Source organism: Clostridium peptidivorans, from assembly GCF_900205925.1.
Taxonomy (GTDB): domain Bacteria; phylum Bacillota; class Clostridia; order Clostridiales; family Clostridiaceae; genus Clostridium_AK; species Clostridium_AK peptidivorans.
This window is the reverse complement of the sequence record NZ_OAOD01000014.1, coordinates 1-57,671: the sequence shown is the minus strand read 5'-3', so window position 1 is coordinate 57,671 and position 57,671 is coordinate 1. Positions and strand designations below refer to the sequence as shown.

Genomic DNA, 57,671 nt, shown 5'->3' with positions numbered 1-57,671 from the left:
GTGTATGTTTTTGGGGGGAAATATGCCCTTGAGCTAGTTTATTCAAATAGATGTAATGATGTAAAGATTAATGGTGACAAGTTGATATTACAAGTACGTGAGAGAAGTACAATAGAGCGGCGTGCAAACGTATTAAATGAATGGTATCGTGAGAATATTAAAAGAGAAATACCTAAGCTTTTAGAGAAATGGCAGAAGATCATAGGGGTTACAGCTGAGGAGTGGGGAGTTAAGAATATGAAAACACGTTGGGGCACTTGCAATGTAAGAGATAAGCGCATATGGCTTAATTTACAGCTAGCAAAAAAGCATCCAAAGTGCCTTGAATATGTTGTTGTACATGAATTAGTTCATTTACTTGAGAAGAGTCATAATAATATCTTTATAGGTTATATGGATAAATTTCTGCCAAATTGGAGAAAAATTAAAAAAGAACTGAATGCATTTATAGACGATTAGAGTCAATATCTTAGGATATTGGCTTTTTTACGTTTTAAAGTTAAGACTAAAAAAATACAGTATTTGAAGTTATCATGTGGGAATATCTAATAACTAAATCAGATTATCGTTATCAATTGATACTTAAAATCAGTTCATAAAAATAGTGGCAAATTCATATGCATTAGCATATAATACCTATTGTGGAATTAAAATAATATTATCAACTGATAATATTATAGCGATATTGAATAATTTAAATTTGCTTTTATTTATTAAATTAAAATAAATAATATTAATTTTTAAAAGGAGCACTATTATGAATAATAATATAAAAAAGGTCAAGAATGTATTACTTATTATATTGTTTGCAAATGTTTTTGTTGCTGTACTTAAAATTGTAATTGGATCTATTGCTAAAAGTGCAAGTTTAACTGCTGATGGATTCCATTCTCTTTCTGATGGTGCCTCTAATATTGTGGGATTAGTAGGCATTTGGTTTGCTTCAAAGCCTGTGGATGAAGATCACCCCTATGGACATGGAAAGTTTGAAACTCTTGCAGGTCTTTTTATCGGGGGCATGCTCACTATAGTTGGAGTAAATGTAATTACTAAAGCGTTCCAGAAATTTAACAATCCAGTTACACCAAATATAACTCTAGAAGGTATAATTGCTTTATTTATAACTCTTTTGGTGAATATATTTGTAAGCAAGGTTGAATATAGGGAAGGCAAAAAACTTAGCAGTCAGATTCTTATTTCTGATTCACTGCATACAAAATCAGATGTGTATGTTTCTATTGGTGTTATAATAACTCTTATAGGTATTAAGCTTGGGTTACCTCCAATAATTGATCCTATAGCTTCGCTAGTGGTAGGAGGCTTTATATTCCATGCTGCCTATGAAATATTTGTTGATACCAGTGGAGTTCTAGTAGATAAAGCGGTTATAAATCCAGAAAAGATAAAGAATATAGCTCTTGAATTTGAAGAGGTTAAAGATGCACATAAAATAAGGAGCAGGGGGGCAGAGGACGAAATTTATATAGATCTTCACATAATGGTAGATGCCTATATGAGTGTTGAAGATTCACATACTCTTGCTACTAATATTGAAAATAGAGTAAAGGAAGAGCTTGGGGAAAATTCTCAAGTTATACTGCATTTAGAGCCTTACTATGAAGTGAGATAACATTTATAAATACTTAGTAAAATTTGAAAAATAAAATGTTTTTGAAGTGCACCCCAAATGCTAGGCATATGACATAATCATATTTAACATTTGGAGGTGTATTTTTTATGAATTAATAAAAAATTTAATATATTATTACAGTTTAGCATAATATTTAAGCTTATAATTTAGCAAAATATAATATAAGAAAAATATTATATTTTGGAAGTGATTATTATAAAAAATCATATTAAGATGATAATGGTAAAGTTTGTGGTTTTTGTTGAGTTAATTATATATTGTGCGTTTATTTATATTGATTACACCAATAATTTTAAAACAGTGTACTCATCAATGTTAAAGTATTTTGGAATACTACTATGTTTGTTTTTGGCTATTTTAATAGGGAACAACGGACATGATAAAAAGGATACTATGCTTTTAAGATTGGCATTTCTTTTTACTGCACTAGCCGATCTGTGCATGATAATTTTAAATTTAAATACATTAGGTATAATGATATTTTGTGTAGTACAAATAACTTACATAATACGTCATAGGAGAGCTATAGGGGGAAAAAGTGATTTAAGTTTTTTAGTAGTTACTATGATGTTTATTATATTAATAGCTATATTTTTTATAAGTAAGTTATCAATAGAAGATTTAGCTTATGGCGGTATAAAAAAGATTACTGTGATTATAGGAGCTTTCTATGCAGCTATTTTACTTTATAGTGTTTATACAGGTTGGAAAACTCTTAAGGGAACTTTTTATCCAATGGGCAGTAGGTACTTAATTGCAGTTGGCATTACTTTGTTCTTACTTTGTGATATAAATGTTGCGTTATCAATTATTTCAAAAAAATTATCTATATTGATATGGATCTTTTATCTGCCATCACAGGTTTTATTGGTCTTAAGCGGATATAATAAAAAATTAGTCAAATAAAAGAGCTTCTTATTTTTGGGAAGCTCTTTTTCATGTGCATTAAACGTAATAAAAGACAAATAAATTTCATATATTACTATAACCCACAAAGTAGCACAGAGATGTTCTTTAATACTTAACATGAGTCATATAAGATCTTTCATTAATAATATGAAAGAGGCTTTACAAATAATATTTGGGGGTGTCAGTTATGTATGATTTTGTTTTAAAAGATGGACTTATAGTAGACGGCACAAGGAAAATTCCCTATAAGGCCACCATTTGCATTAAAGGCGATAGAATTGCAGAAATTACCGATGATGAAAATGTTACAGGTAATGAAATAATTGACTGTAAAGGAAAGGTTATTGCACCAGGATTTATAGACCTTCATACCCACTCGGATGCATGTTCTCTTAATTCAAAAGAAGCAGAAAGCATGTTGCATCAAGGAGTTACATTAGAAATTACAGGGAATTGCGGCATTTCTTTAATTCCATCAAATGAATCCAAAAGAAAAGAAATTAGAGAATTTTTTTCAAGGACAATTGAGATAAGCCCTGAAGATACATCTTTAAAAGTAGACAGCATGAAGGAATATATAGAAATTGCAAATAAAAATAAGCTTTCAATTAACAGTGGTATGTTGATTGGACATGGTACACTTAGAGGCTTAGTAGTAGGCTTTGAGGATAGGGAAGCTACACAAGAAGAGCTTGATAAAATGAAGAATATTTTAGATGAAGAATTAAAAAATGGAGCATATGGTATGTCTCTAGGGCTAATTTATCCACCAAGCAGCTATGGAAAATTAGATGAGTTTATAGAGCTTTCAAAGGTAATAAAGGAAAACCATGGAATACTTACTGTACATTTGCGTAATGAAAGCAATTTAGTGTTTGAAGCTGTTGACGAAATGATCAAGATAGCAGAAAGTACAGGTGTTCATTTGCATATTTCTCACCTAAAGCTTATTGGAAAGATGCAATGGGGTAATTCAGAGAAGCTTCTTAATAATATTAAAGCAGCACGTCAAAGGGGATGTACTATTACCTGCGATCAATACCCTTATGAGGCAACATCTACAGGACTTTCTGCGCTTGTTCCTGGTTGGGCTCAGGATGGTGGTAATTCAAAGATGCTAGAAAGACTTAAAACAAAAGATTCTAGATTGCTTTCAGATATTAAAGCTGAAATGGAACGACGAGGGGGGGCAAGTAAAGTAGGAATTTCTTCTACACATGGACATATTCCCGAATTTGATGGAAAAAACATTGAAGAAATTGCAAAGATTTTTAATTTATCACCAGAAGAAGCAGCAATTGAAGTTTTACTTAAATGCAGCGGTGAAACATCGGCAATATATTATTCACTTAGCTTACAGGATGTTCTTAACATTATGAAGGAAATGGATATAGCTGTAGGAAGCGATGGATATAACTTTAGCTATGATTTAAGCTATAATCCACACCCTAGAAGTTTTGGTACATTCCCAAGGTTTTTACAGATGATTCGTGAAAATAACTTAATGCCATTAGAAGATGCCGTATATAAAATTACGGGACTTCCTGCTAGTATTATTGGATTAACTGATCGTGGAGTGCTAAGGGTTAACAATATAGCAGATATAACTGTGTTTGATTTTAATGAAGTAAAAGATATGTCTACATTTATACATTCTCCTGTAAGACCTATAGGTATTAATCATGTTTTTGTAGCTGGCAGCCCTGCAATTCTTAACGGTGTAAAAACTTCAAATAAAAAAGGTAAGATATTATTAAAAGATAATTAAAATTATAGGGGGAAAAGAAATGGAATTAGGGAAATATGCTTTGATTTCAGGGCCATCATTACTAGCACTACTACCGCTACTGGCCTACTTAATAATGGTTTTTAGAAATAAATCAAATTTATCGGGTTTAATTGTAGGTGTAATTGTATCTGCAATTTTAACAGGACAGGGACTTAAAGCTTTAGCTGGAATTTTTGCTACCTCACTAGGATCCTTCTTGGCAATAATAGGAATTATAATCATGTTTGGAAGTGGGCTTGGCTACTTGATGAATAAAACAAAGGTAAGCCAAACACTTGTATACTGGATTGTAAAGGGAATTGGAGTAAATACTGAAAAAAAAGGCATGGCAGCAGTTATAATTAGTTCTATTGTTATATGCGGATTACTTGGAACATTAGCTGGCGGCAATGCAATTATTGCTCCTGTTATTATTCCTGTTGTAGCAGCAGTAGGACTAACACCAAGTACTGTATGTACTTTATTAAAGGTTGCTGGAGAAGTTGGACTAATCATGGGACCGTTAACTGGTGTTACTATTGCAACTATGGGTATTACAGGACTTTCCTATGGTAAATTAATGCTATGGGCTGTTATTCCATTTAGTATCGTATGGATTGGTGCTACAGTTTTTGCAGCAACTAAAATTCAAAAGAAGCTAAAGGGCGTTGAAGTATATGAGATAACTGATGACATGATCGATATTAATAAAATGGTTATAAGTACAGAGCAAAAACGTACAACAATATTATTTTTAATAGTATTTGCTGTTTTAGTTGGTTATGGTGTAATTACAAAACAAGGTACAAATTATGCTATTATTGTAATGTTAATCTTGTCTGCAGTACTTACCATTAGCAGCAGACTTGAACTTGACTCTGCAATTGATACATTTGTCGAAGGTGCATCAAAGATGACAAATATGTTCTTTGTGTTTATCTTCTTTGAAGTAATGTTTAGCATGATAAATCTTGGTGGAGGATTTGATGCATTAGGTAAGCTTTTAACAGGATTGGTTTCAGGTGGGGGAAAAGCAGCAGTATTAATCATTGCTTCTATAGTTGGAGGATTTGGTATAGAAGCAGCTGCAGTTGCTGAAATTACAATAGTACACAAAATGTTTATAGATTTAGTTAATTCAGTTGGTTTACCAATGCAAATATGGGCTACTGCAATACTTGCAGCTACAAGAATTACAGGTTCCTTATACCCAACAGCAAACCTTGCAGGTCAGCTAGGTATAGCACGCTGTAATAATACAAAAACAGTATTAAAAGCAGCCTGGATTGGAGCTGCTGCGCTTTGGATTTGGGTCATGGTTTGGGCATTTATTGGACCAATGCTTGCTGGATAAAAATAAATAAGATAAGGTTAAGCTTCAAAGCGCCGATGGTACTGCCCGGGAGAACCGGTTGGAGAGTAGGCGCTGCCAGATAAAAAGTTCCGTGGTTTTGCTGCGGAATTTTTTTATTTTTGCATTTATAGGAATTGACATGATGTTAAATAGTGGTATAATTTAACACGATAACAAAATGAAATTATAAATATGATTACTTGGAGGAAGAACTCATGGAGAACCTTATTAAAAGAGGAATGACAAATCTATAAGGTATAATTCTAATGAGTTAATTGATACACGAGAAATAAATTTTTTATAACTATAAAATGATACTGTAATGCATTATAAAGATATTCAAAGAAGACTCATCGAATAGAGTCTTCTTTTTTATAAAAAAGATCATTAGATGACTATAATAGAAAAAGAAAAAATGAATAGCTTTATTTAAAAATATACAAAAGTAAAAGGAGATGATATAGTGAAAAATATAAAGATTACACCATCACCTTTAAAAGGAGATATAAATATTCCACCTTCAAAAAGCTTAGCTCATAGGGCTGTTATATGTGCTGGACTTTCCAGTGGAATAAGTAATATAGACAACATTATATTTTCAGAGGACATTAAGGCTACCACAATGGGTATGGAGAGCTTTGGAATAGAAATTAACAGAAAAGATGAAAGTATAAATATTAAAGGCAAATCACAATTAAAGCTAATAAAGAACAATATAAATTGTAATGAATCCGGTTCTACTTTGAGGTTTTTAATTCCAATAGCATTACTCACAGGAGAAGAGGTAAGCTTTGAAGGAAGAGGAAAGCTTGTATCAAGACCCTTAGATGTATATTATGAAATGTTTAAAGATCAAGGCATAGAATATAAAAACAATAATGGACAGCTGCCTCTAACGGTGAAAGGAATTTTAAAGCCAGGTACCTTTTATGTTAAAGGAAATATAAGTTCTCAATTTATTACTGGGCTTATGTTTGCACTTCCGTTATTAGCAGGGGATTCTAAAATAATGGTAACTACAGAATTAGAGTCTAAGGGATATATAGATTTAACTATAGATTGTATGAGTAAGTTTGGAGTTAAAGTAGAAAATAAAGATTATAAGGAATTTTACATCAAAGGAAATCAAAACTATATAAGCAGGAATTACAGAGTAGAAGGAGATTTTTCACAAGCGGCCTTTTGGATAGTTGCAGGTATCCTTGGAGCTAATGTAAAATGTAAGGACTTAAATTTAAAATCTCTTCAAGGAGATAAAGCAATCCTTAATATAGTAAAAGAAATGGGAGCAAATGTTAAGGTAAGTAAGGACTTTGTCGAAGCTTGTGAGTCTCAAACAAAAGGAATTGTAATTGACGCTTCAGAATGTCCAGATCTTGTTCCTATACTTTCAGTACTTGGAGCATTAAGCGAAGGAACTACAAGAATAATAAATGCTGAGAGAGTTAGGATAAAGGAATGTGACAGGCTTAAAGCCATGAAAACAGAGCTTGCTAAAGTAGGAGCAGATATAGAAGAAACTCAAGATGGATTAATAATAAGAGGTAAAAGTTCATTAAAAGGTGGAGTTGTAGACAGCTGGAATGACCATAGAATAGCAATGGCAATGGCAGTAGCTTCAATTAAGTGTGAGGAACCTATAATAATAACAAATAGTGAAGTAGTTAAAAAATCTTATCCTGAATTTTGGAAAGATTTTAAGATGTTAGGGGGCATTATAGATGAGTAGAGTTTGGGGTAGGTTTTAATAATTGTGCAGTTGTAGAAGAGCAGCAGCTATTGGTATATTATAATTACTGTAAAGGAGGATAATTCAATGGATATTTTGCAGAATTTAAGAAATGAAATTGATGAAATAGATAAACAGCTTGTAGAGTTATTTGAAAAGAGAATGGAGACTGTTTTAAAGGTAGCCCAATATAAGAAGGAAAATAACATACCTATATTAAATAAAAGTAGAGAAGATGAGGTTATTGAAAAGAATGTAAAATACTTAAAAAATAAAGAATTTAAGATGGCAGAGGCAGAGTTTTTAAAAAGTGTAATGGCTATTAGCAGAAAGGCTCAGGCAAAGGAAATCTTTGAATATAATATGGAAGTGCAGAATGATAATAAAAGTTAATTTAGAAGAATCCATAGAAAAAATTTAAAATTTTATATAAAGGATAAATATAATGCCATCTACAGGGTAAGTGAAAAGATAATGCCACTTAACCTGTAGGTGGCATTTCATTATTTTCCCACACATAAATACATTTAACAAGAAAAAAATAGTGTAGTGAGGAGGTGACTAAGATGAATAACATGAATAACGGGAATAACGGGAATAACATGAATAACATGAACCTAGCACCACATGAAGCAATAGAAGTTAGAGAGTTTGTAAGTCAAGAAATGTTAGGAATTAAAAAGATGAATGCAAGTATGAATATGGTTAATGACAATGAGTTAAAAAGTTATATGCAGGATTCAGTAGCTGCTAAACAAAACGTCCTACAAAAGCTACAATCTGCATTTGGAAATCAAACTGGAACAGTATAGAAAGGAGAGAAGCTCAATGACACAAAATAATACATTAAAAGAAAAGGATATAGCTCTTGACTTATTAGCAAGTTCAAAGGGAACAATAGCAACTTTAGCAAAAGTACTTACAGAGACAACAAATCCACAGTTAAGAGATACTCTTAAAAGCGAACTGAATAATTGTATTAATTCTCATTATAGATTATCTGATATGGCAATTAATAAGGGCTGGTATAATGCATATGAAAATCCTGAGCAGCAGCTTCAACAGGAACTTCAGCAGGGCTTGTCAGGTGCTAATACAATGACTCAATAAATACTAAAATAATTAAGATTTATTTATATATTAAGATACATAATAATTTGGAGGTGAGGATATGGAGATGAATAATAAAAATAACTTAGCCCCACATGAAATGTTAGAATTAAGAGAGTTAATGGACACCAATCTTATAGGAGCAAAAAAAATACAGGCAAGCATGGCTATGGTAGACGATGATGATTTGAAGTCATTTATGAAAAGATGCTTAGTTAATAAGAAAGATAATATAGATTCAATGGGAACTTTTATTGAAGATAATTTAAATGTACAGTAGGAGGTGTTTAAAATGGGCTTTTGGAATATGGTTTTGGGAAATGATAATAAATTAGAGGGTAAGGATATTGCTCAAGATATGATAAAAGACTCAAAGTTTGGTGTAACTTCTTTAGCAGCGGCAGCGGCAGAAGCTGTTAATCCTAAGTTAAGAGAAATGTTAGGACAGCAGTTAAACACAGCTGTAGATGAACACTTTGAACTATCCGATATGGTTATAAAAAAAGGCTGGTATCCAGCTTATGATGAGCCAGTAGAACAAATTAAGAAGGATTATGAGAAATCACAGGACTTAAGTCAATAAGATATAAAAGTTAGAGAGTAGGCTCTAAGAGTACGTAAATTAACTTTTATAAGATAGTAAAGCTTAAAGGAGATAATATTATGATGCAAAATAATAACATAAATAACAATCAAGGAATCATAGGTATAAAAAACGTAAATGATGCAACGCAAATAATTCAGCAGCTTGAACAATCCGAAAGAAATAATAAGGAAATGCTTCAAAACCTTGCTCAAGCTACGAGAAAAAATCAGGAATTACTTCAACAGTTAAGTAATGCTGAAAAAATGGCAGCTGAAAACCTTCAGCAATTAGCAGATGCAGAAGCTAAAGCTAGTAGTCAGCTAAATCAGTTATCAAGTATGTTACACAGCATAGGCACAAATAACACTTATATATAGAACTAAAAGGTTTAGTGAAAAAAAGCGATTGATAAAAATCAGTCGCTTTTTATATAAATATAGTTATTGACGAATGAAATAAATTTATAAGTTTTATGAAGGTTACATCTGTTTTATGTAGAATACTATAAGTAAGTCTTTATATAGGAGGGTTACAAATGTATAAAATAAAGTCTCATGTAGTCATGACAACAACAGAGGATTATATTGAAAATTATGTGGACGTACCTAAGTTTTTAGGTTACTGTAAAAAATGTGATAGTTACGGGAGAAATTGGTCTTGTCCAGAATTTAATTTTGATGCTGAAGGGTTATGGAAAAAGTATAAATATGTTTACATAATAGGAACAAAGATTATATTTGATAAAGATATGATTAACAGTATAGAGGATAAAGACTCAGTAAAAAAGCAAATGGAAGAAGCTCTTTTAAGGGAAAAGAAAGTTTTAGCGGAGAAGGTTTGGAAGCTAGAAGAAAATTATCCAGGTGGCATTAGTCTGTCTGCAGGAAGCTGCAAGCTTTGTCCGAAATGTCAAAGACAAATGGACAAACCTTGCATTTATCCTGATAAGATGCGATATTCTATAGAATCCATTGGGGGAGATGTAGGAAAGACATTAAGTAAATTACTAGGTATAGAACTTCAGTGGGCAAAGGATGGTAAACTACCAGAATACTACACACTTGTTAGCGGTTTTTTAACAAATTCCAAGGATGTTACAATAGAGATTTAAAACCATAATAAAACTAATAATATAAAATATAAATCATTATTTTATTCGGAGGTAATAAACATGAAAATTGCAATGCCAAAAGATGGAGAAGTACTAAATCAACATTTTGGAAGAAGCAGAAGCTTTGCTATTATAACATTAGATGAAAATAAGGTTATAGATACTAAAGAAATTTCTGCAGAAAGCTTACAGCATAATCATGGTGGACTTGCTGCTTTGCTTGAGGATGAAGGAATTTCTTTAGTTATTACTGGAGGAATAGGAGCAGGAGCTTACAATTCTTTAGAAGAAAAAGGATTTAAAGTTATAAGAGGGGCTTCAGGTAAAATTGAAGATATAGTTAATGAATATATAAAAGGTAATCTACAAGATAAGCAGACTATGTGTAATCATCATCATGGAGAGCATCACCATAATTAATAGAGAAGAAAAGAAGAACTACCATAAAGGTGGTTCTTTTTTTGTATTATATAATAAATTGTAAGGTTTATTTAATATTACAGTTATCATGAGTTAAGTTTGTTTCTCTATAATTGAATTGAAATGATAATTATAGAGGGAGTGTAATAAATGAAAGAAAAAGGACTTACAGGATTTCAATTAAAAATAATCGGACTATTACTTATGATATTTGATCACATTCATGAATTTTTTAATTTTGCAGGGGATATTCCTGTAGCTTTTAATTGGGTAGGAAGAATAGTAGCACCTATATTTATATTTATGACAGTAGAAGGGTATACACATACTCGAAGTAAAAAAAGTACATGCTTAGGCTATATTTGGGTTCAATTGTAATGAATGCAGGAAATTACTTGATTCCTAATTATTTTAAGAGAACAGATTCTTTGGGATTAATGAATAATATATTTACTACTTTATTTATCATTACTGTATATCTATGCATTATAGATTTTATAACAAAGGCAATAAAAGAAAAAGATGCATTGAAAATATTTTTAGGTATGGTAGCATTCATACTACCTATAGCTCTAGGAATATTTATGATTATGAATATAGAAACCTTAATGTATTTGATTTTTGTTATTCCAACACCTCTTTTTGTTGAAGGGGGACCTGTATTTGTAATTATAGGGATAGTAATATATTTACTAAGAAGAGATAGAAAAAAATTAATAATTGTATATGTAATAATAAGTTTAGCTATTGCATTTACGGGGGAACTTAGTATTAAAGGATTATTCTTTGCAAATTATCAATGGATGATGGTTTTTGCAGCTCCACTATTCTACTTGTATAATGAGAAAAAAGGAAAGGGAATGAAGTATTTGTTTTACATATTCTATCCAGCTCATATATATATCTTTTACATTATTTCATGCTACATTATGAATAAATAAAATAAAGGTAGGTTGTGTAGTAATTTACAACCTACCTCTATTATTTTGTGGAATTTTAGAGAATAACAGAAGTTTTATAATTGTAAGGTTTAATTAAGATTCAGGTTATCAAGGATTAAGTTTGGGGAGTTAAAATATTTTTGTAGTCAAGAAAACACAGGAGGAAGAAATAATGATCACGTGGGAAATAAAAAAAATACTTAAATCAAAAAATGGAAGAATTGCTTTAATATTATTTTTTATCCTTTGTACATCTATGATATTTATGAAACCACAATTAGAAGTGGTAAGTCATTATAAAAATAGTGTTGATTTTTGGAAGGTATTTAACTATAGAGCATTTCATCCACTTATGACATTTATTATGCTTATTATCATAATAAACGTTTTTTCAAACATCTATACAGATGAGATTATATCAACTGTGGATAATTTGATTTTATCATCAAGAAATAAAAACAAAGTTTTGTATTCAAAATTAGCTTTAAGTATAGGAGTCCCAACAATTTTATATGCTGTGTATTTAGCAGCACAATTTATAATCACATATATACAGTACGGAAAACCCATTAATGGAGGGTTACAGGCTATAAAAATATTGGACAATCCATTTTTAGTTAAAGAGGGCTATACAATATACGGATTTATACTACTTAAAATAGGTATTATCCTTATAATTCTTACAACCTTAGGAGTGCTCGCAAGCTTAATTTCATTTATTACTAAAAATTCTATTCAATCTACAAGCGGATTTTTAATCTTCATATTTTTAGGTAAAGTAATAACTTTAATTAAATGGCTGCCAAAGACAGTATTACTGATATTCTCAAAAATTAATTATGTAGACTTAATATTCAACTTTCAGGAATTCGCTGGAGTTTATTCTGGAACATTAAAAATATTTAATATGAGTTTAGATATAACAAATTTATGCATGAGTATTTTAATAGGTACTTTATTTACAGGAATATTTTTATGCACAATTACCTTTAAAAAGTTTATAACAAGATAAAATAGGAGGAATTAATTATGAATAAACTTGAAATAAAAAACTTAACTAAAAGCTATGAAAGGAAAAAAGCAAATAATAATATAACACTTACATTGGAGAATGGAGTATATGGACTTTTAGGACCTAATGGAGCAGGTAAAACAACTCTAATGAAACAAATAACTACATTAATTAAGCCTACAAGTGGAGAGATAATTTACAATGGTAAAAATATTTATAGTATAGAAGATAGATACAGAGGGGTTATAGGTTATTTACCACAAGAGTTTGGAGTTTACAAAAACTTTTCAGCTAAGAAGTTTTTACAGTATGTAGCAGCATTAAAAGGCTTAGATAAAAGGGAAGTAGATAAAAAAATAGATGAACTATTAAATTTAGTTGGATTATATGATGTAAGAAATAAGGCTGTTGGAAAGTTTTCAGGAGGAATGAAAAGAAGAGTGGGCATTGCTCAGGTGCTACTAAATGACCCTAAGATTATAATACTAGACGAGCCTACAGCAGGATTGGATCCTCAAGAGAGAACAAGATTTAGAAATCTATTATCAGAGATATCAAAAGATAAGATAATAATACTTTCAACTCATATTATTTCCGATATAGAATCTATAGCAAAAGAAACTATTATGATAAAAAATGGTGAAATAATTATGAAGGGAAGCCATAGAGAAATTCTATCTGATATGAATGGAAAAGTATATAGAATAAGAACTAATGATGAAAATCAATTAGCAGAAATACAAAATAAATATAAGGTAGTAAATCTTCAACGTGGAATAGATTTTACTGAACTTAGAATTGTAAGCGATAAAAGCATACCTTATGAAAATGCAGAGGTTATAGAAGCAAAATTTGAGGATGTTTATATGTTTTATTTCGATTTAGAAAACACAAGGGAGGTATAATAAATGGGTACACTTATAAAAGCAGAATTAAGAAAAATGTTATGTAAGAAAAGTGTTTTGATAACCTGGGTAGCCTCACTATTTTTAGGAATGTTATTAATTCACAATGGTACTATAAGTGAAATTTATGCAGATGCTTTTTATAAAAGTTATGGATATACTCCTATAATGGGTCTTATTATGTTTATGATTTTGTCTGGTGCATATACTGTAGAGTATGATTCTAATATGAGCGATTTAATAAATACCACAGAAAATGGAAAGAAAAAGTTAGTTATAGCCAAGGGAATAGGAGCTGGTATAGCAGCTTCTATAGTAAATCTATCTCTAGTGATAATAATATATTTAGATGGAATTAGAAAAGCAAATTTTAAGGATTTAGATATGCCTATAAAAAATCTTTGGTACTTCAAAGGAGCAAATTCAAATTTAAATGTACTTCAAATGATGATAATAGTAATTATTACAGTAATTATAGGCTCTTTTTTCTTCTCACAACTAGGTTTATATTTATCAGCTATAAGTAAATCGGCTTCCATGCCATTTGTTTTTGGTGGTTTGATTATGGGAATTCCATATATATTAGAAAATATTTTACCTAGTAAATTTATTGTTATAACTCCGCTATGGGGAATGATGTCTTCACAGTTAATTAAGTATAACGCAAGCTTATGGGTAATAGTAATTCAAGGGATAATATTTATAGTGAGTTATTTAATTTTTCCTAGATTAACATATAATGCATTTACTAAAGAAAATAAAAAATAAGATGAAAAGAAGAACCAAACTAAAATATTGTTTGGTTCTTCTTTCATGGTATATTTAATATAAGTGCTCAGTTATTGGAATAATAATATTAAAATATGACAGGAGTGTTTAATATGGAAATGTCATTAAGTAAAAAAAAGATATTAATAATTGATGATGAAGAGGATATATTGAATCTATTATCTATGGTGTTAAAAAAAGAAGGTTTTGAAAATATATATACAGCAGAGGAAGCAGAAAGTGGATTTACCTTATTTAAAAGAGTTAATCCAGATATTATTCTTTTAGATATTATGCTGCCTGATGAGGAAGGATACGAGGTTTGCAAAAAAATCAGAGAAACATCTAATGTTCCTATTTTATTTATATCAGCAAAAACTGAAGAAATTGATAGAGTACTAGGTTTTGCATTAGGGGGAGATGATTATATAACAAAACCTTTTAGTACTAAGGAAGTAGCATATAGAATAAAAGCTCATTTAAGAAGAAGTAGTTATAATGATAAAGATGAAAATAAGAATACTATATTGAATCTTGGACCTTTTCAAATAGATGAAGAAAAAATAGAGGTTAGGAAAAATGGAGAACTAATAGAATTAAAACCCAAAGAATATAAAATGTTTTTGTATATGGCAAGGCATCCTAATCAAATTATGAGCAAGGAAAAATTATGCAGTGAAGTTTGGGGAGAAGATTATATAGGGTTTGACAACACTATAATGGTACATGTAAGAAGATTAAGGGAGAGAATTGAAGAGGATCCATCTAATCCAAAGTATATTATTAATATAAAAGGCTTAGGATATAAATTTATTTTAAAGGATGAATAGATATGAACTTAAAAATAACAGGCAGATTTATTATAACTGTAGTATTAGTTTCTATTATTGTAGCAGTTATTAATATTATTGGAGGAGTTATTCTTATATTTAATCAAAATAATACCAAAATAATAAATGATATTAATTATTCCTTACCAGAGGATTTTACAAGAGAGTTCCAAGAGTATTTGATAGAAGATAAAGATAGAATATCTATAAATAATACAGGGAAAAAACTATTAAAAGAAAAAGAAGCTTGGATACAAATTTTAGATGAGACAGGAAATGAAGTTTATAATTATGAAAAGCCCGTTAAAATAAGAAATCATTACACTCCTATGGAACTCATACATGCATATAAGTATACTTTAGATGATGCATCCACCATATTTTTATCAGAAAAGAGCATTGGAGATAGGAGTTATAGTTATATAATAGCATTTCCATTTGAGAAGATACATAGAAATGTTATTTCTTATGATTCCTATAACTTAAGGAATAGTTTAAAATTTGGAATGTATATGATTTTATTTGTTGATTCCTTTATAGCTTTATTATTTGGGTATTTGTTTAGTAGAAAACTTACAAAACCATTAGTAAATATTATAAATGATGTCAAAAGTCTTTCAGAGGGAGAATATAATTTAGAAAGAAAAGAAGAAGGAATTTATAAGGAAGTTTACCATAATATAAATAATTTATCTTCAGAACTTAGAAGTAATGAAGAAGAAAGAAAAAAATTAGATAAAATGAGGGAAGAATGGATATCAAATATTTCTCATGATATAAAAACACCATTAGTTTCAGTAAAAGGATATGCTGAAGCACTATCTAGTGAGAAATATAATTATACAAAAGAAGAAGTGAGAGAATACAGCAAAATAATAGAGAATAAATCTAACTATATAAAAGAACTTATAGATGATTTAAATTTAAGCACTAGATTAAAGAATAAAGTTCTTATTTTAAACTTAAAAAATACTAATATTGTAAGCTTGGTAAGAGGAGTTGTAATAGATATTTTGAATAATCCTCAAACTGCCAATGTAAACATTAATTTTTTACCAGCAAGAGAAGTTATTGAAAAAGATGTAGATGAAATACTCATAAAAAGAGTTGTTACCAATATTCTGTATAATGCTATAATTCATAATGATAAAAATGTTAGTATAGAAGTTAAAGTAGAAAAGAGAGATAGAGTTCATATATTTATAATAGATAATGGAAAGGGAATTAAAGAAGAGGAATTAAAATATATTTTTGAAAGATATTATAGGGGGACAAATACAGGAAAAAGGCATAAAGGTTCTGGACTTGGCATGGCTATAGCAAAGGATATTATAAAAGCACATAACGGTATTATAGATATGAAGAGTAAGAGTGGAGTAGGAACTAAAGTTGAGATAATTCTTTAAAAAGATGCTAAATTCTCACCCAAAAGACGGCTCTAAAATTTAAATTGATGAAAATATTAAGTATTTCATATGATATAATATACAATAAAGTGTAGAATTTTGTAGTTAACATACATAAAGAACAATTATATTTAATTATAATGCAATTAGTTTATAGAGAAATAATTAGTTATGAAAAAATAAGGGGGAGGAATAGCTATGGCAGTAAAAATTGTTGCAGATAGTAGTTGTGATTTATCAAAGGAAATGAAGGAAAGCATGAATATTGAGATTGCGCCTTTAATTTTGCAATTACAGGATAAAAGTTATGTGGATGATGAGAACCTGAATATAAAAGATTATGTTGAGACTATGGATAAGTGCGAAACTTCACCAAAAACATCATGCCCATCTCCAGAGGATTATATGAAAAGATACCAAGGGAATGAAAGTGTTTTTGTAGTGACCTTATCTAATAAATTAAGCGGAAGTTACAATAGTGCTATTTTAGCTAAAAACATATTTTTAGAGGAAGTAGGTCAAAAGTTTATTCATGTATTTGACTCTTTAAGTGCTTCAGCTGGAGAAACTTTAGTTGCACTTAAAATTAATGAATTAGCTAAGAAAAATTTTAGTGATATAGAAATCCTAGAAAAGGTTACAAGCTATATAAAGGGAATGAAGACATTTTTCTTATTAGAAAGCTTAGATCATTTAGCAAAAGCGGGAAGACTAAATCCTGTCATTGCTAAATTTGCAAATATGCTATCCATCAAGCCTATTATGGGAGCTACAGATGAAGGTACTATAAAATTAGTTGAAAAAACTAGAGGATATAAGAAAGCCTTTAAAAGATTTGTAGAGATTATTGGAGAAGAGGGCAGTAATTTGGAAGAAAAAGTACTTGGAATTGCACATTGTAATGCTCTAGATAAAGCATTAAATTTTAAGGACGAGGTATTAAAGAAATATAATTTTAAGGACATAGTTATTGTTGAAATGGGTGGATTAAGTTCAACATATGCAGATGATGGTGGAATAGTTATAGCCTTTTAGATATGGTTAAAGAAGAAATTAAAAAATAATAACATCATTAGAAAAAACGTGAAAAGAAAATTAAAGGTGCTAGGCTCGTGATAAATAATACACGAGTCTAGCACCTAATTTTATACCTTAAGTGAATATTTTAATAGAATAACACTTACTTGCAATGAATTTAGTAATTTACTTAACATCGATGATCAATTAAATTTTTTAAGTAGATACTCATATTTATAATGATAAATGAATATATATATAGAAAAAAATGTTCCAGGATGTAGTAAGCTGTATACAGGTTGTATATTGATTGAATATAGCTAGATATATTTACATTAAGGAGGGCTTTAAATGGAAAAATACGCAAGCTTAAAAGGTATGAAAAAGAATGGAATTAAGAATCTTACTAGCATTGCTTACGATACGATAAAAAATTCTATTATCAATAACGAAATTAAACCTGGAGATCGCTTAAGCGAAACTATAATTGCAGAAACTTTAGGTATGAGTAGAACACCTATACGAGAGGCTATAAAAATTTTAGAAAGTGAAGACTTAGTAGAAGTACACAATGGTGTTGGAATTTTTGTTAAGCATGTTACCATAAAAAATATTTATGAATTATTTGAGGTAAGGGCAGCGCTGGAATGTACTGCATTACGATCAGCTTTAGAAAATATTACAGAAGATGAAATAAACCACATTGGAGAAAAGTGGATACACTTAAAAAACAGAGCTGATTTAGGTGAAAAAATTGATTTAGACGAAATTGCACATTGGGACAGTGAATTACATTCCCTTATCGTTAGAAAGTGTAAAAATAATTATTTAATTGATATTATGAGTAGTATAAAATTAAAAGTCTTAAGATTTCAACGGATGTCTGCTAAATCATTAGGCAATGAAAAGGATACCATAAATCAACACCTGGAGATCTTAAAGGTAATGAAGGAAAGAGATATTGATAAATTGTCACAGTTATTAAGAATTCATATTAAAAAAGCAGGCGAAAATATCGCAAATAACCCTGATTGGAATTATTAATTCATAAAGTTAACCCATTAAATTATTATAAAAACCTCAAACTATTATAGTTAAAAAACCAGGAGGTGTTAAATAAAGAAAGTTAATTTATCTGTAAAAAGTTAATTTGTTTATAGTGGGTTTAATAAGAAGGGGGAAATTAGTATGAAAATGAAAAAGTTATTATCAATTTTATTAACTGTTTCTTTGGATTGTTCTCTTATGATTGGTTGCTCAAATAAAGGTGGGGATTCTAAAGAGACAAACGGTTCTAAAAAAGTTGTAATTAAACTGGGGCATGTTGAGGCTGAAGATCGATCAACCCATAAGGCATCTTTAGAGTTTAAAAAGTATGTTGAAGAACAATCTAAGGGTGCAGTTACTGTAGAAATATATGCAAATGCACAGCTTGGCGGAGATAGAGAAATGACAGAGGCTGTGTCGCTTGGAACTATACAAATGACTATGCCATCTACATCAGTACTTACCACCTATAGTCCTAAGTTTGGAATACTTGATATGCCTTTTGTATTTAACAATGCTGAAGCTGCATTTAAAGCTGTAGATTATGAGCTTGGTACTGAGCTTAGTGAAAATTTGGAAAAGGTAGGTATCCATAACTTTGGTTACAATTACAACGGAGTAAGAAATATAACTAATAGCAAACGTCCGATAAATGAACCTAAAGATCTTGAAGGTGTAAAGATGAGAGTTATGGAAAGTCCAGTATTTATTGATATGTTTAAGTGCCTAGGGTCAAATGCTACCCCTATGGGCTTTGGAGAATTGTTTACTGCATTACAGCAGGGCACTGTAGATGGACAAGAAAATGCTGCTTCATTGATTTATGCAACAAAATTTCAGGAAGTACAGAAATATCTTAGCTTAACAAATCATACCTATGGATTTTTAGCTGTAATTATAAATGACAAATTCTACAAGGGTTTACCAGAGGATATTCAGAAGATCGTTGCTGACGGTGCTAAAAAGTATTTAATCGATTATCAAAGAAAGTTAGAACTTGAAGATAATGATAAATATATTGAAAAACTTAAATCAGAGAGCATGAAGGTAAATGAAGTAACACCTGAAAATCATGCTAAGTTTGTAGAAGCAGTTAAACCTATGTATGAAAAATATAAAAAGGAAATCGGACAAGATATGTTTGATTTAGCAGCTAAGGCTAACAAATAAAAAAGGAAGGGGAAATCCTTCCCTTCCTCAAATAAATAAATATAATATGGGGGATGGTTGCAATTGGGTAAATTATCACGCTACTACAATAAGTTAGAAGAATATTTGCTAGTTGCTAGTTTGATTTTTACTGTAATTATTGTTTTTATACAAGTAATAATGAGATATTTATTTAATTCTTCATTATCGTGGAGCGAAGAATTAACACGTTATATTTTTATATGGCAGACATGGCTAGGTGCAAGTGTAGGACTTAAGAACCGTAAGCATATTAATATAGAACTTTTAAATGGAGTTCTTAAAGAAAGAGGACAAAGAGTTATAAATATAATTGCATTAATTATTTGGTTTGGCTTCTGTATTTTTTTAGTTTTTAATGGAAGTGAACTTGTAATGGATTTAGTTAATAAAGGTTCAGTATCATCTGGAATGAGGATTCCTATGTATTTTGTTTATGCTGCGTTACCTTTTAGTGCAGGTATTATGGCACTAAGATTATTAGGTCAAATATATGAAATGATTATAAAGGGACCTAAGGCAAAGGAGAGTGAGGTTTAATATGGAAGCTATCGTATTATTTGGATCATTTGCTTTGCTTATATTACTCAGTGTTCCTGTAGGATTTGCAATTGGCATAGCAACACTTGTGTCACTGGCACTATTTTCAGATATTCCTTTAGTGCTTATTACTCAAAACTCTATAACAGGAATTAACTCTTTTCCTTTAATGGCGATACCATTTTTTATACTAGCAGGTAATTTAATGAGTACAGGTGGTGTTGCAAAAAGACTTTTAAATTTTGCAAGTCTTTGCTTTGGAGCCATTACTGGAGGACTTGGAATGGTAACTACTGTTGCATGTATGTTTTTTGCAGCTATATCTGGTTCCGCAGTGGCTACTACATCAGCTATTGGAGCCTTTATGATACCAGCTATGAAAGAGAAAAAATGCGATGTTGGATTCAGCGCATCCTTAGCAGCTGCTGCTGGAACCATAGGAGTTATTATTCCACCCAGTATTCCCTTTGTAATTTATGGAGTTGTTACTGGAACTTCAATAAGTGATCTTTTTATTGCAGGGCTTATTCCAGGAATACTTATGGGAGTAGTACTTATAATAGCCTGCTATATTTTATCAAAGAAACATGGCTATAAAGGTACTGGGTATTGGCCAAAACCAAGAGAAGTATGGACTTCTTTTAAGGATGCATTTTGGGCACTCATGGCTCCTGTAGTAGTACTAGGAGGTATATATTCAGGAATGTTCACTCCTACTGAAGCTGCTGTAGTATCAGTTGTATATTCATTAATTATTGGAGCCTTTGTTTATAAAGAGTTAGATTTAAAAGGAATTTATAAAGCTTTATATGACACTATTGTAATCAATGGAATAACAACTTTCATGGTTGGACTTTCTATGGCATTTGCAAGTTACCTTAGCTTACAACAAATTCCTGCTGCTATAGCAGGTACACTTCTTGGAATTACCACTAATAAGTTCTTACTATTATTAATAATAAATTTATTCTTACTTGGAGTTGGATGTCTAATTGACAATATACCTGCAACAATTATATTATCTCCAATTCTACTTCCAGTTGTTATGAAACTTGGAATGTCACCAATAACTTTTGGTGTCATGCTTACAATGAATTTAGCTATTGGATTTATAACTCCACCCTATGGAATTAATCTTTTTGTTGCATCAGCGGTAGGAAACATCTCTATAGGGGGAATGATGAGGTATATCAAGTGGTTTTTAGGCGCATTACTCATTGCACTAGCAATAACAACTTATATACCAGCCACTACAATGTTTTTAGTGAACTTATTGAAATGAATATAAGTAAATTTATTTAATTATGATTTTAGGGGGGTAACTTATGGAATTGACAAGAGAACAACAGGATATGTTAGATGGAAAATATGGTGAAGGTACTGCTCTTGCTATGAAAATTCAAGTAGCAATTGGAGAATCTTTCGATGCTAAGCGTATGGTGCCAATTACAAGAGCTCACGTTGCATTAAGTAATCAAGAAGCAGATTTATGGTTTGCAGAAAGACTTTTAAAGGCTGGAGCACATTGCAAAATTGCTCCTACAGTTAATCCAGGTTTTTGTTTAGCATACTTTAAAAAGCTTGGAACAGTTACAGATGAGTATGCATCATTAATGAAAAGAACTCATAATGCATATAAAAATTTAGGTGCAGTTTTATCATACAATTGTACACCATATCTAGGAACTAATATCCCTCATTATGGAGAAGTGGTGGCATTTTCAGAATCCAGTGCAACTCCATATGTTAATTCAGTTTGGGGAGCAAGAAGTAATCGTGAAGCTGCTCAAAGTGCACTATGCGCTGCTATAACTGGCTTTGTACCAGAATATGGTCTTCTCTTTGATGAAAACCGTAAGGGAGATATACTTGTTGAAGTTCAAGCAGATATGAAGTCGGATTTTGAATATCATCTTTTAGGTTATATGGGTAAAAAAATTGGCAATGGAATTCCAGTATTTACAGGACTTCCAAAAACAATTTCTCAAGAAGCTCTTATGAACCTTGGTGCACAACTTAATACTTCTGGAGCATACGGAATGTATCATATAGTAGGAGTAACTCCTGAAGCATCAACCCTAGAAGAGGCTTTTGGCGGAAAAGAGCCTAAAAGAAAAGTTGTTATAACAGATGAGGATTTACAAGATATTCTTGAACAGATATCAGAACCTGGAAATAGAAAAATTGACTTTGCATTATTTGGATGTCCACATTTTACACTAGATCAAGTTCAGGAAATTGCAGGTATTGTAAAGGGAAAGAAACTGGCTGTAAGTCTTTGGGTAATGACTTCTAGTCATACTAAAGAGATGGCTGATAGAATGGGATTACTTGAAATTATTCGAGAAGCTGGTGGAGACATTATTGAAGATACTTGTTCGGATCAACCTTGTTGGCACTTCTTAAGCGGAAAAGTAGGAGTTACAGATTCGCCTAAGCTTGCTTATTACCCAAAACGTAGAGGAATTAATTTAATTATTAGAGATTTAAATACATGTGTTGAAGCAGCATTGAAAGGAGAAATAAAATAATGAGTAAAGAAGTATTTTCCTGTCATAAAATTTCCGAAGGCGTTGTAGAGGGAGAAGTCTTAATATCAACAGATGATATAATGTTTTATTTAATTGATCCAAAGACAGGTATTTGTATCGAAAAGGGACATTCTTTAGAGGGGAAAAGTGTATCAAAAAAGATTTTGGTATTCCCCGGCTCAAAGGGAAGCTCTGTGGTTCAAGCTGATGGACTTTATCAACTTACCTTAAATGATAATGCACCTAAGGGCATGATTATTCAAAATCCTGAAACAGTAATTGTAGCTAGTGCTATCATTATTGGAACTCCAATGGTAGATAAGGTTGATCCAAAATTTTACGAAATTGTTAAGGATGGAGATATGGTAAGAGTAGATACGAACACTGGAGAAATTACACTTTTGTAAAGGTATTAGTAAAAATTTATAGAATAATATTAAGAGGGTGTATTTAATATGAACGAAAGCATGAAAATTATTAGAGTGCCCTATGGTGATAAGGAGATGCAGGCTTCTATACCTGCGTCATCCTTCCTTTTTAATGGAGAGATGACAAAGTTTCCACCTATAGAGGATTTTGAAAAGTCGTTGCTAGATAAGCTAGAAAATCCAATTGGCTGTGAAGCATTAAAAAATCAAGTTAAGAAAGACGATAAAATTTTAATATTAATTGATGATAATACAAGAGTTACTCCAGTAAATAAGATACTTCCTGTATTAATAAAATATCTTACTAATGATATGGGGATACCTCTTAAAAATATTGAAATATTAACTGCGCCTGGGACTCATCGAGTAATGACACAAGAGGAAATCCTTGAAAAGGTTGGAGAAGAAATCTTTGAAACAGTTAAAATTAGTCAACATGATTTTACAGATAAAAGTGCACTTGTTGATATGGGAACTATTGAAGCAGATGGAATGAAGTTTCCTATTCATGTAAACAAAAAAGTTCAGAAAGTTGATTATATCATAGGGCTTGGAAATATAATACCACACTCAGATGCAGGCTACTCGGGTGGTGGGAAAATTGTTCAGCCTGGAATATGTGGATCTGCTACCACATCAGCTACACATGTTGCAGGAGCTCTTATGGACAGGATTCCCTTAGGAAATATTGAGACAAATCCTTGCAGAAAGGGAATAGAAGAAGTAGCTAGGATAGTTGGACTTAAGTTTATTATAAATGTAGTTATGACACCAGATGGAGAGGTTACAGGAATTTTTGCAGGAGATTTTATAAAAGCTCATAGGGAAGGAGCAAAGCTTGCATCAAAAGTTTATGGAGTGGAGATACCTGAACTTGCTGATATCGTTGTGGTAAGTTCTAGTCCTTGTGATATTGATTATTGGCAAGCTGAAAAGGGACTTATATCTGCATATTTTAGTGTGAAAAAGGATGGATATATTATATTTGTTGCTCCATGCTATGAAGGACTGGTTCATAATCATCCAAAATTAATAGAATGGGCAAAGGCTTCCTATGAAGAAGCTAAAAATACAGTAGGAAAAATTCCCTTAGATGAGGATGAAGCTGATTTAGTGGCTGCAGATATAGCCATGGGAAATGCTAGAGTGAGAGAAAGAGCAAAAATACTTATTATTACAGAAGGTTTAAATGATAAAGAAATCTCGATTCTTGGCTATAAAAAATTTGCAACTCTACAGGAAGCGGTTGATTATGCCCTAAAGGAAATCCCCCGGGGGAAAATTGGAGTTTTGCCTCGTGGAGGAGATTGTTTACCTAAGTGCCACCCACATGGCAAGTAGCAAGTAAGATGAGGTGAGAAATGTCAAAATTTATATGGATTATCGATGGGGATTGGAAAGAATATAATATTGAAGAAAAAATGCTAAAAGAAAATTTATCTGAGTATGAAATGAAATACTCCGGCAGAGATTTTCATAATGATTTGGAAACCTTTGGCAAATATGCTGAGGCTATTATTGTACAAATAGATATTAAAATTTCTCAACAGGTTATTGATAAGCTGCAAGATTGTAAAATAATATCGGTATATGGAATTGGGTATAACAATATTGATGTAAAGTATGCTAAAGGTAAGGGAATAATAGTTGCAAATGCTCCAAGTTATTGCATTGAAGAGGTTTCAGATCATATAATATCCTTTATTTTTGAGTTCTACAAGAGTCTTAATTACTATAAGGAAAAAATTAAGCAAGGGCTTTGGGGAGTAGATACCATGGATTATATTCCAAAAAGAATTAAAGAATCAGTGCTATTTCTTATTGGATTTGGCAAAATCGCCAAACTAGAAGCAAAGAAAGCAAAGGCTCTTGGAATGAACGTCGTAGTTTATGACACATATGTTAACGATGCTGAACTTAAGGACTATGGAGTAAAGGGAGTAACTTTTCAAGAAGGACTTAAGCTTTCAGATTATGTAAGTATAGCAGTACCTCTTAGCGAAAATACAAGAGGTATGATTGGAATGAACGAATTAAAACTTATGAAAAAAAGTGCTGTACTTTTAAATGCCTCAAGAGGAGAAATTATTATCGAAGATGAACTGATTGATGCAGTTAAAAGTGGCATCATAAGAGGGGCTGGTTTAGATGTGGTTTGTAATGAACCGCCAGATCCTGAAAGCGAAATATTAAGGGTAGATAACATTATAGTAACGCCTCACATTTCATATGCAAGTAAAGAATCTATGATTGAGTTAAGGGAAACAGTTGCTTTAAATGTTGTTGAGGCATTAAATAACATAAAGGTCAAAAATAGTGTTTAAAAAATAATGTCCTCCTAATTTTTTAGGAGGATATTTTTATTGTAAATGGTTGCATTTATATAAAACATATGTATAATGTAAGTATAGATATTTAACTAATTAGCTAAATATCTATACTTACAAGAAAGGAGCTATTGTATGAGTAAAGCATTTAAAGCATTAAGTGATGAAACTCGAAGGGAGATATTAAAGCTTTTAAATAATAGTGATATGAGTGCAGGAGAAATATCGGAGCATTTTAATATGTCTAAGCCTTCAATATCTAAACATCTGGATATTTTAAGAGAAGCAGAACTTATTACCTCAGAAAAAAAGGGCCAATTTGTGATTTATTCCATAAACACTACAATACTTCAAGAGGTTCTTGGGAACTTCTTAGATATATTTACAAAGAAATAGGAGGATTAAAATGAGGAAATTTGATTTTACAAGAGTACTATTTTTAACTGCATCTATAATAATATTATTTTTAGGCTTTCTAATTCCTGAAAGTAACTTAGCTGCAATATTTATGCTTGTTTTAATTATTATTTTATTAGTTATATTTGATATTCGAGCGGCTAAAATAACAAAGCTTTCAGAGGATAATCCTAAAGTTAGAACCGTGAGAAATATAAATAGAATGATTATGGCTATCATTGTTATTTGTTTTTTATTCATAGCAGTAACACAAAATAAAAGTATATCTTCTAGTAAGAATAATGAATTAATAATAGTTGGTTTAATTTCAGTTTTCATCATGGCATTTGGTAATGTTTCGCCTAAAATACCTTTTAATAGATATTTAGGACTAAGACTTCCTTGGACTATAAGAGATGAAGAAACTTGGAAGATTGCTCATAAAGTACTTGGATATGTATCATTTCCACTAGCAATAATACAATTTATACTAGTATTTTTCTTTAGTATGGATAAGGTAACTACTGCATCTATACTTACATGGATTGCAATACCAGGACTATATTCATTACGATTTTATTACAAGAAAATGAAAAATAGTGTTTAAAATAATATAATAGAGTCGTCAGTTAAGACGACTCCGTAAAATATATTAATCACCTATAGGATTGTCAATTAGTGTACCAAATATAAAATCATGCATATGGCCATCGTCGCAAGTAGTTGTTCCACTAACGAAGTGTATATGCCTACCTTCGCCAACCCATATAGCTTCTCCTGTTCTAGCTCCTACTTCATGGTGATGGTTCTCATAAAAGTCTGTGTTTCCTAAAAGTTGGTGAACATGACTTCTACCAGATTGAATAGCTTCGCTAGTAACTCCAGCAAAACGATGGTTGTGTGGGTCGACATTTGCTTCAGCAATTCTAGTACTGCCTAGATATTCGTGTACGTGAGATTGGCAGTCAACGTCGCTACATTCAAAGGGCCTGTTACCGTGACATTTATCATGACATTTATCGCGATGTCTCATATCACAATCATCTCTATCATCTCTATCACAATCATCTCTATCATCTCTATTATAAGCTGTATTAATATACATAGTAAATATCCTCCTTTTAAATAGACAAGCTTTGCTTATCTTAGTATATACTATGAAGAAGCAGTTAAAATGTTACTATGTAGGCAGCAGAAAATATGAAACTGGGATATATATGAAAATATGTAAATGATATTATAAAACATAGAAGTAACGTGCATAATAAATAGCTGCCATACAGGATGGCAACTAACTAAAAAGGAATTAATAATATACAGGATCCTATTAATCAGCGCTAGTACAACCGGATATATAATGAATGTGACCATCTGCACATTTTACTCTAGTTTCAAAATAGTGATAGTGAAGTCCGTTTGGTAGTGCTATTGCTGGACCTGTTCTGGTTTCATAATCATGGTCATGATAATCAAGAAATGTTGTTTCACCTTTCATACAATGTGTATGGGGTACTCCAGTTGGTGCAATAGAGGTAATACCACCATAATGATGAACATGGCAATCGTCAAAGGATGTTGTGCCTGTATAACTGTGAGAATGTTTCATTACGATTCCTCCTAAATTTTTTTAAGTATTAACAGTATATGATGGTTTTAGTAATTTGGTGCTAGGCATGTATAAAATAGACAATGAATTAAGTAAACAATGAATTAAGTAAACAATGAATTAAGTAAACAATGAATTAAGTAAACAGGTAATATACTTATTTATCAATAAGAAAATAAGCTAATAACGAATAGCAGCAAAACAGAAAGTAAAATGTTTCCGTCATAAATTGTTAATAATATTGATACTTAATTGTGACAATAACTGAGTAATATTAATAGAAGATGTTGCTGCAAAAATAATAAATTTGTAATTTATAATATAAGCCTTTATGGCAGAAATGGAGACAAATTATTATGAAACTTAAAGATGAAAAAGTGTCTAAAAAATCAAGAAAACCTTCTATTTCAACTATTATGTATGTTGTTGCTTCAATTGTAGCTATAGCCGGAGTTACAATATTAGTTAATAATATTATTCTATTTAGAAATACTGTCAATCAATATGTAGCGCAGGGTTTTGATTATGCTATGGTTGCCAAGCAACTAATTCCAGTGCAATTATTGCCTGGAATATGTGAACCAGTTGCTTTATATGGAGGCATGTCATTTGCTTTATTAGGTATAGGTGCGATCAATAAAAATACTTCAAAATCCTTAATATTGCTAACCAAGGGTGATGATTGCAATGATATTATTGAAGAAAGCATTTTATTAGAAGAGGATACTTTAAAGGAAAATGTTAGTGATATACAAAATGAAGAAGTAACTGAACAAGAAGAAACTAAGGAGGAAGCTACACAAGAAACTGCAGAGGAAGTTAAGGAGATAACTTTATAGTTATTTCCTTTTTTTATGTCTCGTTAGTGAGGAATTTATATAGAAGTATATTTATTTTGATGATTATAAATATTTTAATTACTTCGAATAAGAGAAATGTCAATAAAGAGAAAGAAACAGTTATTTCTTAAGGAAATTGTAGGCCATTTAGATATTAAGATGTTGAAGTAAAACGTGCAAAGTCTTATAATGAATATTAATTATAAGCAATTAACAAAAAGTACATATTTTTAAGTAAACGTTTAATAAAGAAAGACCTTGGAGGACATGATGAAAATTATAATTATTGGAGCAGGTAAGGTAGGTTATAATTTGGCAGATAACCTGGAAAAAGAAGGACATGATGTAACAATTATTGATAAAAATCCTGAAATTTTGAGAAAAGCAGAAGAAAGCTTAGATGTTATGTGCATTAAAGGAAGTGGAGTCAGCACTAGCACACTTTTAGAGGCAGGGGTAAGCAGAGCAGATTTACTAATTGCAGTTACAAATAGTGATGAGGTAAACATGGTTTGTTGTCTTACTGCAAAGAAATTAAAGGCAGCTCATACTGTTGCAAGAATTAGAGATCCAGAATATGCAAGGGAACTTTTTTTATTAAAAGAAGAGTTAGAGCTTGAAATGATTATTAATCCAGAACTTGCTGCTGCAGATGAAATCGCACAAATGATTAATTTTTCTCCAGCAATAAACGTAGAGTATTTTGCAAAGAGGAGAGTAAAGCTTGTTCAGCTCAAAATTACAAAGGACATGCCTATTGTAGGTAAAAGCCTAGAAAGAATTGTAGAAAAAGCTAATCTTTCTGTACTAGTTGGAGTTATTGTAAGAGGGGATGAAGTAATTGTTCCAAATGGCAAGTTTATAATTAAAGAAGATGATAAGATTCATGTAATAGGGAAATCCTCCAGTATTTATAATTTTTGCAAGATAGCTGGGATTTTGCCACAAAGATTAAAAAATATTATGATACTTGGCGGAGGAAGAATTGCCTATTATCTTTCAAATATTTTATCTGACATGGGTATGAATGTGAAAATCGTTGAAATTAATAAAGACAGGTGTATAGAGCTTGCAGAACTTCTACCTAAAGTACTGGTAATAAATGCGGATGGTACTGAGGAAGAATTTTTGTTATCTGAAAATATAAAGGGCGTAGATGGATTTATTGCAGCTACGGGAGTGGATGAGGAAAACCTTTTATCTTCTTTGATGGCTAAGCAAAATGGAGTTAAAAAGGTTATTACAAAAGTAAGTAGAACAAGATATAACAATATTGTAACTAGTCTTGGAATTGATAATATAATAAGTCCTAAGGAGATTATTACAAATCAGATCTTAAAATATGTAAGAGGAAATAATATAGAGTCTTTATATAGAATAGTTGAAGGAAAAGTTGAAATACTTGAATTTATAGCAAACAAGGAAAGTAAATTTTTAAATACACCATTAAAGCAATTAAAGTTTAAACAAGATGTCATTATTGCAACAATAGTTAGAAAAGATAAAATTATCATCCCTCATGGCAATGATAGCATACAAAATGGAGATCGTGTTATTGCTATAGCTAAGGAAAAAAATACAAATGATTTACATGACTTAATTAGTAGCTTAAATGGAGGGATAAATAGTGAATTTTGGAATGGTATTAAGAAGCTTGGCAATATTATTAACCTGTGAAGGACTAGTGATGATTCCATCACTTTTTGTAGCAATGATATATGGAGGATATGATGTAAAAGCCTTTGCGATTACAATTGGGATTTTATTATCGCTAGGAGTGCTAGGCTTATTTAAACGACCTAAGAACAAAAGCATATACACAAGAGATGGTTTCGCAATTGTAGCAATTGGATGGCTACTTACTTCATTTTTTGGAGCTCTTCCTTTTGTAATTAGTGGAGCTATACCTTCTATGGTAGATAGTTTTTTTGAGGCAAGTTCTGGTTTTACAACTACTGGCGCAACTATACTTACTAATGTTGAAGCGTTACCTCATGGGATTCTATTTTGGAGAAGTTTTACCCACTGGGTTGGGGGAATGGGAGTGCTTGTTATGACTCTTGCAATACTTCCATCTGCAGGGGCTGGCACTCTCCAAATTATGAAAGCTGAAAGTCCGGGTCCAAATCCAGGTAAGCTAGTGCCTAAGATGGGCCAAACTGCAAAGATTTTATATGGAATATATATAGTAGTTACAATTATTTTAGCTATATTACTTAAAATAGCTGGAATGACGTGGTATGATTCGCTTATACATGCCTTTGGAACAGTAGGAACTGGAGGATTTTCTGATAAAGCCCTGAGTGTTGGAGCATACAATAATATATGGGTAGAGGTTATAATTACATTTTTTATGCTTGTATGTGGTGCAAATTTTTCTCTATACTATCAGGCGCTGAAGGGTAATATTAAGGGGATTTTTAAAGATGAAGAGCTTAAATTTTATATTGGCGTGGTTTTAATCTCAATTTTACTTATAACATTAAATATTCATGGAAGTATCTTTAAAACCGTAGGAGAATCTTTAAGACATTCTTCCTTTCAGGTAGCTTCTATTATAACAACTACAGGATATGCTACCACAGATTTTAATCTATGGCCGCTTTTTAGTAAAATGATTTTGTTAAGCTTAATGTTTTTTGGTGGATGCGCTGGGTCAACGGCAGGAGGAATAAAAAATATTAGGTTTTTACTACTGTTTAAAATTATACGAAGAGAGCTATTAAAGATAATTCATCCAAAGGCAGTATATACTGTAAAGTTTGGTGATAAATCTGTAGATGAAGAAACTCTTAAGGGCATAACATCATTTTTCTTTGTATATATGGCTATATTTCTTGGGACAATTTTAATTGTTTCCTTGGAAGGGTTTGATACAATGACAACTATATCAGCTGTTGCAACATCTATAGGAAATGTTGGTCCAGGATTTGAAATAGTTGGCCCTATGGGAAGTTTTTCGGATTTTTCTAATTTAAGTAAAGTGGTGCTATCTATGTGCATGATTATAGGTAGACTTGAAATTTATCCTATATTATTACTTTTTGTGCCAGAGTTCTGGAAAAAGTAGCAATCAACCCTGGAGTGCCTCCTAATTTTGGGAGGCATTTTTTTTAGAAAATTATAATAGGAAATATGAATATTTAGTAAATATTTCTGTTTTTTAAATTAATTTATGCAAAAATAATGTATAATTATAATACAGTGCAGTGTTATAATGGTATTATTATGCAATTTACTCACAGTAAATATTTTTTAGGAAAGGATGATTTTATGGTTCAAATAATGTTATTGTCAGGGATAATATTACTGGTTTGTGTACTTTCTAGCAAATTGTTATATCGATTTGGAATACCTACCCTAATGATTTTTTTAACATTAGGTATGCTTTTAGGTTCAGAGGGTATAGGTGGAATATATTTTGATAATTCAATGTTAGCTCAACAAATATGCAATATAGGGCTTGTATTTATAATGTTTTACGGCGGATTTGGTGTTAACTGGAAGTCGGCAAAATCTGTAGCGCCTCAAGCAATACTTTTAGCAACACTGGGAGTTGTAATGACAGCATTTTTAGTTGGCTTATTTGCACATTTTATTTTAAACGTCACTTTACTAGAAGGAATGCTTCTAGGTTCAATAGTTTCTTCTACAGATGCTGCTTCAGTGTTTTCTATTCTAAGATCAAAAAAATTAAACTTAAAAGGGGGATTAGCTTCCATGCTTGAAATGGAAAGCGGAAGTAATGACCCTATATCTTATATGTTAACAGTTGTCATGGTATCTTTGATAACAAATAATCAGCAGCAATCAATAATAAGTTTACTAGGTCGTCAAGTTATTTTCGGATTAGCAATTGGTTTTACTATTGCTATAATTTCTGTATTTATTTTAAAGAACATAAAATTTGAAATAGATGGATTATATCCTATTTTCTCCATATCTATAGCTATACTTGGATATTCAATGAGTGAATGGATTGGTGGAAATGGATTTTTATCAGTTTATATAATTGGAATTATTATGGGAAATAGCAAGATTCCATATAAGAGAAATTTGGTTCATTTCTTTGATGCAGTATCATGGCTCATGCAAATCGTTTTATTCTTTACCTTGGGCTTATTGGTTTTCCCATCTCAGTTACCATCAGCTTTAGTATCTGGAATGGCAGTGGCTATATTTTTACTCTTAGTAGCAAGGCCTATTGCAGTTATGAGTATACTAAGCTTTTTTAAAACTCCACTAAAGCAGCAAGCATTAGTATCTTGGGTTGGACTTAGAGGAGCAGCATCTATTGTGTTTGCAACTTATGCCTTAACAAATAAACTTCCTATTGCAAATGAAATATTTAATACTGTGTTTATTATAGCTTTACTTTCTGTTGCTGTTCAAGGAACTATGATTCCAATGATGGCAAGAGGTTTAGATTTAGTAGAAGATGAAGTTTCAGTATTTAAAACTTTTAATGACTATCAAGATGAAATACACACACAATTAATGGAATATGTTATAGAAGAAGACAATCACTTAGTAAATAAGACCATTGTGGATTCTAACATACCTGATGAAATATTGATTGTTATGATAAAAAGAAAGAATGAAATAATTATACCAAACGGTTCATCAATTATAAAAGCAGGGGATGTTTTAGTTCTCACTGCTGAAAACTTAGAAAAATTTATACATCTATTAAATTAGAAATATAGAGCTCCATAAAAAGATTATGGGAGCTCTATATTTTTAAGGATAAATGGCTTTATAGCCTAAATTTACATACTTTAGATAAAGCTTTAGTATCATATAGAGCAATTATTCGCTTTGGCAATAGTTAATTACTAAATCCAAAGTTGATAAAATTCCATCCATATGAGTTCGCTCGTAGCCGTGGGATGCAAAGACTCCTGTTCCAATAAGTCCAGTCTTAATATCCCATCCAGCACGCAAAGCAGAAGAAGCATCTGAGCCATAGTAAGGATATATGTCTATTTTATATGGTATATTATTTTCCTTACATAAATCTATGAGTTTTTTACGAATTTCTAAATCATATGGACCAGAAGAATCCTTAGCACAAATACATACTGCATACTCAGAGGAGTTTTGGTCAAGTCCTGGTGCGCCCATGTCCACAGCTATAAATTCTTTGGTGTTGTGAGGAATAGCAGCAGCAGCTCCATGGCCAACTTCTTCGTAATTTGTAATAAAAAAGCTTGTGGTATAAGGGAGTTCTATGTTGTTTTCCACTAAGTATTTTATTGCATATAAAAGTATAGCAGCACTTGCCTTATCATCTAGATGTCTACTTTTTACAAAACCACTTTGAGTAAAGACAGTTCTTGAATCAAAGGAGACAAAATCTCCAACCTCAATTCCAAGTTTTAAGGTATCTTCCTTAGAAAACACCTTCTCATCTAATACAATTTCCATGTTTTCTGCAGTTCTTTTAAGTTCTCTTGCTTCATCGCCGCTTATATGTACAGAAGGTTTAATGCTTTGAATTGTTCCAGTAAATTCTTTACCATCTAAAGTTTCTATTATACAATTTTCACCTTCAATGGAGTTCATCATATATCCTCCAATAGCAGCAAGGGATAAAGTTCCATTAGATTTTATACCTTTTACCATGGCTCCTAAAGTATCTATATGAGCAGATAAGACTCTTCCATTTTGATTATCTTTGCCGGGTAATGTAACTAAAATGCATCCCTTGTTAGTAAGTTTATAAGACACACCTATACTATCTAATTCTTTTTTTATATAATTTATTACTTTTTTTGTATATCCACTAGGACTTGGGGTAGTTAAAATGTTGTTTAAATAATATTTAATTTGCTCTTGATTATAATTCATGTAAAACACTCCTTCATTTAAGCCTTAGTTATATTTTACCACAACTTTATGCTGCATTGTATAGTACCATTTTCATAGTAAGTATCAGAATAATTATGCAAAAAAATGTTTAATTCTGCGTAGAAACTAAAATAAGGCAAATCTGTAACAAGGCTGTAACAATGAAAAGGTAAAATACATACGTTGATATGAAAGTATATGGATAAGTTAACCATATTACGTAATGATCATAGTTATAAAATGTTGTAGTTAAATTGCACTTATCAATATGATTTCAGGAGGTATAATAGTTTTGTTATTTAATTCGATTCAGTTTTTGTTATTTTTTCCTATTGTAGTTCTTATATATTTTTTAATACCTTTTAAATTACGTCAAGTATGGATGCTTATAAGCAGTTATTATTTTTATATGAGTTGGAATCCTAAATATGCAATTTTAATTGGAACAACCACTATAATTACATATTTAAGTGGGCTGTTAATAGAAAAAGCAAGTGAAATAAGTAATGAAGAAAAATCAATTAAGCTTAAAAGATTTTGGGTTTTAATGAGTTTTGCAAGTAATTTAGGTATTTTGTTTTTATTTAAGTACTATAACTTTTTCATGTCAAGCATAGAGAGGGTACTTGCCTTAGTTGATATTACAGTTGCAATTCCATCATTTGATTACTTGCTACCAGTAGGAATATCCTTTTATACATTTCAAACCCTTAGTTATACCATGGATCTTTATAGAAAAGATGTTAAAGCAGAAAAAAATCTAGTTAAATATGCCTTGTTTGTATCATTTTTTCCCCAAGTGCTTGCAGGACCTATAGAGAAGTCAAAGAATTTATTACATCAATTTGATGAGAAACATTCATTTGATTATTATAGGGTAAGAAATGGCTTGATTTTAATGCTGTGGGGATTCTTTCAAAAGATAGTCATTGCAGATAGATTAGCTATATTAGTTAATACAGTATACAACAATCCTGATAAATATAGAGGATTGGAAATTATAATAGCCACTGTATTTTATGCATTTCAAATATACTGTGATTTTTCATCTTATTCAGATATCGCAAGAGGTGCTGCTGAAATCATGGGATTTAGGCTATCGGTAAACTTTAAACAACCTTACTTTTCGAGATCAATAAAAGAATTTTGGAGACGTTGGCATATCAGTCTTAGCAGTTGGTTTAAAGATTATCTATATATTCCGCTGGGAGGAAACAGGTGCAGCAAGCTCAGAAATTATATTAATATAATGATTGTGTTTTTAGTTAGTGGGCTATGGCATGGAGCATCTATGAACTTTTTGATTTGGGGAGGACTACATGGTATTTATCAAGTAGCAGGAAATATTTTAAAACCAGCTAAAGAAAAAATCATAGATATTTTTAATATAAAAACTGATGTATTCAGCTTTAAGGTTTTTCAAGTATTAATAAACTTTGTATTAGTTGATTTTGCGTGGATATTTTTTAGAGCAAATTCCTTTTCTGGAGCAATATTGTTAATTAAGAATATGTTTTATTTCAATCCATGGATATTTTATTCAGGAGATATTTATAAGTTAGGATTGGATTCAAAAGATTTTAAAGTAGCAGTGCTGGGTATAATTATGGTTTTAATTGTAAATTACATTCAAAGAACTAAAAGTGCTCGGATTGAGCTTTCAAAGCAAAATATAGGTTTTAGATGGACAATATATTTTACGGCTATTATCTTTATTTTAATATTTGGTGTATATGGCCCGGGATATAGTAAGCAAGAGTTTATTTATTTTCAATTTTAGGAGGAATATCCATGACTAAAAAGATAGTTTTAAAAGGATCTGTTTTTATAATTATATTAACCATAATTATTTCTATACTTAATTCCATTTTTGTATTAAAAGTAAGTCATCGCGGTAAAATATTTCAAGGAGTATATGAAGATAGGGATACATATGATGTGGTTTTAATGGGTTCAAGTCATATGAATTCGTCCATTAATCCCAATGTACTGTGGAATGATTATGGAATAACTAGTTTTAACTATGGAACTGGGGGACAACCCATAGATGTTACATATTATTTGCTTAAGGAGGTTTTAAAAAAGCATAAAAATCCAATTGTTGTAGTAGACTTATATTATTTAGGTTTAACAGAAGAATTTGGGCAAGAAGGATATATTAGATATGTTTTGGACAATATGAAGTTTTCTATGAATAAGATAGAAGCCGTTGTAAACAGCACACCAAAAGATCAGTGGCTAAGTTATTTATTGCCAATTATTAAATATCATGATAGATGGAAAGAATTAGATAAACAAGATTTTAATTATGATACTTCCACTACATACTATCAAAAAGGTTTTGGTGCTGGGCGTGAGGTATATGGAAAAGATAGTTTGTCAGATGTTAAAGAAACAAGAACTACACAGCTACCTCCTAAGACCCAGGAATATTTATATAAAATTATAGACTTATCTAAAAAGGAAGGTTTTAAGCTAATATTTGTAAATGCACCACATGATTATACCAGTACAGCTAGTATGGATACCTGGCATAAAGAACCTGCACAGATGTTTAATACAGTAGCAGAAATTGCAAAAGAAAATAATATTCCATTTATAAATTATAATAACATATTTGATGAAATAGGTTTTGACTTTAAGACAGATATGTATAATGAAGGACACATGAATATTTGGGGTTCTAATAAGGTTTCAACTCACTTTGGAAAGTTTTTAAAAGAGAATTATGATTTAGAAGATCATAGAAATGATGAGAAATATGCTAATTGGAAGGAAGACTATGCTCGTTATTTACAAGTAGAAGCTGCTGCGAAATAATAGAAAGGTAAAAGGTATTGAAAGTTCAATACCTTCTATTTAAATTATTTTTGTTCCATTCATTACAAGTTCAAATTTCAAACTTAAAAAGTTTGCTGCTTTCCTGCACATAGTCATTCTAGTTAAGAATATCTCAAAGTAATCCATTAATGAAACAATGGTAGTATCAATTTTTAAATCTAGGAGTATAGAGCCATTTTCTTTGTCAACACGAACTTCTGAATATTCTACTGCATAATTTACTCTATCGTGTATATCAAAGGTAGAAAAATCTATATTTCTAACTCTGCTTCGACGTACATCGCATTTATCAGCTAAGATTAATGCAGCGGAGATGCTATTAACAGCAGAACCAGTGCCTTCATCGTGATTTCCAACAGCTGATACCACCAGGGCAATCTCATCAGGAGGCATATTAAGTCTTGTTAAAATATTAAAGCATAAAACAGCTCCTGTTTGAGCATGCTCTTCTCTGTTTATCATATTCCCTATATCGTGAATATATCCTGCAATTTTTGCAAGTTCTATTGTTCTTTCATCATAATCAAGTTCCTTTAATATTTTAGAAGCTGTATCTGCAACTTTTGTAACATGACCTGTATCATGTTTTGTTATTCCCAAGACTTCTAATAGACGATCTGCCCATTGTATGTATGATTGTATTTCTGCGTTATTTTTTATGTCTTCATAAGTAAGTCTTCCCACTAATATACCTTCTTTCGCAATTTATTATCTCAATATAGTATTATCAAATAACTTCACTTAAATGCCAGGGACAAGATGGGTAAATCTATGAATTAAATCTCACTAGTAACTTCCTTGCTTCTTTTATCTACACCTTTAAAGCATTTATAAAAATAAACCGTTCCTCCTACATATACAAAAGCAGTTATAAAATAGGGTATTTCATAACCATTTACCATATGGTTCATTATAAATCCTGCTAACATGGCGCTTAAAGCTCTACTTAAGTTTCCAGAAATATTTATTATACTAGAAAATATAGGCCTATGATTGCTATCAACCATTTCCATAGCTAGATTAGATATGATAGGGCCTGCCATATTCATAAGTGCATTTCTCATAAATAATGCTATGGACACAATTATCACTGATGGTGGTAAGGCTATAAGCATTAAAAATGGCACTGAAAGAGTTTGGCAAATGATTATAGTATTTATTTTTCCATACTTTTTAGCCATAATTGGAGTAATAAGTCCTCCTATTCCCATTGCACCTTGAGCTAAAGCCATTATAAGTCCTATGGTTTCAGTAGAGATATTTATTTTATATTTCAAGTAAAGATTAAAGTAAGGCACTACAAGACCGGCGCCAAAACCTATTATAAAATTATATAAGACATATTGAGAAGGCTGTTTTTGCTTTAATATATGTAAATAAACTTTAATTAAACTTCCCTTGATTTTTACATCTAAATCATTAGTATCCTTAGTAGTAATAAGTAACGTTTTAATTCTTATTACAAAGAAACAAGCTATAAATCCTATTAGTCCTGAAATTATTATGGAATACTTTAAAGCTTCTATGGAATTAATTTTAAGTTCTAATTTATGAGATACTTGTCCAAAGACAAAGTAACCAATCATATTAGAAAATACATTTATGACAAAAGAGATGCTAAATAATTTTAGTCTATTCTTTTCTATGCTATTTTCCATAAAAAAGGGACCTTCTGAAACTAATAATAAGGAAGTGAATCCACCTTGTATAATTGCAAACACAAGCATAAGACCTTTAGTATTAAAATATCCTTGAAAAATATTCATTAAAGGTACAAAAATAAAGGCTAAAAGCATGGCATTTTTCTTTCCTAGTTTATTTACAAATACTGCACATGGTATAGAAAATACTGCTGTAGCTAGTATTTTTAAACTTAGTAAGGTGCCAAGATAACTTTCTCCATAATTTAATTCTTTTATATATATGCCTTGAAGCATACTAAAAGCTCCTGATGAAATATAGAAAAAAACTATACTACATAAATATAATAGAGCATTATTTGAAATATCTTTAAATTTATCTTTCAATAACATAATGTACTCCGTTCTAATACATAATTCGTATATAAGTATACACTAATTTCACTGGAATTAAAATTCTATCATAGAAAAAGTTACCCATTTACAGAATAATGGTAATCATTAACAATATGTATGAATATATATTAACATAACCTATTTGGAAATTGTAGGAAACTAGGGGGAGATATTTATGAATTTTGAACTAAATGAAAACCAATTAATGATTCAAAAGACAGCTAAAGATTTTGCACAGAAGGAACTATTGCCACAGGTAATAGAAAATGATGAGAATAGTAAATTCCCATTAGAAGCTTATAAAAAGATAGGCCAAATGGGATTTTTAGGTCTACCTTATTCAGAAGAGTATGGTGGAGCTTCTGGAGATTATTTATCCTATGCATTGGCTGTTGAAGAAATTTCAAAAATAGATGCATCACTTGGTATTTCTTATTCTGTTACTACATCTTTATGTTGCGGTTCAATAATGAACGGTGGTACTGAAGAGCAAAAGAAAAAATATCTTCCAGACTTGCTTTCAGGTAAAAAATTAGGTTCCTTTGGACTTACAGAACCTAATGCGGGTTCAGATGCTGCTAATACTATTACAACTGCAGTAAAAGAGGGAGAGTATTATGTTCTAAATGGTTCAAAATGCTTTATAACAAATGCCCCTTTAGCTGATGTTTTTGTAGTATATGCTATGACTGACAGAACTAAGGGTGTAAAAGGATTATCAGCGTTTATAGTTGAAAAGGGCTATGAAGGATTTTCTATAGGAAAACTTGAAAATAAGTGTGGAATAAGAGCAGCACAAGTTACAGAGCTTATATTTGACAATGTAAAAGTTCCAGTAGAAAACTTACTTGGAGGAGTAGAGGGACAAGGATTTAAAGTTGCTATGAAAACTCTTGATGGAGGAAGAATCGGAGTAGCTGCACAAGGACTTGGAATAGCTGAAGGTGCTTTTGACATGGCAAAAGAATATATGAAACAAAGAGTTCAATTTGGAAAGCCAATATGTAAAAATCAAGCACTAGCGTTTAAAATGGCTGATTTAGCTTTGGAAATAGAGCAAGCAAAATACTTACTCTATAAAGCGGCAATAGATAAACATGAAGGAAAACCTTATTCAGTTTCAGCTGCAAAGGCAAAGCTTGCATGTACAAATGCTGCTATGCATGTAACTGTTGAAGCCGTTCAAATGATGGGTGGAAACGGATTTATGAGAGAATATCACGTAGAAAGAATGATGAGAGATGCAAAGATAACTCAGATATATGAAGGCACAAATGAAATTCAAAAATTAATTATAAGTGGAGATATCTTTAAGTAAAAATAAAAAAAGAAGTTGGAGGTGGTTTGAATTGCCATTTTCAACTTCTTTTTTTGACATCATACCTCTTTACTTTAGTAAAAAAATGTGTCATAATAAAATGTCGTAAATATGTATTTGTTGTTAGTGTTTATTAAATTATATTAATAGCTAAATAATTATTATAGATAGTGAGGCGTGAAAAATGAAGATAGGATTTGACAACCAAAAATATTTAGAAGAACAATCTAAATACATCTTAGAAAGAGTTAATAATTATGATAAGTTATACCTAGAATTTGGTGGAAAGCTTTTACAGGATTTTCATGCGAAAAGGGTTTTACCAGGATATGATGAAAATGTAAAGATTAAATTATTACATAAATTAAGAGAAAAAGCTGAAATAGTTATTTGCGTATATGCAGGAGATATTGAAAGAAACAAGATAAGAGGAGACTTTGGTATCACCTATGATATGGATGTTTTAAGACTTATTGATGAGCTTAGAGGCTATGAGCTTGATGTAAATAGTGTTGTAATAACAAGATATGATAATCAGCCAGCAGCAACTGTATTCATAAACAAACTTGAACGTAGAGGAATAAAAGTATATAAACATGCTTCAACTAAGGGATATCCTACAGATGTAGACACAATTGTAAGTGATGAAGGATATGGAGCAAATCCATATATTGAAACGTCAAAACCTATAGTTGTTGTAACGGCACCAGGACCAGGAAGCGGAAAACTTGGAACTTGTTTAAGTCAGCTCTATCATGAAAACAAAAGAGGTAGGGTTGCTGGTTATTCAAAGTTTGAAACATTCCCAGTGTGGAACGTTCCTTTAAAACATCCTTTAAATATAGCTTATGAAGCAGCAACAGTAGACTTAAAGGATGTGAATATGATAGATTCCTTCCATCTAGAAGCGTACAATGAGATGTCTGTAAATTATAATCGTGACCTTGAATTATTTCCAGTTCTTAAAAAGATAATAGAAAAGATAACTGGTAAGGAATCTATATACAAATCTCCAACAGATATGGGAGTTAATAGAGTAGGTTTTGGTATAGTTGATGATGAAGTTGTTAGAGAAGCTTCTAAACAAGAAATAATTAGAAGATATTTCAAAACAAGCTGTGAATATAAAAAAGGTTACTTAGATAAGGAAACCTTTGAAAGAATAAAGCTTATCATGGAAGAAGTTAATTTAAAGCCAGAGGATAGAAAAGTAGTCATTCCATCAAGAGAGTATTCTGCTAAGTTAAAAGAAACTGCTGATAAAAATGATGTATGTCCAGTAGTAGCTTTAGAACTTAATGATGGTACAATAGTTACAGGTAAGGGATCAGAGCTTATGGATGCAACTGCTGCTGTAGTTTTAAACGCTATTAAATATCTTGGAAATATATCTGATGAAATACATCTTATTTCTCCAGTTGTGCTTGAACCAATTACAAATTTAAAATCAAAAACACTAGGAAATAGAAGTACATCTTTAGATTCTGAAGAAATATTAATGGCACTTAGCATATGTGCTGTTACAAACCCAACAGCTCAAGTAGCTATGGAAAAACTATCAATGCTTAAAGGATGTCAAGCTCATTCAACTGCAATTATAAGTGGAAATGATGAACAAACCTTTAGAAAACTTGGAGTAGATATAACTTGCGATCCTATATATGCTTCAGAAAGTCTATATTATAATATGTAATAAATAAAACAAGAATATCTCAAGAAATTGAGATGTGACGATTTATAACAAAATTATAAATTTCTATCAATAATACAAAAAGTTTATAAAATAAACCTTGAGAGAAATCTTAAGGTTTATTTTTTTTTTTTTATTTTTATAATGTAATATTATATTTAAAAATGAGAATAATTATATTTAGAAAATAAATTTTAAATATGAGGTGAAATAAAATGAAAATAGCATTACCCAAAGATGGAGAAATGATAAATCAGCACTTTGGAAGAAGCTCATGCTTTGCTATTGTAGACATTGAGCAGGGCAGAGAGAATAAAATTGTTCAAACTAAAGAAATTTCCACAGAAAGTTTGCAGCATAACCATGAGGGTTTAGCAGATATTCTTGAAAATCAGGGAGTTTCAGTAGTTATTACAGGCGGTATTGGAGAAAATGCATACAATGCTTTAGAGGAAAAGGGATTAGGAGTTGTATGTGGAGCTTCAGGGAAAATTGACGATATTATGCAAAGATATTTACAAGGTGAGTTAGTTAATGACAAAGCCACTTGCGCTAATCAATGGGATCATAGTCATTAAAATTAAGTGAGTTTTTAAGTAATGAGGTGATTAAGTGAAAAACGAAGATAGTGTAAGGGTTATTCCCTTGGGGGGACTTGGGGAAATAGGCAAAAATATAACAGCCATAGAATATAAAGATGAAATTATTGTTATAGATTGCGGTATAGCTTTTCCAGATGAAGATATGTATGGTGTTGATCTAGTCATTCCGGATATAACCTATTTATTAAATAATAAGGATAAGGTAAAGGGATTTTTTATAACTCATGGACATGAGGATCATATAGGTTCACTACCTTACATTTTAAAGCAGTTAAATGCACCTATTTATGGCACAAAGCTAACATTAGGTATGGTTAGAACTAAATTAGAAGAACATGCGTTGATTTCAGATTGTGAACTCAACGTAGTAAATACTTCGGACGTAGTAAAGCTAGAAAATTTAAGTGTTGAATTTATAAGAGTAACTCATAGTATAGCAGATTCCTGTGCTCTTGCTATTCATACACCTATTGGGGTAATATTGCACACTGGTGATTTCAAAATAGACTACACACCTATTGATGGGAAAGTAATGGACTTAGAGCGCATTTCAACTTTAGGAAAAGAAGGAGTACTTCTTTTAATGGCAGATAGTACAAATGTAGAGCGTATTGGCCATACAATTTCAGAAAAGTCCATAGGGGAAACCTTTAATAGAGTTTTTGTAAATGCTGAAGGAAGAGTGATAGTTGCAACCTTTGCCTCAAATATTCATAGAATGCAACAAATAGTAGATGCATCTGTTGCATATGGAAGAAAAGTAGCTTTCAGTGGAAGAAGCATGGAGAATGTATCAAAGGTAGCCATGGAACTTGGGTATTTACATATTCCAGAGGGCACTCTGATAACTTTAGATGAAATTAAAAATTATACGAATGAAAAGATAACTATAATAACTACAGGAAGTCAAGGAGAATCTATGGCAGCCTTGGCTAGAATAGCTTTTTCTAATCATAGAAAAATTAAAATTGAACCAAAAGATTTATTTATTATTTCTGCATCTCCAATTCCAGGGAATGAAAAGTTTATATCTAGAGTAATTAATGAATTGTTTAGGAAGGGTGCAGAGGTGATTTATGATGACTTAGAAGAAGTGCATGTGTCAGGGCATGCATATCAAGAGGAATTAAAACTCATTCATACTTTGGTTCACCCTAAGTATTTTATGCCAGTCCATGGCGAGTATAGGCATTTAAAACATCATGCAAAGCTAGCTCAAAAGCTAGGTATGGATGTGAAAAAAATATTTACTTTGGAAACAGGTCAAGTTTTGGAACTATCAGATGAGGAAACTAAAATAGCAGGAAGGGTTCACACAGGCGCTGTGTTTGTAGATGGGCTTGGAGTGGGAGATGTGGGAAATATAGTTCTCAGAGATAGAAAGCACTTAGCTGAGGATGGAATGCTTACAATTGTTGTAACTTTAGCAAGAGAAAGTTATAGTATAATAGCAGGTCCAGATGTAATAACTAGGGGATTTGTATATGCAAAAGAATCAGAAGCTTTAATTAATGAAGTAAAGGAAATCGTTAAAAAAGAGCTTGATGATTGCCTAGAAAAGAAAGTTATTGAATGGTATGTATTAAAAGGTAATATGAAAAGTGCAACAGAAAGATTTTTATATGAAAAAACAAAACGAAGACCAATTATTTTACCTATTATAATGGAAATTTAGCTTAATATAGTAATTATAAAAATAAAATATGTAGTTTGATAAATATATTTATCAAAAAACACTTGAAAAATTTTAAATATGGTATATACTAATATAGAACCTTAATTCAGAAGTAATGATTTACTAAATAAACATTTTTATGAAAAAAATTGTTTGTAATTTACTTTTTATAAAGAATTAAAGGAATAGAAGTTTCGGAGGTAAGAAATAATGACTGGTACAGTAAAATGGTTTAATGGAGAAAAAGGATTTGGATTTATTACTACAGAAGAGGGAAATGACGTATTTGCTCACTTTTCACAAATCAACAAAGAAGGATTCAAGACTTTAGATGAAGGACAGAAAGTATCCTTTGACGTTGTTGATGGAGCAAAAGGACCTCAAGCTGAAAATATAACAATACTTTAATTTGTTAAAATAATAAAAACCTGAAGATAAGTCTTCAGGTTTTTTCAGGTTTATACTATGTAATTATAATATACTAAGTATATTATAAGGAGCATAAGTGCAAAATATTATTACATAAATGAAGGAAAGGGTGCTATAATGAAAAACTTTCAAGATCTTATTAATGAAACTTTAGAAGTTGAAGATTTAGAGGAATTAGAAGTAGCTGCAGATTTATTTGAATTTGGTGTAGAAAAAGGATACTATAATATAAGACAAGCGGTAGAGTTTAATAATACCTATTGGAAGGTAAAAAATAGATGTTTAGCTTATAAAATTGCTGAAGAAGTAAAGATGAATAGATTAGATCTTATTAATATAGTGTCCAATGCTCCTAACAGTGTTAAGGATGATAAACGCGAATTGATGAATTATGTAAATGGTCGTGTGAAGGCACTTAAAGGAAACATGAAGGGTATTAAATAATGTTTTTATAAATGATGACAGTTATCTATGTAAAGTTCCTTATTTAACTTTATGGATAACTGTCATTATTTGCATTAGTATTTTCACATAGCGTATGATATGGAATTTATTAAAATTATAACATTAAAGAAGGTTGATATTTTGACAAATGAAATGGATATGTTAATACAAAAGCGTACAGGGAAAGGTAATAAGAAAAAAAATCAGATCCCATATGCAATTATAATATTTATAATTGCAATAGTTACTTGTATAATTCTTTGGAAACTTAACCATGAGTATATTGCATATTGGATTTTAGGTATTTCAATTGGAATTGTTTTAAGATATTCTAGATTTTGTTTTTCGGCAGCCATTAGAGATCCCTTATTAATTGGCAATGTGAAATTATTAAAAGCAATGCTTCTTGGAATGATGGTAAGTACTATAGGTTTTGCGGTAATTCAATATTTATATTTTAAAGGTGATGTTGTTGATTATACATATATTCCTGGTTCTGTAAGCTCAGCAGGAATTCATATCATGATTGGAGCTTTTTTATTTGGAATTGGAATGACTATTGCAGGAGGATGTGCTTCAGGAGTACTTATGAGAATTGGAGAAGGTCATGCACTACAATGGATTGTTTTATTAGGATTCTTCATTGGAAGTACTCTTGGAATTCGTGATTATCCATTTTGGTATGAGCATATTATTAAAAATACCAAGATAATTTACTTCCCAGAATATGTGGATTTAAAAGTTGTTGTTATAATACAAATGATTATTTTAATGATTATATATAAAATTGCATCTAAATATGAAAGAAACAGTAAAAGATAAGTTTTGGAGGAATTAATTATGGAAGTAAAAGAACTTGATTGTTTATATGAAGCATGTCCTGTTCCTTTAATTAAAGCAATAAAAGAGCTAAGAACAATGAAGTCTGGAGATATTCTAGTTTTAAAATCTGATCAAAGTTGTGTTGGAGTTATTGTAGAAGAATGGGGAGAACAAAATAATTATCCAGTCAAAGTTGTTGAACTGGAAGATGGAGATTTTGAAGTGTATATTCAAAAACCATAAAAGCATAGGAGGGAAAAATGGATTCTATTGTAAAGTGGTTAAAAAAGCCTTGGCCTTATTGGGTTGGAGGAATATTGCTTGGATTAATAAATGTAATTTTATTAGCTGTAAGTGGCATGACTTGGCATGTAACTAGTGGATTTATGCTGTGGAGTGCTGGAATTTTACAATGGCTTGGATTAGAACCTTTTAAATGGGACTATTTTAATTATTTTAGCAGTAAATATGGAGATATAATTGCAAGTGACAGTATATTTATTAATAAGTATGTGATTTTAGATGTTGCAGTAGTGGTAGGTTCTTTAATTGCTACACTATTAGCGTCTCAATTTAAGTGGAAAAAGGTTAAGGATAAAAAGCAAGTCGCATTTGCTCTTATTGGAGGTATTCTGATGGGGTATGGTGCTAGAATTGCTGGTGGATGTAATATAGGAAGTTTCTTTAGCGGAATTCCATCCTTTTCACTACACGCTTGGTTTTTTTGGATTTTTGTGATCTTAGGAGCTTGGGTAGGAACTAAAATTATAACTAAATTTTTAATATAGGAGGAAAGTATATTCCTCCTATATTAACAAAATCCTCTTTTGCTAGAAATAATAAAATCTACAAATTTTTGCTCGTATTTAGTAAGGGTATACTTTTTTCTAAAAGCAATATTATAATCAAAATTAATTTTAATGCCTTCTACATCGATTGAGTGAAGTAGGCCTTGTTTTAATTCCTTTTGAAGTATTAATCTTGGTAAAAAAGAAAATCCATTTCCTGCAGAAATAGAAGATTTAATAGCTTCAGGAGAATTTAAGTCATAAATTACGTTTAAATCTTTTATACTAACACCCTTTTCTTTTAATGCTGTTTCAATAAGATGTCTAGCATTTGAAGTCTTTTCTCTTAAAATTAAAGGTAGTTTTTTTAACTCCTCTATGGAAATTGCTTTTTTACAAATATCGCTTTTGCCAACTAAAATAAGCTCATCTGAAATTATCTTTTTTATGGATATATCATCTGCCATTGGATCATCTTGAATAATTCCAATGTTAATAGTGTGATCCTGTAGTTTTTGTACAACTTCAGTAGAGTTTATAACTTTCATATCTATATCTACTTCTTTATGAAGTTTTTTAAATGTATAAATGCTGCAAGGAACAGCATACTCACCTACACTTTTGCAAGAAGCAATCATAAGCTTAGGTGTATCCTCTTGCAAATTTTTAAGATCTCTTTCAATATTTCCCTTGATAGATAAAATGGTATCAGCATAGTTAAATACAACTTTGCCCTCTTCCGTAAGTTCAACACCTTTATTACTTCTGGTTAAAAGCTTTGCTCCAAATTCCTTTTCTAAATTTTTAAGCTGCATACTAAGCCCTGGTTGAGTAAGATGAAGGGATTCAGCTGCTTTTGATATACTATTACATTTTACAGTTTGATAAAATGCTTGGAGATGTTCAAGATTCATAATCTCACCCCGCTAAAAGTTTAAAAGTAATTTTCATATACTAGAGTATATTATATTGTAACATTACTTTACATAAAAATAAACAAAACATAGAAGTATTTTGCGAAACAAAGTCACTATATAAGGATTTCTTATATAGCATAACGAATAATTATTATAAAAACATATAACACTATATTATAATTAATAAAGAGATTGAGATAAAGTTAACAAGGTGTTTTAACTGTATAATTTTTATATAGCAAAGGAGTTAGAAAGATCTAACTTCTTTTATGCTATAATGGCAGCGCCTTGCATATCCAAGGAACATGTAAATTTAAAGTATAATTGTAATTTTCTTATAGAACTATAATGCTTTAATACTTTCGTTATGGTACAACCTAAGAAGAAATGAGGTATGATGGTGAATAAAAAAAATATATATGAAAAGATATTATCTATTGGAACAGTACTTGTTATTTTAGTAATATGGTTTATAGCAACAACGCTTAAATGGGTTGACCCTAAATTAGTACCATCTCCACAATCGGTATGGACAGCCTTCATTGATATTATGGAGAATGGATATAAGAATTATACATTGCTAGAGCATTTAGGAGCAAGTATGGAAAGACTTATTGTTGCTTTCGTCTGTGCTGCTATCATTGCAGTTCCATTAGGACTTGCAAGTGGCTATAATTCAAAGATTAGAGCACTTTTTGAACCTATTATAGAATTTTATCGACCACTCCCACCATTAGCTTATTATACACTTTTAGTTTTATGGTTAGGAATTGAAAATGAGTCTAAGATTGCACTTTTATTCTTAGCTTGCTTTGCACCCATTTACATTTCTTGCGTATCAGCAGTTATAAAAATAAAGGAAGATTATATAAATAGTGCTTACACAGTAGGTGCCAATAAATTGCAAATATTTATTCATGTAATATTTCCGGCATGTTTGCCTGATATATTTACTGGACTTAGAACAGCCTTAGGTGTTGCCTATACCACATTGGTATCTGCTGAAATGGTTGCAGCGAACTCAGGGATAGGTTGGATGGTATTAGATGCCAGTCGTTATTTGAGAAGTGATATAATTTTTTTAGGAATAATCATAATGGGTATAACAGGGATTTTGTTAGATAGGAGTATACAACTTATTGAACACAAGGTTGTTCCTTGGAAGGGCAAAGAATAAAAATATTGTATATTTAGGAGTGATAATTATGAAACTAAAAAAAATACTAGCAAATATCATAACGGTGACTATAGTAGCAGCATTATTTGCAGCATGCGGAACTTCAAAAAAAACTGCAGATACTGCAGAAAATAATAAAGCCTCAACAGATGTACCTAAGGTTGTAAATATAGGTACTCAAGTAATGCCTAATGATGAGAAAATTGCTATAACAAAGGGTTTCTTTGAAGAAGAGCTTGGAGTTAAAGTTAATATTATTCAATTTGAAGCAGGAGATATAAGAAATGCACTTGTTTCAAAGGATATTGACTTTGCTTTACTTGGTTCAGCTTCTGCAACACAAGGGATTGCAAGTGGTATTGATGTAGAAACGATTTGGATACATGAAGTTCTTGGAGATGCAGAAAGATTGGTAGCTAGAAACAATTCAAATATTAATTCCGTAAAGGATCTCGTAGGGAAAAAGATTGCTACACCATTTACCACAACAACACATTATAGCTTGTTAAAGGCTTTAGAGTTAAATGGTATTTCTCAAAAAGATGTAACATTATATGATATGCAAATGCCTGAAATATACGCAGCATGGCAAAGAGGTGACATTGACGCAGCTTATGCATGGGAACCTACACTTTCTAATCTTTTAAAGGACGGAAAGGTCTTGCTTTCAAGTAAGGATATGGCCGAAAAAGGTGTTGTTACATCTAATGTAGAAGTTGTTAGAAGAGAATTTGCTCAAAAATATCCAGATATTGTATCAAAATATATTAAAGCTCTAAATAAAGCTGTTAAACTTTATAATGAAAATCAAGCTGAAGCAGTTAAAACAATTGCAAAAGCTTTAAACATTACAGAAGAAGAGGCATTAAAGCAAATGAAAGGATCTATTTGGCTTACTGCTGAGGAACAATTGGATCCTGCATACTTTGGAACAAGTGCTAAAAAAGGTAATTTAGTAAATTCATTAAAAGATACAGCTGATTTCTTATATAAACAAAAGAGCCTTATGGATGAACCAAAATTATCTACTTTTGAAAATGCTGTAAATCCAACATATATAGAAAATGCTTTAAAATAATTTTTATAGTTAAATTGTATTAAAAGTCCTATATTAGTTTAATAAAATTTAAAGCAGTACAATAGAAATGGAGAATATCGCATGAGTCAATTATTAAAAGATAGAACAGATTATGTTATAACATTAAAAGATATAAATTTAAGGTATTCTGGTGAAAAAGACGAAGTTACTGCTCTTAGAGACATAAATTTAGGCATTAAGAATGGTGAGTTCATATGTGTACTTGGTCCATCAGGTTGTGGTAAGAGTACATTATTAAAGATTATTGCAGGCTTTCTTAAACCATCAGATGGTGAAGCTAAAATGGATAATGAACCTATTAATGGACCAGACTGGCATAGAGGGGTTGTTTTTCAAAGTCCTACCTTATATCCATGGTTAAATGTTCGTGATAATGTTGCTTTTGGTCTGAAAATGAGAAAGTTACCTAAAAATGATATTGAGGAATTAACAAATAAATACTTAGAACTTGTAGGACTCAAGGGCTTTGAAAAGCATAGGCCCTATGAACTTTCTGGGGGCATGAAGCAAAGAGCTTCTCTTGCAAGGGTTTTAGTAAATAAGCCAAAAATGATTTTAATGGATGAACCATTTGGAGCATTAGATGCCTTAACAAGACAAAATATGCAAACGTTAATAAGAAAGGTCTGGACTAAAACGGAAAATACAGTGTTTCTTATTACACATGATGTTGATGAAGCATTAGCACTTGGCACTAGAATTATTGTAATGTCAAGTAGGCCAGGTAAAATCATAAAGGAATTTAATACAGATTTCACTTATCACATTTCAGGTGAAAATCATGAAAGTCCAAGATATACACCTAAGTATATGGAGGTAAGAGAAGAAATATTAGACATTATCAATTGTCAAGATTAAGAACTGAAATTTTTATAAAAAGTATAGAGTATACAAAGAATGCCCTATAGAATAGATAATAAGAAAGTCTATCTCTATAGGGTATACTTATTTTTTCGCTTAAGAAATTGTTACATAAGTTTAATATATAAAGAACTGTTATGGTGTATAACGCTTATTTATTATAAAAACCTATAATATTGTATTATAATTAACATGTAGTTTGAGATAAAATTAACAAACTATAGGAATATTACTAGACAAAGTGCTAAAACAAATTAAATAGTATAAAAATTAACATAAAATATGGAGGGAAACACATATGAGTAGAAAATTTTTAATAGTAGGTGGAGTTGCAGGTGGAGCATCTACAGCAGCAAGACTTAGAAGACTTGGAGAAAATGATAAAATAATAATGTTTGAAAGAGACCCACATGTATCCTTTTCAAATTGTTGCTTACCATATCATTTAAGTGGAACAGTAGAAAAGTCCGAAGATCTAGTTTTAATGCATCCAAGTAAATTCTTAGCACAGTATAATATAGATGCTAGGGTACACAATGAAGTAGTAGACATCAACAGAGAAAAGAAAGAAGTTACAGTTAAAAATGTATTAACTGGAGAAACATATACTGAAGATTATGACAAGCTAATATTATCCCCAGGTGCAAAGGCAGTAGTTCCACCAATAAAGGGAATTGAAAATGTAAACTTATTCACAGTAAGAAATGTTGTGGATATAGACAAGCTAAATAGATTTGTAAAAAACACTGGAAGCAAAAGTGTAGCAGTAATTGGAGCAGGATTTATTGGAGTTGAGGTTGCTGAAAATTTAAGAGAAGCAGGATACAATGTAACTTTAGTAGAAGCTGCATCTCATATAATGAAAATACTTGACTATGATATGGCTCAAATACTTCACAAAGAAATGCATGACAAGGGTGTAAAACTAATAGTTAACGATAAAGTAAGTTCCTTTGAAAAAGATACCGTAGTATTAGAATCTGGAAATAAGATAGAAGCAGAAACAGTTGTTATGGCAATTGGTGTAGCTCCAGAAACAGACCTTGCAGTTAAGGTAGGACTTGAACTTGGAGAAACAGGAGCAATAAAAGTAGACCAAAACTACAGAACTAATGATAAGGATATATATGCTGTTGGGGATGCTATTGAAGTATATCATGCATTGGCAGGAGTTCAAACTAAATTAGCATTAGCAGGCCCAGCTCAAAAGCAGGCAAGACAAGTTGCTGACCACATTCATGGAATGCTTGTATCAAACACAGGATACATTGGCTCATCCGTAGTAAAATGTTTTGACTACAATGCAGCTGCAACTGGATTAAATGAAGAAATGATAAAGAATTTAAATTTAAACATTAAATATGAAGTAGTTAAAGTAATTCCAGGAGATAAGGTTGGCTTAATGCCAGGATGTGAACCACTTCACTTCAAATTATTATTTGAAATACCAACTGGAAAAATATTAGGTGCTCAAGCAATTGGCAGAGGAAACGTTGATAAGAGAATGGATGTAATTGCTACAGCTATTAAGTTTGGCGCAAAGATAAATGATTTAAGAGACTTAGAGCTATGCTATGCTCCACCATTTGGAACTGCTAAAGATGTAGTTAACTTTGCAGGATACGTTGGTTCAAACTTATTAAATGGAGTATTTAAGCAGGTTCCAGATAGCTTAGTAAGAGAACTTGTTGAAAAAGGTGCTTGTATAATAGATGTAAGAGAAAAACCAGAGTATGAGTTAAGCCACATAAAAGGAGCTAAAAACATACCACTTAGTGAATTAAGAGAAAGAATAAATGAAATACCTAAGGATGAGCCAGTATACTTACACTGTAGAAGTGCTCAGAGAAGCTATAATGCAATAGTAGCTCTTCAGCAGTTAGGATTTGATAATATTTACAATATATATGGTGGATTTATGGGAATATCCTTCTTTGAATACTTCAACGATCAAACAACTGGTAGAGAGAAAATAGTTACAGATTACAATTTCCTATAATTAAAACAAAAATATAGGTGGAGCTAAAGTTTATGCTCCATCTATATTAAAGTGTAATGGTTCAAGGAAAACTATGTAAGTTAACAGTTATACGTCATTATAAAAATAATATTTATTCAAAAGCAATATTAAAGGAGGTTCATCATGAATAATTTAAATACTAATCATGACCTGAAAACATCTCAAAGGTCAAAACAATTAGTAAATATTAATAAGGGCCAAGTGGTTGCTGGATTTATAGTCTTAATAGCAATGATTGCATTTGCTGCAGCTCTATCCGCAAAGAACCCTAAATTAGGATTATTTTTAATCACAGGACTATCAATTGGGTACTTAATGCAAAGATCAAGATTCGGATTTGCAGGAGGTATCAGAAGATTATATGTAACTGGAGAATCAAGTTTAACAAAGGCATTAATGTTCTTACTTGCAATTTCACTTATAATTACAGCAGCAATACACTATGGAGCGTTTGCTGGTGGAGCAGAAGCGGCTTTTAGAGCAGCTAAAGGAGCAAAGATAATACCAGGAACTCAAAATGTTTACCCTATTAATCTTGGACTAGTATTAGGCGGAATACTATTTGGTATAGGTATGATGCTTGGTGGTGGATGTGCTTCAGGAACACTTACAGACGTAGGTGAAGGTGAAGGAAGAGCAATAATTGTACTATTCTTCTTTGTAACAGGATCACTATGGGGAGCTCATGACATGGATTGGTGGAAAAACACTATATTCTTTACAGCAGGTAAAAAGGTTTACCTTCCAGATACTTTTGGATTTATGGGAGCAATTTTAATTTCATTATTAGGACTTTTAGCAATTTATGTTTTTTCTAAATGGTATGAAAGTAAGAGAAAAAGAGAAAATACTTTTATTTCACTAGAGTATGCTGAGTGGGAAAAAGAATTACCAGAACCAGCAGAGTACAAGTTCTTTAGTGCAGAAACTTATCACAAATTCTTTGTAAAAAGATGGTCATTCTATACTGGAGCAGTGCTTTTAACAGTTATGTTTGAGGTAGTTTTACTTACATCAGGTAAGAGCTGGGGAGTAACTTCTACATTTGTAGAGTGGGGAGCTTGGATGTATCAGGCAGTAGGACTAGTTGATGTATCAAACTGGGGATATTTTGCTGATAAGATGAAGACTATTAATGCAGGATTTATGAACGATCCAGGTTCTATGAGAAACCTAGGAATAATAGTAGGTGCATTAATATCTCCATTACTTGCAGGACACTTCTCCTTTAAGAGAGCTTTTAATTTTAGAGATGTAGCATTTTATGCAATTGGTGGATTACTAATGGGATACGGTGCTAGACTTGCATCAGGATGTAATATAGGAGCATTGTATTCTGCAATAGCTAATATGTCCTTATCAGGATGGATATTCTTACCTGCGCTAACTGTTGGAGGAATACTTGGAGTTAAAATAGTTAGAAGGCTTAATATAGCAACATAATAAAAAGCAAGGTATGCTAATTGTAAATTAGTATACCTTGTTTTTGTATGGTTTAGATAAAAGGTGATAGGAAGCTAAAACTTGTTATTAAAGAAAACTAGTTAAAAGAAATCTTTAATACATTTACGCTAAATTTTGTTCAATTCTTATTAAAGTATCGTACACCTTTTCAAATAAGAGACCAGCAATAAACCATGCAGGCGCATAACTTAGTGTTATTAAACCACATATGGATAGAGGTTGTGTTGTATAATTCCAAGGACAAACACCTAAAACCTTTCGTAATATCATTCCAGTTGAAAATTCCACTATAAATATAAATACTGTATAAATCCCTCCTCTTAGATAAAAGGGAAGATGTCTTATCCTATTGTGAACTGGCTCTAAAAATACTGCAAGGCCATATATCGGAAACATCCATATATATGTGAAGCCTGTAAGTTTTATATCCCCATGAAAAAGAGAGCCAAGCCCTGTCCAAAGAACCTCTATACAAAAACCTAACAAACCATAAATTACAAATCTTTTTCCCATAAAAGTATTTTCTGTAATCATACGAAAAATATACAAGAATTCATTGTAAAGACTTATTTAAAAAGCAATTATCTTTTAAGAAAAAATTCCGTTTGTAATTCGATAAAAGAAGAATAAGAGTGAATGGTATGGCGTCATAAAAACAGGAACAAGTTTTACTAAATGGTAATAGTATGAATATTGTGATAAAATAATAGTGTATAATATTATGGATGGGATGGGTGTAAATGTATAAGGAAGCTTGGGGAAAATATAGGGAAGGTTTTAGGATGTTATTACCCTTTATTTTAGTAAAGCTGCTATTTCAAATTTCTAGTTTTAAGTTTACTGATAGTAATGTAACCTTGGACAAATACGACATGATAACAGGGGGAGAAACGCTACTAAGAAATATTTCAGGTGCAAATGTTAAGGCTCTAGTGATAAGTAATTTATTTTTAATCATAATTTCCATTATTGTAGTACCTTTAGTTTATTCGTTTTTATACTTAGTTATAAAAATGATAGTAAGAGATGAAGAAGTAAATTACAGGGAAGCTTTTGATGAGAGCCTTCAATTTTATCTAAGATATTTGACATTAACTATTATAATTGGTGCACTAATTATAGGAATAGCATTTCTGGCAATTTTTAGTATAATGATTCCTTTCTTCATAATAGCAGTGGTGATTCTTCTTGTATATGTAATAGTAACAGTAATTCCTTGTGAAGCCTATTTAATATATCATGATGTAAGTGCAGAAGAGGCATTGAGTAAAGGAAGGGAGATAGGAAAGAAATATTTTTGGAAGTTAGCGGGAATTGTTGTGATAACAAGTTTAATAGGAAGTGCTTTAAAGATAATACCTGATACTAATATCATAGTATATGCAGCTAAAGATTTTATAACTATATCTATAGGGCTTTATATGTATATATTTGCTATGATTCTTTGTAAGCAAGAAGAAAATTAGATTTTAGATAAGATTTGATTTATGTGACGTAAGTATAGCAATGTATATTAAAAATACATGGGGGAGATATAAGAGATGCTTAAAAAATTCAAAAGTAAAGCTATGATATTAATAAACACATTGATAATATTATTTTTAGTAGGATGTTCTGGTGGAAGTTATAAATGTATAAATTCTATTGAAAATAATACCAACAATAGTATGGAGATGTCATATTCAAGTTTTGATGGACACAAGTTTAACTCAATTAAACTTAAAAAGGGAGATGAATTAAATTTAAATGTTGAAGTAATTACAAAAGAAGGAACTTTAAAAATAACTTTAGTTGACAAAAATGATAATGAGCTATTTAAGGTTGAAAATCCTAAGGAGTCAATTAATAAAACAATTAAAATAGAGAAGGATTCTACTTATAAAGTAAAGGTTGAAGGAAAACACGAAGGGAGTTATAAGATTACTTGGGATATAAAACATTCGTCATAAAAGGATATTATGACATTATTTAATGTTGAATCTCCCGTATGGGTTCTGTATTTAAGAAAGCGGTTCGCTGCGCAAAGGAGCTCTAATATTTATGAATTTAAAGCACCTAAATTTTCTAAACTCACTACCGTTCAAACAGTAGAAAATTCTTAACGGTGCTTTAAATTGAGAGATAAAGAGCTTCTAATTGCTTATTCAATGCTTTCTACAATACAGAATCCATACTAAATTTAACATTAAAAATGTCTTCATGCGCACTGCTGAAGGAAGGAATTTCGCTTTGGCGAAAGTTACATTTAAATTTACACTTATCAAAGGGCTGATAAGCCCGCAGACCGATAGGTCGGGAAATATTAATCATACAATTTTTTATTAAGAATCTTTTATCATACTCACATATTTTTAACTTATAAATTAAATTTTTTCATCTATTTCGTATAAATTCTTGTAACCTCAAGGGTTGCTGTCCTAAAATATTTTAGAAATTCAGTGGGTGTAGGTGATATTTTTAATGTTGAACATATAGTATGGGATTTGCATCGTAGAAAGCATTGAATGAGCTTTAGAGGGGCTTTATTTATAAATTTAAAATACCGTATAGAGCCTCCTACTGTATGAACGACAGCGAGTTTAGAAGGCTTAGGTATTTTGAATTTATAAATATTAGCCACTCTTAGCAAAATGAACGGTTGCATAATTTATAGAAATCTATGATTTCGTTATAAATTAGCACATCTCAGTTTGCTGAGATGTTTCATTAATTATGCAAAGCCCATACGGGAGGTTCAACATTATCTTAAAATGTCGTACTTTTTCTATGTGTAAACTTTATCTGGCGTATCAATATGTGAGATACTGAGGATATGGTCGAGTAATAAAGGATGATGTGTTTTAGTCTGGTTTAATGGCATTAAATAGTAATAGTATATAAGTCAAGCCGTGATAAGATAACATTCGTAGCTAAAATAAATAGTAGACAACACAAGTGGGTAACAATATATTAATAACATTTCAAAACATTGTTGACAAAGGCAAATGAAAATGTTATTATATAGAAGTTGCTTAACAAAGCAGGGTCTTTGAAAATTGAACAGAGAATAGAAACCAGTCAATTACTTAACAGTTAATGTTAAGAAACGCGATGAGCGAAAAGATTAAACTTTTAAATTGAGAGTTTGATCCTGGCTCAGGACGAACGCTGGCGGCGTGCCTAACACATGCAAGTCGAGCGATGAAACCCTTCGGGGTGGATTAGCGGCGGACGGGTGAG

59 protein-coding genes, 1 rRNA gene and 1 pseudogene (1 of these 61 running past the window's edge) are annotated in these 57,671 nt (G+C 31.0%); 54 read left to right on the top strand and 7 right to left on the bottom strand.

All coding sequences use genetic code 11. The annotated features are described in order from the left end of the window. The 31 genes and pseudogenes from CRN98_RS12030 to CRN98_RS11880 all read left to right on the top strand — a co-directional run. A protein-coding gene (locus CRN98_RS12030) for a M48 family metallopeptidase (protein ID WP_097027670.1) crosses the window boundary here: on the top strand, window positions 1–459 show its 3' portion. The gene continues 237 nt to the left of window position 1, outside the view; the window shows 459 of its 696 coding nt (coding positions 238–696); its start codon lies off the left edge, out of view; the stop codon is at window positions 457–459. Window positions 460–757: 298 nt separating this feature from the next. Further along, entirely contained in the window at window positions 758–1,630 is an 873-nt protein-coding gene (locus tag CRN98_RS12025) for a cation diffusion facilitator family transporter (RefSeq protein WP_097027669.1), read from the top strand. Between the two features lie 333 nt (window positions 1,631–1,963). Next, on the top strand, window positions 1,964–2,557 hold the full coding sequence (locus CRN98_RS12020; RefSeq protein WP_143331297.1) for a lysoplasmalogenase family protein: 594 nt from the start codon (window positions 1,964–1,966) through the stop codon (window positions 2,555–2,557). A gap of 190 nt (window positions 2,558–2,747) precedes the next feature. Continuing rightward, window positions 2,748–4,328 (top strand): N-acyl-D-amino-acid deacylase family protein, encoded by a 1,581-nt coding sequence (locus tag CRN98_RS12015; RefSeq protein WP_097027667.1) that lies wholly within the window; start codon window positions 2,748–2,750, stop codon window positions 4,326–4,328. 19 nt (window positions 4,329–4,347) lie between these two features. Further along, a complete protein-coding gene (locus CRN98_RS12010) occupies window positions 4,348–5,682 on the top strand; it encodes a TRAP transporter large permease subunit (RefSeq protein WP_097027666.1) in 1,335 nt (444 codons plus the stop codon). 463 nt (window positions 5,683–6,145) lie between these two features. Further along, on the top strand, window positions 6,146–7,411 hold the full coding sequence (gene aroA, locus CRN98_RS12005) for a 3-phosphoshikimate 1-carboxyvinyltransferase (RefSeq protein ID WP_097027665.1): 1,266 nt from the start codon (window positions 6,146–6,148) through the stop codon (window positions 7,409–7,411). Window positions 7,412–7,498: 87 nt separating this feature from the next. Then, complete coding sequence (locus tag CRN98_RS12000; protein ID WP_097027664.1) at window positions 7,499–7,804, top strand: chorismate mutase; 306 nt, start codon at window positions 7,499–7,501, stop codon at window positions 7,802–7,804. A gap of 173 nt (window positions 7,805–7,977) precedes the next feature. Further along, window positions 7,978–8,223 (top strand): hypothetical protein, encoded by a 246-nt coding sequence (locus CRN98_RS11995; protein WP_242960933.1) that lies wholly within the window; start codon window positions 7,978–7,980, stop codon window positions 8,221–8,223. 16 nt (window positions 8,224–8,239) lie between these two features. Next, a complete protein-coding gene (locus CRN98_RS11990) occupies window positions 8,240–8,521 on the top strand; it encodes a spore coat protein (RefSeq protein ID WP_097027663.1) in 282 nt (93 codons plus the stop codon). Window positions 8,522–8,582: 61 nt separating this feature from the next. Further along, complete coding sequence (locus tag CRN98_RS11985) at window positions 8,583–8,801, top strand: hypothetical protein (protein WP_242960932.1); 219 nt, start codon at window positions 8,583–8,585, stop codon at window positions 8,799–8,801. 12 nt (window positions 8,802–8,813) lie between these two features. Further along, the gene (locus CRN98_RS11980) at window positions 8,814–9,104 is read left to right on the top strand and encodes a spore coat protein (protein ID WP_097027662.1); all 291 of its coding nucleotides are present in this window, start codon (window positions 8,814–8,816) and stop codon (window positions 9,102–9,104) included. 80 nt (window positions 9,105–9,184) lie between these two features. Continuing rightward, window positions 9,185–9,484: a hypothetical protein gene (locus CRN98_RS11975; RefSeq protein ID WP_097027661.1), complete on the top strand. Its 300-nt coding sequence runs from the start codon at window positions 9,185–9,187 to the stop codon at window positions 9,482–9,484. Window positions 9,485–9,642: 158 nt separating this feature from the next. Further along, a complete protein-coding gene (locus CRN98_RS11970) occupies window positions 9,643–10,218 on the top strand; it encodes a DUF2284 domain-containing protein (RefSeq protein WP_097027660.1) in 576 nt (191 codons plus the stop codon). A 60-nt stretch (window positions 10,219–10,278) separates the two neighbouring features. Next, the gene (locus CRN98_RS11965; RefSeq protein ID WP_097027659.1) at window positions 10,279–10,638 is read left to right on the top strand and encodes a NifB/NifX family molybdenum-iron cluster-binding protein; all 360 of its coding nucleotides are present in this window, start codon (window positions 10,279–10,281) and stop codon (window positions 10,636–10,638) included. 150 nt (window positions 10,639–10,788) lie between these two features. Further along, window positions 10,789–11,579: pseudogene (locus CRN98_RS11960) on the top strand (TraX family protein). Window positions 11,580–11,751: 172 nt separating this feature from the next. Then, entirely contained in the window at window positions 11,752–12,591 is an 840-nt protein-coding gene (locus tag CRN98_RS11955; RefSeq protein WP_097027658.1) for a hypothetical protein, read from the top strand. Between the two features lie 17 nt (window positions 12,592–12,608). Then, window positions 12,609–13,496, top strand: coding sequence for an ABC transporter ATP-binding protein (locus CRN98_RS11950; protein WP_097027657.1), 888 nt, complete (start codon window positions 12,609–12,611; stop codon window positions 13,494–13,496). Between the two features lie 3 nt (window positions 13,497–13,499). After that, window positions 13,500–14,264 (top strand): hypothetical protein, encoded by a 765-nt coding sequence (locus tag CRN98_RS11945; protein WP_097027656.1) that lies wholly within the window; start codon window positions 13,500–13,502, stop codon window positions 14,262–14,264. A 113-nt stretch (window positions 14,265–14,377) separates the two neighbouring features. Next, the gene (locus CRN98_RS11940) at window positions 14,378–15,094 is read left to right on the top strand and encodes a response regulator transcription factor (protein ID WP_097027655.1); all 717 of its coding nucleotides are present in this window, start codon (window positions 14,378–14,380) and stop codon (window positions 15,092–15,094) included. Between the two features lie 2 nt (window positions 15,095–15,096). Continuing rightward, window positions 15,097–16,500 (top strand): HAMP domain-containing sensor histidine kinase, encoded by a 1,404-nt coding sequence (locus CRN98_RS11935; RefSeq protein WP_097027654.1) that lies wholly within the window; start codon window positions 15,097–15,099, stop codon window positions 16,498–16,500. 198 nt (window positions 16,501–16,698) lie between these two features. After that, window positions 16,699–17,535, top strand: coding sequence for a DegV family protein (locus tag CRN98_RS11930; RefSeq protein WP_097027653.1), 837 nt, complete (start codon window positions 16,699–16,701; stop codon window positions 17,533–17,535). A 333-nt stretch (window positions 17,536–17,868) separates the two neighbouring features. Next, complete coding sequence (locus CRN98_RS11925; protein ID WP_097027652.1) at window positions 17,869–18,561, top strand: GntR family transcriptional regulator; 693 nt, start codon at window positions 17,869–17,871, stop codon at window positions 18,559–18,561. A 144-nt stretch (window positions 18,562–18,705) separates the two neighbouring features. Next, window positions 18,706–19,734 (top strand): TRAP transporter substrate-binding protein, encoded by a 1,029-nt coding sequence (locus CRN98_RS11920; protein ID WP_097027651.1) that lies wholly within the window; start codon window positions 18,706–18,708, stop codon window positions 19,732–19,734. Window positions 19,735–19,797: 63 nt separating this feature from the next. Further along, a complete protein-coding gene (locus CRN98_RS11915; RefSeq protein WP_097027650.1) occupies window positions 19,798–20,292 on the top strand; it encodes a TRAP transporter small permease in 495 nt (164 codons plus the stop codon). Window position 20,293: 1 nt separating this feature from the next. Beyond that, complete coding sequence (locus CRN98_RS11910) at window positions 20,294–21,574, top strand: TRAP transporter large permease (RefSeq protein WP_097027649.1); 1,281 nt, start codon at window positions 20,294–20,296, stop codon at window positions 21,572–21,574. Window positions 21,575–21,617: 43 nt separating this feature from the next. Beyond that, on the top strand, window positions 21,618–22,823 hold the full coding sequence (locus CRN98_RS11905) for an aconitase X catalytic domain-containing protein (RefSeq protein ID WP_097027648.1): 1,206 nt from the start codon (window positions 21,618–21,620) through the stop codon (window positions 22,821–22,823). Then, complete coding sequence (locus CRN98_RS11900) at window positions 22,823–23,230, top strand: aconitase X swivel domain-containing protein (RefSeq protein ID WP_097027647.1); 408 nt, start codon at window positions 22,823–22,825, stop codon at window positions 23,228–23,230. The genes CRN98_RS11905 and CRN98_RS11900 overlap by 1 nt, the downstream gene beginning before the upstream one ends. A gap of 48 nt (window positions 23,231–23,278) precedes the next feature. Beyond that, window positions 23,279–24,592 carry a nickel-dependent lactate racemase family protein gene (locus CRN98_RS11895; RefSeq protein ID WP_207653590.1) on the top strand — a complete coding sequence of 438 codons (1,314 nt, stop codon included), beginning with the start codon at window positions 23,279–23,281 and terminating at the stop codon, window positions 24,590–24,592. Between the two features lie 20 nt (window positions 24,593–24,612). Next, window positions 24,613–25,575, top strand: coding sequence for a C-terminal binding protein (locus tag CRN98_RS11890; protein WP_097027646.1), 963 nt, complete (start codon window positions 24,613–24,615; stop codon window positions 25,573–25,575). Between the two features lie 138 nt (window positions 25,576–25,713). Then, complete coding sequence (locus CRN98_RS11885) at window positions 25,714–25,974, top strand: autorepressor SdpR family transcription factor (protein WP_097027645.1); 261 nt, start codon at window positions 25,714–25,716, stop codon at window positions 25,972–25,974. Between the two features lie 10 nt (window positions 25,975–25,984). After that, window positions 25,985–26,581 (top strand): SdpI family protein, encoded by a 597-nt coding sequence (locus CRN98_RS11880; RefSeq protein WP_097027644.1) that lies wholly within the window; start codon window positions 25,985–25,987, stop codon window positions 26,579–26,581. Between the two features lie 45 nt (window positions 26,582–26,626). On the opposite strand, the gene CRN98_RS11875 is transcribed toward CRN98_RS11880, so the two are convergent. Beyond that, a complete protein-coding gene (locus CRN98_RS11875; RefSeq protein WP_097027699.1) occupies window positions 26,627–27,007 on the bottom strand; it encodes a YmaF family protein in 381 nt (126 codons plus the stop codon). Window positions 27,008–27,301: 294 nt separating this feature from the next. Next, window positions 27,302–27,580, bottom strand: a complete 279-nt coding sequence (locus tag CRN98_RS11870) for a YmaF family protein (protein ID WP_097027643.1) — start codon at window positions 27,578–27,580, stop codon at window positions 27,302–27,304. Between the two features lie 356 nt (window positions 27,581–27,936). On the opposite strand from CRN98_RS11870, the gene CRN98_RS11865 reads away from it, so the two are divergent. From CRN98_RS11865 to CRN98_RS11850, 4 genes are all read left to right on the top strand, one after another. Then, window positions 27,937–28,419, top strand: coding sequence for a hypothetical protein (locus CRN98_RS11865; protein ID WP_179632118.1), 483 nt, complete (start codon window positions 27,937–27,939; stop codon window positions 28,417–28,419). Window positions 28,420–28,689: 270 nt separating this feature from the next. Beyond that, a complete protein-coding gene (trkA, locus tag CRN98_RS11860) occupies window positions 28,690–30,096 on the top strand; it encodes a Trk system potassium transporter TrkA (RefSeq protein WP_097027642.1) in 1,407 nt (468 codons plus the stop codon). Further along, window positions 30,047–31,489 (top strand): TrkH family potassium uptake protein, encoded by a 1,443-nt coding sequence (locus tag CRN98_RS11855; protein WP_097027641.1) that lies wholly within the window; start codon window positions 30,047–30,049, stop codon window positions 31,487–31,489. Before trkA ends, CRN98_RS11855 begins: the two co-directional genes overlap by 50 nt. Before the next feature lie 203 nt (window positions 31,490–31,692). Next, on the top strand, window positions 31,693–33,117 hold the full coding sequence (locus CRN98_RS11850) for a potassium/proton antiporter (protein WP_097027640.1): 1,425 nt from the start codon (window positions 31,693–31,695) through the stop codon (window positions 33,115–33,117). Window positions 33,118–33,228: 111 nt separating this feature from the next. Here CRN98_RS11850 and CRN98_RS11845 read toward each other — a convergent pair whose 3' ends face one another. Then, window positions 33,229–34,269 (bottom strand): M42 family metallopeptidase, encoded by a 1,041-nt coding sequence (locus CRN98_RS11845; RefSeq protein ID WP_097027639.1) that lies wholly within the window; start codon window positions 34,267–34,269, stop codon window positions 33,229–33,231. Between the two features lie 292 nt (window positions 34,270–34,561). Between CRN98_RS11845 and CRN98_RS11840 the strand changes: the two genes are divergently transcribed. Together CRN98_RS11840 and CRN98_RS11835 are read left to right on the top strand one after the other, a co-directional pair. Then, on the top strand, window positions 34,562–36,049 hold the full coding sequence (locus tag CRN98_RS11840) for an MBOAT family O-acyltransferase (protein ID WP_097027638.1): 1,488 nt from the start codon (window positions 34,562–34,564) through the stop codon (window positions 36,047–36,049). An 11-nt stretch (window positions 36,050–36,060) separates the two neighbouring features. After that, window positions 36,061–37,089 (top strand): hypothetical protein, encoded by a 1,029-nt coding sequence (locus CRN98_RS11835; RefSeq protein ID WP_097027637.1) that lies wholly within the window; start codon window positions 36,061–36,063, stop codon window positions 37,087–37,089. A gap of 39 nt (window positions 37,090–37,128) precedes the next feature. Here CRN98_RS11835 and CRN98_RS11830 read toward each other — a convergent pair whose 3' ends face one another. Next, window positions 37,129–37,794 carry an HD domain-containing protein gene (locus tag CRN98_RS11830; RefSeq protein WP_097027636.1) on the bottom strand — a complete coding sequence of 222 codons (666 nt, stop codon included), beginning with the start codon at window positions 37,792–37,794 and terminating at the stop codon, window positions 37,129–37,131. Between the two features lie 92 nt (window positions 37,795–37,886). Beyond that, window positions 37,887–39,143: an MFS transporter gene (locus CRN98_RS11825; RefSeq protein WP_097027635.1), complete on the bottom strand. Its 1,257-nt coding sequence runs from the start codon at window positions 39,141–39,143 to the stop codon at window positions 37,887–37,889. A gap of 178 nt (window positions 39,144–39,321) precedes the next feature. Between CRN98_RS11825 and CRN98_RS11820 the strand changes: the two genes are divergently transcribed. The 9 genes from CRN98_RS11820 (at window position 39,322) to CRN98_RS11780 (ending at window position 46,914) form a co-directional block, all read left to right on the top strand. Then, the gene (locus CRN98_RS11820; protein WP_097027634.1) at window positions 39,322–40,464 is read left to right on the top strand and encodes an acyl-CoA dehydrogenase family protein; all 1,143 of its coding nucleotides are present in this window, start codon (window positions 39,322–39,324) and stop codon (window positions 40,462–40,464) included. A gap of 184 nt (window positions 40,465–40,648) precedes the next feature. Continuing rightward, window positions 40,649–42,157, top strand: a complete 1,509-nt coding sequence (locus CRN98_RS11815; RefSeq protein WP_097027633.1) for a DUF1846 domain-containing protein — start codon at window positions 40,649–40,651, stop codon at window positions 42,155–42,157. A 212-nt stretch (window positions 42,158–42,369) separates the two neighbouring features. Then, entirely contained in the window at window positions 42,370–42,732 is a 363-nt protein-coding gene (locus tag CRN98_RS11810; RefSeq protein ID WP_097027632.1) for a NifB/NifX family molybdenum-iron cluster-binding protein, read from the top strand. Between the two features lie 34 nt (window positions 42,733–42,766). Beyond that, window positions 42,767–44,431: a ribonuclease J gene (locus CRN98_RS11805; protein ID WP_097027631.1), complete on the top strand. Its 1,665-nt coding sequence runs from the start codon at window positions 42,767–42,769 to the stop codon at window positions 44,429–44,431. A gap of 210 nt (window positions 44,432–44,641) precedes the next feature. Further along, on the top strand, window positions 44,642–44,839 hold the full coding sequence (locus tag CRN98_RS11800; protein ID WP_097027630.1) for a cold shock domain-containing protein: 198 nt from the start codon (window positions 44,642–44,644) through the stop codon (window positions 44,837–44,839). Window positions 44,840–44,977: 138 nt separating this feature from the next. Further along, window positions 44,978–45,304, top strand: coding sequence for a hypothetical protein (locus tag CRN98_RS11795; protein ID WP_097027629.1), 327 nt, complete (start codon window positions 44,978–44,980; stop codon window positions 45,302–45,304). 141 nt (window positions 45,305–45,445) lie between these two features. Beyond that, window positions 45,446–46,126 carry a YeeE/YedE thiosulfate transporter family protein gene (locus CRN98_RS11790; protein ID WP_097027628.1) on the top strand — a complete coding sequence of 227 codons (681 nt, stop codon included), beginning with the start codon at window positions 45,446–45,448 and terminating at the stop codon, window positions 46,124–46,126. A gap of 18 nt (window positions 46,127–46,144) precedes the next feature. Next, window positions 46,145–46,369, top strand: coding sequence for a sulfurtransferase TusA family protein (locus CRN98_RS11785; protein WP_097027627.1), 225 nt, complete (start codon window positions 46,145–46,147; stop codon window positions 46,367–46,369). A gap of 17 nt (window positions 46,370–46,386) precedes the next feature. After that, window positions 46,387–46,914 carry a YeeE/YedE thiosulfate transporter family protein gene (locus tag CRN98_RS11780; protein WP_097027626.1) on the top strand — a complete coding sequence of 176 codons (528 nt, stop codon included), beginning with the start codon at window positions 46,387–46,389 and terminating at the stop codon, window positions 46,912–46,914. Between the two features lie 23 nt (window positions 46,915–46,937). Here CRN98_RS11780 and CRN98_RS11775 read toward each other — a convergent pair whose 3' ends face one another. Continuing rightward, window positions 46,938–47,828, bottom strand: a complete 891-nt coding sequence (locus CRN98_RS11775; protein ID WP_097027625.1) for a LysR family transcriptional regulator — start codon at window positions 47,826–47,828, stop codon at window positions 46,938–46,940. Between the two features lie 403 nt (window positions 47,829–48,231). On the opposite strand from CRN98_RS11775, the gene CRN98_RS11770 reads away from it, so the two are divergent. The 5 genes from CRN98_RS11770 to CRN98_RS11750 all read left to right on the top strand — a co-directional run bounded on the left by CRN98_RS11770 (window position 48,232) and on the right by CRN98_RS11750 (window position 54,431). After that, window positions 48,232–49,008, top strand: a complete 777-nt coding sequence (locus CRN98_RS11770; protein WP_207653589.1) for an ABC transporter permease — start codon at window positions 48,232–48,234, stop codon at window positions 49,006–49,008. A gap of 28 nt (window positions 49,009–49,036) precedes the next feature. Beyond that, window positions 49,037–50,086, top strand: a complete 1,050-nt coding sequence (locus CRN98_RS11765; protein ID WP_097027623.1) for a taurine ABC transporter substrate-binding protein — start codon at window positions 49,037–49,039, stop codon at window positions 50,084–50,086. An 81-nt stretch (window positions 50,087–50,167) separates the two neighbouring features. Beyond that, the gene (locus CRN98_RS11760; protein WP_097027622.1) at window positions 50,168–50,965 is read left to right on the top strand and encodes an ABC transporter ATP-binding protein; all 798 of its coding nucleotides are present in this window, start codon (window positions 50,168–50,170) and stop codon (window positions 50,963–50,965) included. Between the two features lie 301 nt (window positions 50,966–51,266). After that, a complete protein-coding gene (locus tag CRN98_RS11755; RefSeq protein WP_097027621.1) occupies window positions 51,267–52,967 on the top strand; it encodes an FAD-dependent oxidoreductase in 1,701 nt (566 codons plus the stop codon). Between the two features lie 207 nt (window positions 52,968–53,174). After that, window positions 53,175–54,431, top strand: coding sequence for a YeeE/YedE thiosulfate transporter family protein (locus tag CRN98_RS11750; RefSeq protein WP_097027698.1), 1,257 nt, complete (start codon window positions 53,175–53,177; stop codon window positions 54,429–54,431). A 123-nt stretch (window positions 54,432–54,554) separates the two neighbouring features. Here CRN98_RS11750 and CRN98_RS11745 read toward each other — a convergent pair whose 3' ends face one another. Beyond that, a complete protein-coding gene (locus CRN98_RS11745) occupies window positions 54,555–54,986 on the bottom strand; it encodes a putative ABC transporter permease (RefSeq protein ID WP_423237099.1) in 432 nt (143 codons plus the stop codon). Between the two features lie 206 nt (window positions 54,987–55,192). Between CRN98_RS11745 and CRN98_RS11740 the strand changes: the two genes are divergently transcribed. From CRN98_RS11740 to CRN98_RS11730, 3 genes are all read left to right on the top strand, one after another. After that, complete coding sequence (locus tag CRN98_RS11740) at window positions 55,193–55,918, top strand: hypothetical protein (RefSeq protein ID WP_097027619.1); 726 nt, start codon at window positions 55,193–55,195, stop codon at window positions 55,916–55,918. A 75-nt stretch (window positions 55,919–55,993) separates the two neighbouring features. Further along, on the top strand, window positions 55,994–56,401 hold the full coding sequence (locus CRN98_RS11735) for a hypothetical protein (RefSeq protein WP_097027618.1): 408 nt from the start codon (window positions 55,994–55,996) through the stop codon (window positions 56,399–56,401). A gap of 1,163 nt (window positions 56,402–57,564) precedes the next feature. Beyond that, window positions 57,565–57,671, top strand: a 16S ribosomal RNA gene (locus tag CRN98_RS11730); the annotation flags it as partial.

Coding starts and splice junctions, on each gene's coding strand:
- CRN98_RS11945 (WP_097027656.1), top strand. CDS start 13,500: ATGGGTACACTTATAAAAGCAGAATTAAGAAAAATGTTATGTAAGAAA.
- CRN98_RS11870 (WP_097027643.1), bottom strand. CDS start 27,580: ATGAAACATTCTCACAGTTATACAGGCACAACATCCTTTGACGATTGC.
- CRN98_RS11820 (WP_097027634.1), top strand. CDS start 39,322: ATGAATTTTGAACTAAATGAAAACCAATTAATGATTCAAAAGACAGCT.
- CRN98_RS11965 (WP_097027659.1), top strand. CDS start 10,279: ATGAAAATTGCAATGCCAAAAGATGGAGAAGTACTAAATCAACATTTT.
- CRN98_RS11890 (WP_097027646.1), top strand. CDS start 24,613: ATGTCAAAATTTATATGGATTATCGATGGGGATTGGAAAGAATATAAT.
- CRN98_RS11845 (WP_097027639.1), bottom strand. CDS start 34,269: ATGAATTATAATCAAGAGCAAATTAAATATTATTTAAACAACATTTTA.
- CRN98_RS11875 (WP_097027699.1), bottom strand. CDS start 27,007: ATGAGACATCGCGATAAATGTCATGATAAATGTCACGGTAACAGGCCC.
- CRN98_RS11755 (WP_097027621.1), top strand. CDS start 51,267: ATGAGTAGAAAATTTTTAATAGTAGGTGGAGTTGCAGGTGGAGCATCT.
- CRN98_RS11980 (WP_097027662.1), top strand. CDS start 8,814: ATGGGCTTTTGGAATATGGTTTTGGGAAATGATAATAAATTAGAGGGT.
- CRN98_RS11760 (WP_097027622.1), top strand. CDS start 50,168: ATGAGTCAATTATTAAAAGATAGAACAGATTATGTTATAACATTAAAA.
- CRN98_RS12000 (WP_097027664.1), top strand. CDS start 7,499: ATGGATATTTTGCAGAATTTAAGAAATGAAATTGATGAAATAGATAAA.
- CRN98_RS11975 (WP_097027661.1), top strand. CDS start 9,185: ATGATGCAAAATAATAACATAAATAACAATCAAGGAATCATAGGTATA.
- CRN98_RS11785 (WP_097027627.1), top strand. CDS start 46,145: ATGGAAGTAAAAGAACTTGATTGTTTATATGAAGCATGTCCTGTTCCT.
- CRN98_RS11950 (WP_097027657.1), top strand. CDS start 12,609: ATGAATAAACTTGAAATAAAAAACTTAACTAAAAGCTATGAAAGGAAA.
- CRN98_RS11905 (WP_097027648.1), top strand. CDS start 21,618: ATGGAATTGACAAGAGAACAACAGGATATGTTAGATGGAAAATATGGT.
- CRN98_RS11920 (WP_097027651.1), top strand. CDS start 18,706: ATGAAAATGAAAAAGTTATTATCAATTTTATTAACTGTTTCTTTGGAT.
- CRN98_RS11970 (WP_097027660.1), top strand. CDS start 9,643: ATGTATAAAATAAAGTCTCATGTAGTCATGACAACAACAGAGGATTAT.
- CRN98_RS11765 (WP_097027623.1), top strand. CDS start 49,037: ATGAAACTAAAAAAAATACTAGCAAATATCATAACGGTGACTATAGTA.
- CRN98_RS11930 (WP_097027653.1), top strand. CDS start 16,699: ATGGCAGTAAAAATTGTTGCAGATAGTAGTTGTGATTTATCAAAGGAA.
- CRN98_RS11815 (WP_097027633.1), top strand. CDS start 40,649: ATGAAGATAGGATTTGACAACCAAAAATATTTAGAAGAACAATCTAAA.
- CRN98_RS11745 (WP_423237099.1), bottom strand. CDS start 54,986: ATGATTACAGAAAATACTTTTATGGGAAAAAGATTTGTAATTTATGGT.
- CRN98_RS11955 (WP_097027658.1), top strand. CDS start 11,752: ATGATCACGTGGGAAATAAAAAAAATACTTAAATCAAAAAATGGAAGA.
- CRN98_RS11940 (WP_097027655.1), top strand. CDS start 14,378: ATGGAAATGTCATTAAGTAAAAAAAAGATATTAATAATTGATGATGAA.
- CRN98_RS11775 (WP_097027625.1), bottom strand. CDS start 47,828: ATGAATCTTGAACATCTCCAAGCATTTTATCAAACTGTAAAATGTAAT.
- CRN98_RS11850 (WP_097027640.1), top strand. CDS start 31,693: ATGGTTCAAATAATGTTATTGTCAGGGATAATATTACTGGTTTGTGTA.
- CRN98_RS11810 (WP_097027632.1), top strand. CDS start 42,370: ATGAAAATAGCATTACCCAAAGATGGAGAAATGATAAATCAGCACTTT.
- CRN98_RS11900 (WP_097027647.1), top strand. CDS start 22,823: ATGAGTAAAGAAGTATTTTCCTGTCATAAAATTTCCGAAGGCGTTGTA.
- CRN98_RS11995 (WP_242960933.1), top strand. CDS start 7,978: ATGAATAACATGAATAACGGGAATAACGGGAATAACATGAATAACATG.
- CRN98_RS11935 (WP_097027654.1), top strand. CDS start 15,097: ATGAACTTAAAAATAACAGGCAGATTTATTATAACTGTAGTATTAGTT.
- CRN98_RS12010 (WP_097027666.1), top strand. CDS start 4,348: ATGGAATTAGGGAAATATGCTTTGATTTCAGGGCCATCATTACTAGCA.
- CRN98_RS11880 (WP_097027644.1), top strand. CDS start 25,985: ATGAGGAAATTTGATTTTACAAGAGTACTATTTTTAACTGCATCTATA.
- CRN98_RS11825 (WP_097027635.1), bottom strand. CDS start 39,143: ATGTTATTGAAAGATAAATTTAAAGATATTTCAAATAATGCTCTATTA.
- CRN98_RS11735 (WP_097027618.1), top strand. CDS start 55,994: ATGCTTAAAAAATTCAAAAGTAAAGCTATGATATTAATAAACACATTG.
- CRN98_RS11925 (WP_097027652.1), top strand. CDS start 17,869: ATGGAAAAATACGCAAGCTTAAAAGGTATGAAAAAGAATGGAATTAAG.
- CRN98_RS11895 (WP_207653590.1), top strand. CDS start 23,279: ATGAACGAAAGCATGAAAATTATTAGAGTGCCCTATGGTGATAAGGAG.
- CRN98_RS12025 (WP_097027669.1), top strand. CDS start 758: ATGAATAATAATATAAAAAAGGTCAAGAATGTATTACTTATTATATTG.
- CRN98_RS11740 (WP_097027619.1), top strand. CDS start 55,193: ATGTATAAGGAAGCTTGGGGAAAATATAGGGAAGGTTTTAGGATGTTA.
- CRN98_RS11985 (WP_242960932.1), top strand. CDS start 8,583: ATGGAGATGAATAATAAAAATAACTTAGCCCCACATGAAATGTTAGAA.
- CRN98_RS11885 (WP_097027645.1), top strand. CDS start 25,714: ATGAGTAAAGCATTTAAAGCATTAAGTGATGAAACTCGAAGGGAGATA.
- CRN98_RS11795 (WP_097027629.1), top strand. CDS start 44,978: ATGAAAAACTTTCAAGATCTTATTAATGAAACTTTAGAAGTTGAAGAT.
- CRN98_RS11990 (WP_097027663.1), top strand. CDS start 8,240: ATGACACAAAATAATACATTAAAAGAAAAGGATATAGCTCTTGACTTA.
- CRN98_RS11910 (WP_097027649.1), top strand. CDS start 20,294: ATGGAAGCTATCGTATTATTTGGATCATTTGCTTTGCTTATATTACTC.
- CRN98_RS11835 (WP_097027637.1), top strand. CDS start 36,061: ATGACTAAAAAGATAGTTTTAAAAGGATCTGTTTTTATAATTATATTA.
- CRN98_RS12020 (WP_143331297.1), top strand. CDS start 1,964: ATGTTAAAGTATTTTGGAATACTACTATGTTTGTTTTTGGCTATTTTA.
- CRN98_RS11800 (WP_097027630.1), top strand. CDS start 44,642: ATGACTGGTACAGTAAAATGGTTTAATGGAGAAAAAGGATTTGGATTT.
- CRN98_RS12015 (WP_097027667.1), top strand. CDS start 2,748: ATGTATGATTTTGTTTTAAAAGATGGACTTATAGTAGACGGCACAAGG.
- CRN98_RS11780 (WP_097027626.1), top strand. CDS start 46,387: ATGGATTCTATTGTAAAGTGGTTAAAAAAGCCTTGGCCTTATTGGGTT.
- CRN98_RS11865 (WP_179632118.1), top strand. CDS start 27,937: ATGAAACTTAAAGATGAAAAAGTGTCTAAAAAATCAAGAAAACCTTCT.
- trkA (WP_097027642.1), top strand. CDS start 28,690: ATGAAAATTATAATTATTGGAGCAGGTAAGGTAGGTTATAATTTGGCA.